Consider the following 55,797-nt stretch of genomic DNA (forward strand, 5'->3'; position numbering starts at 1 on the left):
GTCTGGTGGCGCGGGCGCTCGCCCCGGCCCACGCCCACGTGCGCGAGGTCCTGAGCAACTCGCAGGCCGCCATCGAGTGCGCCGAGGGCCGCGCCGACGCCTGCATCACCACGATCGTCGCCGCGCGCGAGCGCGGTCTGCGGGTGCTGCGGGACTTCGGCCCGGTGCCGATGGTCTTCACCGTGCACCAGGTGCTCGCGGTGGACACCGACGCCCTCGCCGCCGGTGCCGACGCCCTCGCGACGGACGCCCTCGCGGCCGGTGCCGCCCTCGCGGGGGCCGCCCGATGAGCGCCGACACCGCGACCGCGTTCCGCGCCGCGCCCGCCACCACGCCCGCGACCGCGCCGGTCGGCGAGCCGCTGCTCGCCGACTGCGCGTTCCTCGCCGAATCGCTGATCCCGCTGGTCGACCGCTTCCGGGCGCGCCAGCGGGACGACGGCACGGTGCCCGAGCCGGCCGACGAGGACCGGGAGCTGCTGGCCCGGATCCGGGACGAGGCCGTCGCCTTCCACCGGCGGCGCGGGCACCACGGGCAGGCCGACGCGCTCGCGGCGGACGTCGACGGCTGGCTGGCCGCCGGGCTCGACAGCCGCCCGCACTTCGGCCGGTCCCGGGACGCGCTCAGCGCCCCGGCCGACGGCGACACGGTGTTCTTCCTGGCGCCCGTCCAGACCACCAACAGCGCCCCGCCGGTGGGCAAGCGGCTCGACTGCTTCTTCGCCCTGCGCAAGGAGCCGGACGCGCTGCCGACGCTCGCCGAGAGCTTCCCGCACCCCAAGAACAACTGCCAGTCGCTGATCCTGCTGACCGGCAGCGAGGGCTTCGCGCACGGCTCCTGCCTGGTGTTCTTCCCGGAGAACGTGGCCGCGCACGACAAGGTCACCGAGCAGCCGTACGCGATGTTCTTCTTCAACAAGATGCGCAAGATCCACGAGACGTACGCGCTGCCCGCCGCGGCCGCGGTGCTCACCGCCGACTCGCTGCCCGGCGCGTCCGGCGGGCTCGCCGCCGAGGTGTGCTTCGAGGCCCGGGCGATCTGGGGCTACCTCCACGACTCCATGCACTACCAGGGCCTGTGGCCGTTCGACGAGCACATCTCGCTGAAGATGAACTGGTTCGTCGGCCTCCTGGAGGAGATCAAGGTCGACGCGAAGACCGTCCTCGCCTGCGCGGACAGCGGCCTGGTGCCGTACGCGCGGGAGCAGATCGCGATGATCCTCCTGGAGCGGGTGTTCCGCTACCCGCAGGCCGACGACGCCACCGGCAACTTCGACTCCGGCACCGGGGTGTTCCTCTACTCGTGGTTCCGCGAGCACGACGCCCTGGTCGGCTCCCCCGACGACGGCGGGCTGCTCCGGCTCGACCTGGACCGGGCCGTCGAGGCGCTGCGGGAGTACGTGGCCACCATGGAGCGCCTGGAGGCCGAGGTGACCTCGGACGACGCCTACCGGGCCGCGGCGCGTGAGTTCGTACGCCGCTATCTGCCCGCCCCGGAGACCGACCGGGACGCGAACGGGCGGCGGCTGCGCTACGCGTTCACCGCGGACCAGGAGGTGCTGCGGCGCGCCAAGGCCGGTCTCGACCGGCTGCCACCGCTGCGGTTCGCGCGGGCGGAGTGGTGACGGAGGACCACTCCGCCGCGCCCGCGGCGGCCGGCCGGGGCGGGCGGCTGCTCGTCCCCGGCCTGGCCTGTCTGATGGTGCTGCTGCTCGCCGCCGGATGGCTGCTGTCCGGGCACCTGGTGAGCGGCGCGCCCGCGCTCGCCGTGGCGGCGGGCCGGACCGCGGCCAGCTTCCTGGTGATCACGGCGGTCGCCGCGGTGCTGCCGCGGACCTGGGCGGGGGTGCGCACGGCGACGGCGCGCCCCGGCGCGATCGCCGTCCTGGCGTTCCTCGGCTTCTTCGCCTACTACTCGGGGACGCTGCTCGGCACCAGCCGGATCGGGGCGTCCCGGGTCGGTCTGATCGTGTCGCTGCTGCCGTGTCTGACCTTCCTGATCGGCATCGTGGCGTTCCGTGAGCCGTCGTCGCGGCGCAAGCTGTCCGGCACGCTGCTCGCGGTGGCCGCGGCCGTCGGCTACGCGATCGCCGACGGGCGGGCGAGCGGGGCCGCGGTCGGCGGCGGCGCGCTGCTCACCGGCGGTCTGATGGCGCTCGCGGGCACCTTCACGTACGCGCTGTACGGGTATGTGTACCGGCAGCGGATGGCGGACGTGCCGCCGCTCGCCGCGCTCCCGGCGATCACCGGCGCGGGCACCGTGATGCTCGGCGTCGCGGTGCTGCTCTTCGTGCCGCTCGGTTCGGTCCGGGCGGCGGACTGGGCGGGCATCGCGCTGCTCGGGGCGGTGCTCACCGCGCCGGTGTTCGTGATCTCGCACGAACTGATCCTGCGCAAGGGCCCGTTGTTCACGTCGGCGGTGGCGCTCGTGGTGCCGTTCCTGGTGCGGCTCGGCGAGTGGGCGCTCGGCTCGGCCGGTCCGCCCGGGCCGCTGGTCGTGGCGCTGATCGCGGTCTGCGCCGCCGGGGTGTGGCTGACCGTCGGCGGCCGGGCCGCGCCGCGTACCGTACCGGCCGACGGGTCCCCCGCCGACCCGGGCGCGTCCGATCCGGCCGCATCGGATCCGGACGTGTCCGGTCCGGCGGGACCCGCGTCCCCGTCCTCCGCACCGAGCCAAGGAAGCAGTTCATGACCGCAGCCCGCCCCACCCTCGTGCTCGTCTACCAGCGCAGCGCGCTCCCCTGGATCTTCGAAGGCGCCGCACGGGCCGGGATCGACCTGGTGCTCGTGCCCCGTCCCGACGAGGACGTGCCGGCGGACCGGCTGCCGCCGGCCGTCGTCGAGCTGCTGCCGCTCGACCCGGAGGGCGACCCCGAGGGGGCGCTCGCCGCGCTGCGCAAGCGCCACGAGGAGCGCCCCTTCCAGGGCATCGTGACCCTGTTCGACCCGCTGGTGCCGTTCGTCGCCGAGGCCGCCGAGCGGCTCGGCCTGCCGGGGATCGGCCGGGACACGGCGCTCGGCGCGCAGGACAAGCGGGTGATGCGGGAGCGGCTGACGGCGGCGGGGCTCAACGTGCCGCGGTTCGCGCGGATCGACGGTCCCGACCCGGAGCCGGGCCTCGCCGCCGCCGACGCGCTCACCTTCCCGGTGGTGGTCAAGCCCGCGCACGGTTTCTCCAGCCTGGGCGTCACCCGCGCCGACTCGCCCGCCGCGCTGCGCACCACGGTGACCGAGGTGCGCGCGGTGTGCGCGGCGAAGCTGGGGGTGCGGGACGCGGCGCTGGTCGTCGAGGAGTACCTGGACGGGCCCGAGTTCGCCGTGGAGTCGCTGGCGTACCAGGGCAGGGTGCGGGTCCTGTCGATCGGCTACAAGGGCGAGCCGGAGGGCCCCTACTTCGAGGAGAGCGTCTACCGGGCGCCCGCGGCGCTCCCGGCGGACGTGCGGGACGCGGTGGTGCGCGAGGTGACGGCGGCGCACGCGGCGCTGGGGATCACCGACGGGCCCACCCACACGGAGCTGCGGCTGCGCGGCGGCACCCGGCCCTATCTCCTGGAGATGGGCGCCAGGATCGGCGGCTCCGGCGTCTCGGCCTATGTCGCCTCGCATGTGAGCGGGGTGGACCTGGCGGCCGAGGCGCTGCGGCTCGCGGTGGGCGGCGCGCCGTCGGACCCGGCGGCCGAGGGGCTCGCGGAGCCGGTCGGCGCCGCCGCCAACTACATCGTGCCGTGCGGCGGCCACGGGCGGATCAGCGCCGTGCACGGGCTCGCCGAGGTGGCGGCCGATCCGCGGGTCGACCACCTGATCCAGATGCTGTTCCCGGGCGATGTGGTGCGCCCGTACCCGGACTTCACCGGCTACCCGGCCTTCGTGATCTCCCGCCACGACAGTACGCCGGAGGCCGAGGCGTTCCACGCCGAGCTTGAGCGGGCCGTCCGTATCGAGTACGCGACCGAGTACACGGCCGAGTCGGCGCACGCGGCCGGCCACGACGAGGCCGAGGAGGCCCGGGCATGACGTCCATACCGTTCGACGACCGGGACGGCACCATCTGGGTGGACGGCGCGTTCGTGCCGTGGCGGGAGGCCCGGCTGCACGTCCTCTCGCACGGACTGCACTACGGCGGCGCCGTGTTCGAGGGCGTCCGGGTGTACGGCGGGCAGCCGTTCAAGTCGGTGGAGCACGCGGAGCGGCTGCGCGCCTCGGCCCGCGAGATGAACTTCGAGCTGCCCTGGTCGGCGGCCGAACTCGACGCCGTCACACGGGAGATCGTGTCGCGAGGGCAGATCACCGACGGCTATGTACGGCCGGTGGCGTGGCGCGGCAGCGAGCAGATCAGCGTGTCGGGCGCGGGCAGTTCGGTGCATGTGGCGGTGGCGGCGTGGGAGTGGCCGCACGTGTTCTCCGACGACGCGCAGGAGTCGGGCATCCGGCTGCGCACCTCGCGCTGGCGCCGTCCGTCGCCGGAGTCGGCGCCGGTCCGGGCCAAGGCGGCGTCGCTGTACGCGATCGGGACGCTGGCCAGGGACGAGGCGGAGGCGGACGGCTTCGACGACGCGCTGCTGCTCGACCACCGGGGCAACCTGGCGGAGGCGACGGGGGCGAACCTGTTCCTGGTGATCGACGGGGAGCTGCACACCCCGGTGCCGGACGGCTTCCTGGACGGCATCACCCGGCAGACGGTGATCGCGCTGGCCGCCGGACTCGGTCTGACGGTCCGGGTGCGGGCGATCGACCCGGCCGAACTGGCCGTCGCCGACGAGGTGTTCCTCACCGGCACGGCGTACGAGGTGCAGCCGGTACGGGCGGTCGACGCGCGCGAGTTCACGGTGGGCGGCACCACCAAGCTGCTCGCGGAGGCGTACGGGCGTCTGGTGCGCGGCGAGGGCGACGGCGCCCCGTAGGGACCCCGGCTCCCGGCGCCGTGTGACGCCACCGGCCCGCCCCGATCGGCCGTCGGGGCGGGCCGGAACCGCGATCAGCCCGCGGTCTCGCGGGCGGAGAAGCCGTGGACGCGGAGAAGCCGTGGACGAGGACGATCGAGGGCTTGTCCGCCATGCGAAGGCAACCGTTCCGCGCGGGGTCCCCCGGGACACGGTCACGCTATACGGAGGGTGACCGGGTCGCCACCGGCCGTACGGGCGGTTCGACGGGGTGGCGCAACGCGGTACGGCGTCCGTGTGACCGGACGTGTGCGGCGTGGGCGGACATCCGGGGCAGGCCGGACACTGGAGTCGGGACGCACGCCGTCCGGGACGCCCGCCGTCGCCGCGCCGAGGAGGCCCGCCATGAACACCGCCGCACCCAAGGTCAGCACCCTGCCGCCGGAGCACCGGGAACGGCTGATGGCGTACGCCGAGGACGCGTACTTCGAGTCGGGCGACCGTCTGTTCGAGGAGCAGCAGCGGGCCGACCGGTTCTGGATCGTGAAGACCGGCGCGGTGGCCCTGGACGCCAAGGTCCCGGGCCGTGGCTCGCCGGTCATCGAGACGCTGCGGCACGGTGAGCTGGTGGGCCTGTCGTGGCTGTTCCCGCCGTATCTGTGCCAGTCGGGCGCGGAGGCGATGACCCCGGTCAGGGCGTACGAGTTCGACGGCGCGGCCGTGCGGTCGATGTGCCGCACGGACGCGGAGTTCGGCGCCTCGGTGACGTTCTGGGTGGGCCAGATCCTGGCCCACCGGCTCCAGGTGACGCGGGTGCGGCTGCTCGACCTGTACGCGCCGCACGGCAGCGGGATCATGGCCTGAGGGTCCCTGCGGGCCCCCAGGGGTCAGTCCCGGTCGAGGTCCCGTACCCACCAGTCGTGCGCGGTGCCGTCGGCGCGGCTGATCTGGCCGCGCCGGACGAATCCGGCCCGCCGGGCGACGGCCGCCGCGGCCGGGTCGTCGACGGGGGTCGCGGCGACGGCCCGGCGGGCGCCCGCCGCGCGGGCGTGCGCGCAGCCGAGGAGCACCGCGCGGGTGGCGAGGCCGCGGCCGCGCGCGTCAGGCGCGAGGGCGTAGCGGAGGTCGACGTCGCCGTCGGCGAGGCCGTCGGCGGTGCGGGCCGGGCGCAGTTCGAGGGTGCCGAGCAGCCGCCCGGCCCGGATCCCGAACACCACGGCGGGGCCGTGCGGGCGCCAGGACAGCGGGTCCGGTTCCGGGTGTCCGGGCTGCTCGGGGTGGTCGGGGCCGGGCGGTGACAGGGTGACGACCCCGTCCGAGAGCTTCGCATCATCACGCACCCGAACGATCTTGTCGCCAAACGGCCCGTGCCACAATCGGTATCCGGTCGGACCCCCGCCGCCATCGTGCCGACGGCGCGGGACGCTCACCCGAACGGGCGCGTCGGGCGGTGCCGGACCCCTCCGGCCAGCACGCTTGGCTTGTCGGAACGGGGGCAGGGTTCGCCGGACGGACCGTAGTGGCACGGGAGACAGGGGAGGCAGACGGTGAGCACGGAGGATCCGGACCGGACCAGGACCGTGGCGCGCTCCCGGTTGCTCGCGCGGTGCGCGGTGCTCGCCGCCGCGGCGGCCGTGGTCTCGCTGTTCGTCCCGTTCGGGAGCGGCGGGCTGCTCGTCGTCGGCAGCGGTCTGGTGGGCCTCGCGCTCGCCGCGGCCGGTGTCTGGTGGTTCCTGGCCCACCGGGGTCCGGTCCGGCTGCTCGGCGCGCTGCTCGCCGTCGGCACCCCGGTCGCGGTCCTCGTCCTGTACGTCGACAGCGGTCTGTGGCCCGCCGCGCTGACCGCCCTGGCGTTCTGGGTCGTCTCACTGTCCTGCGCCCGGCGCGCGCTTCACCGGCCGGGGCGCGGCCACCGGACCCGGCCCGCCAGGCCGCCCCGGCGGCCGGTGCTCCTGATGAACCCGAAGTCCGGCGGCGGCAAGGTCGAGAAGTTCGGCCTGGTCGGCAAGGCCGAGGCGCTCGGCGCCCGGGTGGAACTGCTCGGTCCCACCGGTCCCGACGGCGAGTTCGCCGATGTCACCGAGCTCGCCAGGGCCGCCGTCGCGGACGGCGCCGATCTGCTCGGGGTCGCGGGCGGCGACGGCACCCAGGCGCTGGTCGCGGCGGTCGCCGCCGAACACGGCCTGCCCTTCCTGGTGATCAGCGCGGGCACCCGCAACCACTTCGCGATGGACCTCGGGCTCGACCGCGAGGACCCGTCGCGCTGCCTCGACGCGCTCAGGGACGGCGAGGAACTCCGCGTCGACCTCGGCGACGTCGACGGGCGGCCGTTCGTGAACACCGTCTCCTTCGGGGTGTACGCGGATGTCGTGCAGCGCCCCGAGTACCGCGACGCGAAGGCGGAGACGGCGCTCACCGTGATGCCGGACCTGCTCGCGGGCGGTCAGGGCCGGCGCTTCGACGCGGTCGCGGACGACAACCGGCTGCCCGCCCAGCAGGCGCTCCTCGTCAGCAACAACCCGTACAGCTCGCCCGACCCGTTCGGCGGCGCGCGACGGCCCCGGCTCGACCGGGGCACCCTCGGTGTGGTCGGGGTCCGGGTGGAGGGCGCCGCGCAGGCGGCCGACCTCGCGGTGCGCGGTGCGCTGTCCACCGGGCTCAACGTGTTCTCCGCCCGCCGGGTCGAGGTGACCGCCGAGGCCGCCGAGCTTCCGGTGGCGGTCGACGGCGAGGCGCTCTCCCTGCCGACCCCCGTGGTCTGCACCGTACGGCCGCGGGCGCTGCGGGTCCTGGTCCCCCGGGACCGGCCCGGCGTGCCCGCCGCACCACCCCTGAACTGGCGCCGGATCATCGTGCTCGCCTTCGGCCGCCGCCTTGGAGGAACGTCCCATGGCTGAGACCACTCCCCCGTCCACCGCGCCGCGGGCCCCGCTCGGACACCGACGGACGGGCCGCCGCCCGTCGGCGCTGCGCGCGGTGCTCACCGACCTCAACGCGGTCGACGGCGCCCTGTACGCGGCGGTCGCCGCCACCCCGACCCCGGCGCTCGACCGGGGCCTGCGGCGGTTGTCGGCCGCCGCCGACCACTCGAAGATCTCGGTGGCGGTGGCGGCGGCCCTGGCCCTCGCGGGCGACCGGCCGCGCCGGGCGGCGGTGGCCGGGATCGGGGCGATCGCGGTGGCCTCGGCGTCGGCGAACCTGCTCGGCAAGCGCCTGGTACGGCGGCCACGGCCGGACCGCGAGTCGGCCCGGGTGACGGTGGACCGGCATGTGCCGATGCCCCGTTCGGCGTCGTTCCCGTCCGGGCACACCGCCTCGGCGGTCGCGTTCGCCACGGCGGTCGGCGTGGTGCTGCCGCCGATGGCCGTCCCGCTCGGGCTGCTCGCCGGTGCGGTGGGCTACTCGCGGGTGCACACCGGGGTCCACTATCCGGGTGATGTGGCGGCCGGTGCGGTGCTCGGCCTGGCGAGCGCGGTGACGGCGCTCGCGGTGACGAACGCGGTGCTGCCCGCGAGGGGATGAGCCCGCGGTGCGCTGACCCGGCGGGCCGGTCCGGGGTGTCCCGGCCCGGCCGCGCACGGCCCGACTGCTCGCGGCCCGGCTTGCTCGCGGTCCGGCCCGGTCAGCCCTTGCGGACCGGGCCGAGCCGCACACCGGGGCGCTCGACGGGCTCGTCCCGGGCCTCGGCCCAGAGCGAGCGCACATGGCCGAGGTGGCGCATCATGCACGCCTCGGCCCCGGACCGGTCGCCGGACAGCATCAGTTCGAGCAGTTCCACGTGCTCCTCGGCCGAGGAGACCAGCTTCCCGGCCTCGTCGAGCCCGGTGAGGCCGTACAGCCGGGACCGCTTGCGCAGCTCGCTGACGGTCTCCACCAGCCGGTCGTTCCCGGCCAGGCCGAGCAGGGTCAGGTGGAAGCGGCGGTCGGCCTCCAGATACCCGATGAGGTCGTGGCGGCGGGCGGCGGCGACGATCTCCTCGGCGAGCGGCCGCAGCGCCTCCAGCTGCTCCCGCTCGGCGAGTTCGGTGACCCGGCCGACGGTGGGGACCTCGATCAGCATCCGCAGTTCGGTGCACTGGTCGAGTTCGCGCTCGCTGACCTCGGTGATCCGGAAGCCCTTGTTGCGGACCGGTTCCACCAGGCCCTCGCGCGCGAGGTCGAGCATCGCCTCGCGCACGGGGGTGGCCGAGACGCCGAGTTCGGCGGCGAGACCGGGCGCCGAATAGACGCTGCCCGGCCGGAGTTCACCTGCTATCAGGGCGGCCCGCAGGGCGTGGCCGACCTGGTCGCGAAGCCGCTCCTGGGCCTTGATGAGACTGTGCTGCTTCAGGTCACCCACGCTGATCCTCCGATAACTCGCCGAGGCACAGCGTACAATGTCACGTTTCGCTGACACCCCCTGCTTCGCGCAGCGCGGCCCGGTGCAGCGCGACCGCCACGGCCAGGTCCTCCCAGGCCATGCCGACGCTCTTGAAGAAGCGCGGGACGCCGGGCGGCGGGGTGGCCCGGCCGTTGGCCAGGTCGGCCAGGGTGCCGGCGACGTGGTCGGGCCCGATGACGCCCTCCGCCAGCGGGACGAGCAGATCGCCGGCCTCGCGGTCGGCCGCGGCCCGCGACTCGACGTACACGGTGGACCTGGCGACGAAGGCGGAGTCGGTCTCGCGGGCGTCCGGTTCGTGCGAGCCGACGGCGACGACCGTCGCCCCGGGCGCGACGAGCCGGCCGTCGAAGAGCGGGGTGCGGGCGGTGGTGCAGCACAGCACCAGGTCCGCGTCCGCCACGTCGTCGGCGGTTCCGGTACGGGCCTTCGGCACACCGAGGGCCTCGGCGTGCGCGACGAGCGGCCGGGCCTTCGCCGGGTCGCGGCCCACCACCACGGCCTCGGCCACCTCCCGTTCGGCGCACACGGCGTCGAGGTGCGCGTACGCCTGCGGTCCGGTGCCGAACACGACAAGCCGAAGCGGTCCTTCGGCGGGCGTGAGGTGACGGATCGCCAGGGCGGAGACGGCGGGGGTACGGAGCGAGGTGAGCGCGGCGCCGTCCATCAGCGCCACCGGGAGCAGCGTTGCCCCGTCGAGCAGCAGGTAGGAGCCGGTGATCCGGGGCAGGTCGCGGGCCGGGTTGCCGGGGGCGATGCCGGTGATCTTCACCCCGGCCCAGGAGCCGGATGCCGCCGTGGCCTCGGCGGTGGCGGGCATCAGGAGCAGTTCGTTGCCGTCCGGCGCCGGGACCGAGATGCGGGGCGTGGCCCGCTCCGGGTCGAGTCCGGCGCGCAGCGCGTCGGCCAGCGCGTCCGCGGCGGCGGCCGGGGGCAGCAGCCGGAACACGTCGGCGGCGTCGAGGGTGCGGAGCCCGCCGTCGCTGGTGTGGGTGTCGTTGCTGGTGTCGGTCATGTCGTCCATGGTGCTCTCTGCGGTCACAGGGTGAATCCGGTGCCCAGCGTGTCGTGCGGGTCGAGCACGAAATGGTGCTCTCCGGTGCGGTGGGCGCTGCCGGTCACCTCGGTGACATAACCGGCGGGTCCGGCCGGGAGGACCCGGGCGGTGAACTCGGTGCCCACCAGGGAGGTGTGGAGCAGGGTCTCGCCGGTGCCGATGCGCCCGTCGTCGGCGAGCAGCGCGAGCCGTGCCGAGGTGCCGGAGCCGCAGGGCGAGCGGTCGATCTGTCCGTCGGCGAACACGGTCACGTTGCGCTGGTGCGGCCCGCGCGGGTGGCCGGGGAGTTCGTCGTGCAGGATCACCCCGTACACCCCGGAGAGCAGCGGGTCGCCGGGGTGCCGGGTCGCCGGGTGTCCGGCGAGGGCGGCCCTGATCTCCTGTCCTGCGCGGGTGAGCGCGGGCAGGTCGGCCCGGTCGACGGCGAGGCCGAGGGCCCCGGCGGGGACGGAGGCGTAGCAGGCGCCGGCGTGGGCGAGGTCGGCCTCGACGGTGCCGAACGAGGTGGTGACCGGCACCTTGCGGGCGGTGACCCGGGCGGGCACGTTGCGGAAGGTGACGGCGGTGGTGCGGCCGCCCGCGCGGTGGACGGTGGCGATGACCCGGCCGGACGGCACGTCGATCCGGACCTGGGCCGCGCCGTCCTCCGGCGCCCTGACCCGGCCGGTGTCCACCGCCCAGGCGCCGAGCGCGATGGTGCCGTGGCCGCAGGCCGTGGAGTAGCCGTCCTTGTGCCAGAAGAGCACGCCGAGATGGGCGCCGTCGTCGTCCGGCGGGACGACGAAGCCGCCGTACATCCCGGAGTGCCCGCGCGGCTCCCGGACGAGCAGTTGCCGCAGGGTGTCGTGGCGGCCGGGGCGCGGGGCGGTGCCCTCCCCGGCGGGGCCGAGGAGGGTGGCGCGGCGTTCGGCGACGGTGTCGCCGGGCGGTGGCGGCCAGCCGCCGCCGTCGGTCAGGTCGACGATCCGGAAGGGTTCCCCGGCCGTGTGGTAGTCGGTGGTGCGGACCCCGTGGGCGTACGCGGCCGGGTCCGTGACCGGGTCCGGGCGCGTGTCCGGGGGCGTCACAGCAGGAATCCGGCGGGGAACGGGTCGGTGGGGTCGAGGAAGTACTGGGCGGTGCCGGTGATCCAGGCGCGGCCGGTGACCGTGGGCACCACGGCGGGCCGGCCCGCGACGGTGGTCTCGCCGATCAGCCGCCCGGTGAACTCGGTGCCGATGAACGACTCGTTGACGAAGTCGGTGCCGAGCGCGAGCTGTCCGCGCGCGTGCAGCTGGGCCATCCGGGCGCTGGTGCCGGTGCCGCACGGGGAGCGGTCGAACCAGCCCGGGTGGATGGCCATCGCGTGCCGGGAGCGGCGCGCGTCGGATCCGGGGGCGGCCAGGTAGACGTGCTTGAGGCCGCCCTGGGCGGGGTCCTCCGGGTGCACCGGGCGGTCCTGGCCCGCGTTGACCACGTCCATCAGGGCGAGTCCGGCCGCGAGCAGTTCGTCCTTGTGGGCGCGGTCGAAGGGCAGGCCGAGCGCGTCGAGGTCGACGAAGGCGTAGAAGTTGCCGCCGTAGGCGAGGTCGTAGGTGATCGTGCCGTGGCCGGGGACCTCGGCCTTGAGGTCGAGGCCGACGCTGAAGGCGGGCACGTTGGTGAGGGTGACGGCGGTGGCCGCCCCGTCCGCCACGTGGACGTCGACGCTCACGAGCCCGGCGGGGGTGTCGAGCCGGACGGTGGTGACCGGTTCGGTCACCGGCACCATGCCGGTCTCGACCAGGACGGTGGCCACCCCGATGGTGCCGTGGCCGCACATCGGCAGCAGCCCGGACACCTCGATGAACAGCACGCCGTAGTCGGCGTCGGGGCGGGTGGGCGGCTGCAGGATGGCGCCGCTCATGGCGGCGTGGCCGCGCGGCTCGTACATCAGCAGGGTGCGGAGGTGGTCGAGGTGGTCGAGGAAGTGCAGCCGCTTCTCGGCCATGGTGGCGCCGGGGATCACCCCGACGCCGCCGGTGATCACCCGGGTGGGCATGCCCTCGGTGTGCGAGTCGACCGCGTGGTAGACGTGACGGGTACGCATACGGTTCTTCTCCCCCCGGATCTCAGTGGTGGCCTTCGGCCAGGGCCTTCTCGGTGGCGGCGCGCACGGCGGCCTCGGCGGCGCCGGTGAGCGGCAGCCGGGGCGGGCGGGTGGCGCCGCCGGGCCGTCCGGCCAGGTCCATGGAGAGCTTGATGGCCTGCACGAACTCGGTCTTCGAGTCCCAGCGAAGGAGCGGGTGCAGCGACTTGTAGAGCGGCAGGGCGGTGGCCAGGTCGCCTTCGACGGCGGCCCGGTAGAGCTCGGCGCAGGCGGTGGGCAGCGCGTTGGGGTAGCCCGCGATCCAGCCGACCGCGCCCGCCAGGGCGAGTTCGAGGAGCACGTCGTCCGCGCCGATCAACAGGTCGAGGTCCGGGGCGAGTTCGGCGATCTCGTAGGCGCGGCGGACGTCGCCGCTGAACTCCTTGACGGCCACGATGTCGCCCGCGGCGTGCAGCCGGGCGAGCAGTGCGGGCGTGAGGTCCACCTTGGTGTCGATCGGGTTGTTGTACGCGACGACCGGGAGCCCTGCCTTCGCCACGTCCGCGTAGTGGGCGAGGACGGCCGCCTCGTCGGCGCGGAAGGCGTTCGGCGGCAGCAGCAGCACCGAGCCTGCGCCCGCCTCCGCCGCCTGCTCGGCCCAGCGCCGGGACTCGGCGCTGCCGTAGGCGGCGACGCCGGGCATCACCCTGGCCCCGTCTCCGGCGGCCTCGACGGCGGTACGGACGACCTGGGCGCGCTCCTCGGCGGTGAGGGTCTGGTACTCGCCGAGCGAGCCGTTGGGCACGACGCCGTCGCAGCCGTTGTCGATCAGCCAGCGGACGTGCTCGGCGTAGGCGTCGTGGTCGACGGAGAGGTCCTCGCGGAGCGGGAGGGCGGTGGCGACCATGATGCCGCGCCAGGGGCGGCTGGGGCTCCAGTGGGTGGCGGTCTGGCTCATCTGCGACTCCTTAGTAGTGTGTGACATTTTATTGATGGGTGTGAGTCAGGACAAGGGGGTGACGAGGGGTTTTGCGGCCCATCCGGCGCGTTCACTCGGGGAGTTGGGCGCGGCGCGGGCCGGCCGGGGGCGCTACCCGGGGGCCCGGGTGCGGCTCGGGGGTTCGGCGGGATCCGGCAGCGCCGCGAGGAGGCGCAGCGGGACCGGGGCCGCGAGGGGGCGGCGGTCCGGGGTCGGCGCGGTGTCGGTGGCGGCGCCGCCCGCCCGGGCGCACAGGGCCGCGACCGCCGGGCCGCACATCCGGCCCTGGCACCAGCCCATGCCCGCGCGGGTGAGCAGCTTGACCGTCCGGGCGTCGCGCGCCCCGAGTTCCGTGAGCGCCTCCCGTACCTCCCCCGCCGTCACCTCCTCGCAGCGGCACACGTCGGTCGCGTCGGTCAGCCAGCCCGGCCAGCCCGTACCGGGGCGGTGGGCCGAGGCCATCGCGTCGGCGAACGCGCGCAGCCGGGTGCGGGTGCGGCGCAGCGCCTCGGGGGCGGTACGGCCCGCGATCGCGTGGGCGGCCAGCTCGCCCTCCGCCAGGGCCAGTTGGGCGCCGCCGATGCCGCCGGTCTCGCCCGCCGCCCAGATGCCCGGCACCGAGGTGCGCAGGTCCTCGTCGAGGTCGAGGGCGAGGGTGCCGTCCGGGGTGGCGCGGGTCGCGCAGCCCAGTGCGGTGGCCAGGGACAGTTCCGGCACCAGGCCGTGGCCCACGGCGAGCGCGTCGCACGGGATGCGGCGGCCGGTGCCCGGGACCGGGCGCCAGTCCTGGTCGAGGCGTGCGACGGTCACCGCCGTCACCCGGTCCGTGCCGTGCGCCGCCACCACGGCCTGCCGGGTGAGCAGCCGGGTGTGGTGGCGGGCGAGGGCCGTGCCGAAGCGGGCGGCCTCGGCGAGCTTCGCCGGGTTCTGCAGCAGGGTGGTGGTGTGGCGGGCGTAGCCGGTGTACGCGCTCGCCTCGACGACCGCGGGGACGCGGGCGCCGGCCCCCGCCAGGGCGGCGGCGACGGCGAGGAGCAGCGGGCCGCTGCCCGCCACGACGACCCGGCGGCCGGGCAGCACCAGGCCGCTCTTCAGCATCGCCTGGGCGCCGCCCGCGCCGATCACGCCCGGGAGCGTCCAGCCGGGGAAGGGGAGGTGGCGTTCGTGGGCGCCGGTGGCGAGGAGGAGGGCGCGGGCCGTGACCGTCGTGGGCGTGTCGCCGCCGGAAGCGTCGTCCGTGCCGGTGCCCGTGTCGCGGGCGTGGACGGTCCAGCCGGGGGCGGTGCGGGCGATCGTCCAGACCTGGTGGGACGGGTGGTACGTGATGCGGCCGCTTCGCCGGTGCGCCGTCAGGCGGTCCTGGCGGGTCGCGAAGGCGGCCCAGTCGTGCGGGTGCGGGGGTTCCTGCGGGCCGGTCAGGGTGGGTGCCGGGTGGCGGTAGTACTGGCCGCCCGGGCGGTCCGCCGCGTCGATCAGGGCGACGGTGAGGCCGAGGTCCGCGGCGGTGACGGCGGCGGCGAGACCGGCCGGGCCCGCGCCGACGACGGCGAGGTCAGCGGTCGTTGACGGCATGGCCGGTGCCCTCCTGGGTGGTGACGACGTCGCCGGGGCGGGCGGGGCGGAGGCAGGCGCGCTGGTTGGGGCGGCCGTTGACGGTGACGAGGCAGTCGAAGCACTGGCCGATGCCGCAGAAGACGCCGCGGGGGGCGCGGGCGACGCGGGTGGTGCGGGTGGTGAGGATGCCCGCGGCCCAGAGTGCGGCGGCGATGGACTGGCCCTCTCGGGCCGGGAGTGGGCGGCCGTCGAAGGTGATCATGCGGGCTCCTGGCGCGGGAAGGGGCGGGACGGGTCGAAGGGGGCGAGGTCGAGCGCGGGTCGCCGGTCGGTGAGCTGGGCGGCGATCAGGTGGGCCGTCGCCGGGGCCAGGCCGATGCCCGCCCCCTCGTGGCCGCACGCGTGGTACAGGCCCGGCACCCTCGGGTCGGCGCCGATCGCCGGGAGGTGGTCCGGGAGGTACGGGCGGAAGCCGTGGTAGGCGCGGATCACGTCGACGTCCGCCAGCACGGGGAAGAGCGCCGCCGCCTGGGCGGCGAGGCGGCGCAGCGCCGGGAGGGAGAGCGTACGGTCGAAGCCGACGCGTTCGCGGGTGGCGCCGATCAGGACGGGGCCCGCCGGGGTGCCCTCGACGACCGCCGAGGACTGCAGGGCCGCCGAGCCGCTGGCCACGTCCGCCACGTAGTCCGCCGCGTACACCTTGTGCCGCACGAGTGGCGGCAGGGGTTCGGTGACCAGGACGAAGCCCCGGCGGGGCAGCACCGGGAGGTGCGCCCCGGCCAGGGCGGCGATCTCGCCACCCCAGGTGCCCGCGGCGTTGATCACGGCCGGGGCGAGGAGTTCGCGGCGCGGGGTGCGCAGTCCGGTGATGGCGCCGGAGCGGTCGCGGAGGATCCCGGTGACCTCTTCGCCGAGGTACGCCCTCGCCCCGGAGGCGGCGAGCAGGTGGGCCGCCGCCCTGGCGGGCTGGACCTGGGCGTCCTGCGGGTAGTGGAAGGCGCCGGCCAGCCCCGGGCCGAGGTGGGGTTCGTGGTCGGCGAGGTCGTCGGCGGCGATCTCGTGGGCGGTGACGCCCGCCGCGGTCTGCCCTTCGGTGAACGCGCGGAGCGCCTTCAGGGCGGGCTCGTCGGCTGCGACGACGAGCCCGCCCTTCGGCTCGTACTCGATGCCGCGCGGGAGTTGTGCGGACAGCTCGCGCCAGAGTCTTGTGGACAGCAGCGCGAGGTCGAGCTCGGGGCCCGGCTCCTTGTCGGAGACGAGCACATTGCCTTCCCCGGCACCGGTGGTGCCGCCCGCGACGGGGCCGCGGTCGACGACGGCGACGGTGAGTCCGGAGCGGGCCGCGTAATAGGCGCAGGCTGCTCCGATCACGCCGGCGCCGATGATCACGGCGTCCAGGGAGTGTCTCTTGGGCACGGCAGTAATATGTCACATTCTTCTGAGGGTGCCCAGGGGTGGTGGCCCCTGGGCACCGTGTTGACGGAGGGTCAGCCGCGGAGCGGGCCCTCGCAGCGGAAGGAGGAGGTTCCGGCGACCTTGTTGGTCCAGATCTCCACCGGGCCGAAGGAGCAGTTCATGTCGGCCAGGTTGTTCGAGGCCGCGCCCGCGCGGTCCAGGATGAAGTAGTCGACGGTCTCCGACATGTCCTTGAAGACCTGGTCCTCGCTGGCCCAGTTGGCCAGGTTGGCGGTGATCCGGCCGGTGCAGACGAAGCGCTTCTTGCCGGGGTCGCCGTTCTCCACGCAGTCCGGGGTGTTGTAGGTGGCGGTGGCGAAGGCCGAGCGGACGGCGGCGGCGGTGCTGTCGCGCAGCTGCTCGTTGGGCGTGAAGCTGGTGTTCGGCACGTAGAGGTCGTTGACCTTGGCGATCTGGGTGTCCAGGAAGCGGTCGTACGCCGCCTGCAGGCCCGCGTCGGCGCTCTGCCGGTCGCGCCAGGCGTCGTACCCGGCCACGTCGTTGGCGCGCAGCCGCCCGTACATCTCGCGGAGCAGGCCGGGGCGCTCGGTCCAGAGGAACTCGAAGAAGGTGCCCGCGTAGTTGTAGAAGCGGAATCCGTCGCCGTCGTAGGTGGCGTGCAGCAGCTGGCGGACGGACATCCGGGGGCCGCCGCCCGCGGTGTCGCTGATGATGCCGCGGACCAGGGACTTGCGGACGGCGATGCCGTTGTCGCGGGTGGCGCCGTCGAAGAACTCGGCGGTGCCCTCGTCCATGGCGGTGGTGCGGTCGTCCTGGTACCAGGGGCCCTCGCCGAAGAACCCGGGTACGGCGAACCGGCCGTTGAGGTAGTGGGTGTACTCGTGCCGGAACAGCTCCTCCAGGGTGAGGCTGGAGTCCTGCGGCACCCGGCGCTGGTAGGTGTAGAAGGTGGCGCCGTTCTCGATGTAGATGCCGCCGTTGTTGGTGGAGTAGCCGGTCAGGATCGGGTGGAAGTTCTCGTAGTCGGCGCGGGAGGCGTAAAGGACGATGTTCAGGGTGGTGTTGGGGTCGCCGGCCAGCGGCTGGTCGGTGCCGAGCACCCGGTGGTACTGGGCCTTGACCTGCTTGCTCGCGTAGTAGAGCTGGTCGACGGTGGCCCGGTCGAGGGCGGTGCGGACCTTGATGCCGCCGTTGTCGTAGCTGTACGTGTTGGGGAAGAGGCGCCTCTCGATGTCGGCCTTGCAGACACCGTAGGGGGCGCAGGCGTTGTAGTAGTTCAGCCAGTTGACGACGGAGCCCCAGGGGGCGCTGCCGTAGCCGAAGGCCGACTCGACGCTGCCGACGAGGCCGCCGAGGTCGGCGACGATGCCGCTCTGGAGGCCGGATATCTGGCCGAAGCGGCCGTACTCGGAGAGCGCGTCGCGGACCACCCAGGCGTTGCCGCCGTTCTTGAGGTGGCCGTATCCGGCGAACGCCTTGAAGGCGGCGCGGTAGGCCGGGTCGGCCTTGGCGGCGGCCTGGAAGGCGGTGTCCTGATTGCCCGGGTAGACGCCGAGGTAGTTGACGGAGAGCGCGGAGAGCGCGGCGCCCGCCCAGGTGGGGTCCTGGTTGGTCGCGGGGTGCGCGGCGTCCATGGTGGCGAGCACCTTGACGATCAGGCCGAGCTGGTACTGGCGCAGCCCCGGGGCGCTGCCGATGTAGAGGGCCTCGCGCAGGGTGCGGGCGTTGGCGGCGGTGACGTCGAAGGTGCGGGCGGCGCTGCCGAAGTCGGCGATGGCGCGGCGGACCACGTCGACGGTGGGGGCGTCGGTGATGTCGATCTCGGTGCGGGAGAAGTCGTGGTAGGCCACCGCGTGGAGGTAGGTGAACATCTCCTCCAGGTGGGTGGTGTTCCGGCCGTCGTGGGCGGCGGCGAGGGTGGAGATGCGGCGGGCGACGGCCTGGACGTGCGCGTCGGACATGACGGGCGCGAGGCGGGCGTCCCAGGTCCAGATCAGTCCGCGCAGACAGCCGTCGGCGGTGACGGCGGGGTCGGCGAGGAAGTCGGCGAACTGCTCGGGCGAAAGCCCGCTGATGCCGTCGAGGGTGCACGGCACGCCGGCCGCTTCGAGCGCCCTGGCCTGCGCCTGTACCTGCTTCTGGGTGGTGCCGGTGGCCTTGGCGGGGCCGGGGACGCGCGGCTTGGCGGCGGTGCCGCCGGGCGCGGGGGCCGGTGCCGGGGTGGCGGTCTTGGCATCGGCGAGGTGGTCGACCTCGTCGAAGGGGTTGGCGGCGGGCGCGCCGAGAGCGCCGGGCGCGCCGAAGGTGGCGGGCACCTGGGGGGTGGCCGCCCGGGGGGCGGTGGTCGGCCGGTCGGCGGCCTGGGTGGCGGCCTGCCCGGCGGCGGCGAGGAGGGTCACCGCGACGGCGGTGGCGAGGAGGGAGGTACGCACGGCTCTGTGCTGGGACACCTGGGCTCCTGTGGGGAGGGGTGGGGGTGGGGATGCGCGGCGAACTCCCCTGGCTCACAAGGGAGTTGACGGTCTTCGAACTCACCGCGTGAGCTGTAACATAGTAATGTGAAATTGCACTGACAAGGTCTGTGCGCGAATGAGTTCTCCTGACGAACCCCGATCGCGGCACGAACCCGCGCGGCCGGTGGTGTGCGCGGGGGTGCGGCGGGGTGGGCGGTTACCCTGGCGGCCGACGCGAGGAGGCAGCATGGCACGGATGCCGTCGGCGGAACGACGCCGGCAGTTGGTGGAGGCGGCGGTCCGGGTCATGGCCAGGGACGGGGTGGCACGGGCCACCACCCGGGCGATCTGCGCCGAGGCCGATGTCTCGCTGAGCGTCTTCCACTACTGCTTCGACTCCAAGCAGGAGCTCCTGGAGGCGGCCATCGGCTCCATCACCGGCAACTACGTGGCCCGCGTGATGTCCGCCGTCGAGCCGCGCGCGACGCTGCGCGAGACCGTACGGGGCGCGCTCGGCACGTACTGGGACCATGTCACCAGCCATCCGGCCGAGCACATGCTGACCTACGAACTCACCCAGTACGCGCTGCGCGAGGACGGCTTCGAGCGGCTGGCCCGCGCCCAGTACGAGCAGTACGTGGCCTCCGCGGCCGTGCTCGTCGGGGAGGTGTGCGCGGTGCGCGAGGTGACCCCGAAGATGCCGGTGGACATGATCGCCCGGGTGCTCGCCGCGACCATCGACGGGCTGACGCTCCAGTACCTGGTGCTCGGTGACGAGCGCGCCGCCGAGGCACTGCTCGACACCCTCGCCGACCAGCTCGTGACCCTCATCGACGGCTGAGCGGTCCCTGAGCGATCGTCAACAGGTCATTTGACCCGGACTATTGACTCACTCCTCGATCACCGCGATCCTCGGCCCGAGCCGCCCTGTTACCGCCAGATACACCGAGGACGGTTCGAGCCCGGTATCCCCCATGACCGAAGGCATCGCTGACCATGAATCGAGCATCAACACGGAGAGCGGCGGGCGGCCGGTTCGCCCTCGTCACGCTGTTCATCGCGCTGGCCACCGTCGTCTTCGGCGCGGGCCCCGTGCCCGCGGCCGACGCCGGCGGCTCCTGGTGGGAACCCACCGCCAGGCCCGCGGCCGACTCGCAGATCAACGCCACGGGCGCGCCGTTCAAGGGGACGGACGCGGACGGCAAGGTGCGCGGCTTCGTCGACGCGCACGACCACCTGATGTCCAACGAGGGCTTCGGCGGCCGCATGATCTGCGGCCAGACCTTCTCCCAGGCGGGCATCGCCGACGCCCTCAAGGACTGTCCCGAGCACTACCCCGACGGCTCCGGTGCCCTCTTCGAGCACCTGACCGGCGGCGACAACGGCAAGCACGACCCGGTCGGCTACCCCACCTTCAAGGACTGGCCGTCCTACAAGTCGCTGAGCCACCAGCAGAACTACTACGCCTGGGTCGAGCGCGCCTGGCGCGGCGGCCAGCGCGTGCTGGTCAACGACCTGGTCACCAACGGCCTCATCTGCTCGCTGCTGCCCCGCGACCGCGGCTGCGACGAGATGGACGCGATCCGGCTCGAGGCCCGCAAGAGCTACGAGCTCCAGGACTACGTCGACCGGATGTACGGCGGCCCCGGCAAGGGCTGGTTCCGGATCGTCACCGACGCGGCGCAGGCCCGCTCGGTGGTCGAGCAGGGCAAGCTCGCGGTGGTGCTCGGCGTGGAGACCTCGGAGCCGTTCGGCTGCAAGATGATCCTCGACGTCGCCCAGTGCGACCAGGCCGACATCGACAAGGGCCTGGACGAGCTGTACGGCCTCGGCGTGCGCAGCATGTTCCTGTGCCACAAGTTCGACAACGCGCTGTGCGGTGTCCGCTTCGACAGCGGCACCACGGGTGTCGCGGTGAACATCGGGCAGTTCCTGTCGACCGGCACGTTCTGGGCGACCGAGAAGTGCGCGGGGCCGCAGCACGACAACCCGATCGGCCTGGCCGCCGCGCCGCCCGCGATGGCGGAGAAGCTGCCCGCCGGGGTGGCCGTCCCCTCGTACGCGTCCGACGCGAAATGCAACACCCGGGGTCTGACCCGGCTCGGCGAGTACGCCGTCAAGGGGATGATGCAGCGCGGGATGATGCTGGAGCTCGACCACATGAGCGTCAAGGCCGCGGGCCGCGCGCTCGACATGCTGGAGGCCGAGGAGTACCCGGGCGTCATCTCCAGCCACAGCTGGATGGACCTGGACTGGTCGGAGCGCGTCTACAAGCTGGGCGGCTTCATCGCCCAGTACATGAGCGGCGCCCAGGGCTACATCGGTGAGGCCGGCCAGAAGGCCGAGCTGCGCAAGAAGTACGGGGTCGGCCTCGGCTACGGCACCGACATGAACGGTGTCGGCGGCTGGCCCGCGCCGGTCGGCGCGGACGCGCCGAACGCGGTGAAGTACCCGTTCAAGAGCTTCGACGGCGGCACCACGCTCGACCGGCAGGTCACGGGTCAGCGCACCTGGGACTTCAACACCGACGGCGGGGCGCACGTGGGCCTGGTGCCGGACTGGGTGGAGCAGATCCGGCTGTCGCCCGGCGGGCCCTCGGTGGTGAACGAGATGGCGAAGGGCGCGGAGTCGTACCTGACCACCTGGAAGTCCACCGAGAACCACGAGATGGGCGTCAACCTGGCCTCGGGCAGGCCCACTTCGGCGTCCACCACCCAGTGGTGGAACCCCTTCGTCGACTACTCGCCGGGCCTGGCGACCGACGGCAACACCGGCACCCGCTGGGCCAGCGAGTGGTCCGACGACCAGTGGTGGCAGGTGGACCTGGGCAGCGCGCACCGGGTCGGCCGGGTCACCCTGGACTGGGAGTCGGCCTTCGCCAGGGGCTACCGGATCGAGCTGTCGGACGACGGCTCCACCTGGCGCACCGCCTGGTCGACGGAGGCCGGCGACGGCGGCCTCGACACGGCCGAGTTCCCCTCGCAGTCGGCCCGTTACGTCCGCGTGCACGGGGCGCAGCGGGGCACCGGCTGGGGCTATTCGCTGTACGAGGTGACGGTGGCCAGGTCCTGACACCTGACTGCTCAGCCCGTACGGGAGGGCCCGCCGGACAGGTTGTCCGGCGGGCCCTTCGCCGTGCGGGGACGAGGGTCCGGGATCAGAAGGCGGGCAGCCTCGGGGTGCAGGGGGCGGGCGGGGCCGTGGGGTCCAGGGCGCGGGTGACCAGGCCGATCGCGCGGGGGCTGTACGTCATGCTGAGGTGGGCGGAGAGGTCGACGGCGCAGCCGTCCTGGAGGGTGACGTTGTCCACCGTCGCGCCGGGGCCCGCCGTCATGAAGGTGCTCTGCCAGGGCGTGGTGATCTCGTCGTACTTCGTGGCGATCACGGTGTAGTCGATGCCGGGGACGGTGTCGCCCTCGGCGTTGAGTTCCTTGATGAACTCGGACTTCTCGTACTGCTGGACGCCCGCGATCCCGAGGACCTTCTCCCCCGCCTCCTGGAGACCGAGCCTGTCCGCGAGCGTCTCGATGCCGCTCATGGTGGTGCCGTGGTTGGTCGCGCCGAGCTGGACGATCTTCTTGACCTTGTTCTTCGCGGGGTCGGCCGGGTCCGCGCCGCCGTCGGCCTTCAGATACCAGCGGGACAGGGTGCCGCCCTGGGAGTGGCCGACCAGGTCCACCTGGCGGGCGCCGCTGGCGGTGAGCACCTTGTCGACGAAGGCGGCCAGTTCCTTGGAGGACTTCCGGATGTCTCCGTACCCCTTCACGGTGGGCGCGAGCGCCACCCCGGCGTCGTCGGTGTCACCGAAGTCGAGGGCGTAGACGCAGAAGCCCTGGGCCTTCAACGCGGGGGACATCCGGGACCAGTTGTTGTAGCGGTTCTCGTAGGTGCCGTGGACCAGGACGACCGGACGCGGATGGTCGGCGCCGGGCCGGCAGTTCCAGTCGTTGGCGCCCAGCGGGTCGATGTCCAGGTGGATGATCGAATGGACCATCGCGGGAAAGAAGTCGTCCTGCTCGGGCCCGGTCTCCGCCGCCGCGGACGTGGCGGTGGCCAGGACCGTCGCCGCCGCGGCGGCGCAGACGGCGGTGGCGTACCTGGGTGTGCGCGTGGATCGCTTCACGAGTCCCCCTGAAGAAGCGTCGGTGTCGAATCGGTCGAATCTGCGGGATCTGTCGGATCTATCGAGTCCGCCGAACGGACAGCGGCAGTATCGAACAGCCGTGATCGGTCCGACAGTGGTGCGGGTGAGATGGCTGGTTCAGGCGCATCGCACTGGGACCGGCCGCCGCGCCCCCGGTCGGAAACGTGACGGCCAGGCGGCTCAGAGCGTCCGGCAGAGCAGCGCGTCCGGGGTCTTCCCCTTCGCCCAGGCGGCGGTGAAGGCGACTCCGGCGAGGTACTCGGTGGGAGCGCACTGACCCTTGTACGCGCCTGCGGCGAAGTCGCCGCCGGGGTTGCCCGCGGGGCGGTTGTCGGCGCGGTCGAACCAGAGGGTACGGCCGGTCACCGGCAGGGCATGGCTCGCCGGGGCGCAGAGCAGGGCCGAGACGGCCTGGCCGCGCAGGCTGTAGCCGATGGCGAACTGGCCCTGGGGGCACTGGAGTTTGGTGTAGCCGGAGGCCCAGTCGCCGTCCTTGACGTACCGCTCGTCGGTGACGGTGGTGAACGCCCCGGTGGCCGCGGTCAGCCCGCGGGCCGTGGTGTCGGTGCACAGGCCGCGGCCGTCGCGGTGGGCGAGACCGGTGAGGCGCTGGCCGTCGGGGCAGACGCCCTTGCGGGCGCCCGGGTCCCAGTCACCGGCGGCGCGGGCCCGCAGGGACTCGACGGCGTCGGCGTGGTCGAGGGCGAGCTGGTCCCAGTGGTCGGCGACGGGCACGGTTCCGGTGGTGGCGGGCGCGGCGACGAGCCGCTGCCAGTCCGGGGTGCGCCAGTCGCCGCCGTCGAGGACGCCGGAGCGGCGGCCCTGGGTGTCGTAGTCGAGCAGCTTCCAGCGGCCGTGTCCGGTGAAGCCGACGAGCGGCCAGTACGCGAAGTCGGCGTCGTCGGCGGCGAGCCGGTCGACGAAGTTGCCGAACCAGGCGCGGCCCTGCGGGTTGGTCTCGTCGGCGCCGATGCCGAACTCGCTGATCCAGACGGGTGCGGTGTAGTGCTGTCCGGTGTCGGCGGCGACGAAGAACGCCTGGCGGCGCAGGGTGGCGAAGAGTTCGTCGCGGGAGAGTTCCTGGTAGCGCCAGTCGTGGGTCTCGCCGGTGCCGGTGGCGCCGGTGTGGCTGGGGCCCGTGTAGCCGTAGAAGTGGGCGGAGTAGACGAGTTTGTCGGCGTTGACGAGGGTGTGCGAGAGGGTGCGGGCGGGTTCCAGGGTGGGCCGCCAGTGGAAGAGGCCGTCGGCGGGGATGCCCTGCCAGTTGATGCCCTCGACGATGATCAGCAGGTCCGGGTTGGCCTCGGTGAGCAGCCGGTCGCCGAGCCGCCGGCTCGCCGCCCACCAGTCGTGGTCGTCGCCGGAGCCCCAGTTGGCGTCGTCCATGACGGTGCGGCGGACCTCGTTGTAGAGGTCGGCGCCGACGACGCGCTTGTTGTCCTTGTAGCGCTTGGCGAGGAAGAGCCAGTCGGTCTCCCACTGGGCGGTGGACTGGCTGGTGTTCCAGCGTTCGTTGCCGTCGAGCCCGCAGCACCAACGGGAGGTGTTGGTGTGGTTGTTGAGGACGACGGCGAAGCCGTCCGCCGTGGTGGCGGCGATCACCGCGTCGAAGATCTGGAGCGGGGTACGGCCGCGCAGCTGGGGGTTGGCGGCGACGGCGGCGTCCGGCACCGGCCGCTGGTCGTGCAGCATCTCGTTGGAGAACGGCAGCCGGAGGCTGTTGAGGCCGAGGGCGTGGAAGTCGGCGAGGAGGGTGGCGAGCGGCAGCTGGTCGGACTTCTCGCCGTCGTGGTGGTTCGCGGGGTCGGCGAGGTCGCCGGAGCCGTTCCAGGAGCCTTGCGCGCCCTGCCAGTTGCCGGACTTGAGCTTGAACCGTTTGCCGTCGGCGTCGACGACGTACCGGCCACGGGTGGAGAGCGGCGGATTCCAGCTGTCGGCGAGGGCGGTGGCCGGGGCGGCGGCGGGAGTGACGCCGGGCACGGAGGCGGGCGCGGAGGCGGGCGCGGGGCCGGCACCGGCACCGGCCGTGGGGGCGGCGAGGGCCAGGAGGGCCGCGGCGAGCGCGGCCCCCAGGAGTGTTCGCTTCACGTCGTCCTTCTTCGGGGCTCGTGGGGGTCGCGGGGGTCGTGAGGCGGGCCGGGGCTCAACCGGCGGCGGGTCCCGTCCAGTCGGCGGGGACATGGGCGATCCTGACCCGCTGGGGGTGGTCGCCGACCGACACGGAGGCCACCCGGCGTCCGGTGGCGAACTCGATGGCGCTGACCCGGTCGGCGCCGCTCTCGGAGACCACGCAGGACCGGCCGTCGCCGCTGACCGTCGCCCAGTAGGGCTTGGAGGTCTCGACGAGCGGCCCCTCCTGGAGGGTCGCCCGGTCGACGACGGTGGCGTAGTCGTCCATGGTGCCCGCCACGCACAGCTTGGTGCCGTCGGGGCTCATCGAGAGGCCGTGGTGGCGCGAGTCGTTGACCCAGGTGGTGCGGTCGGTGCTCGTCGCCGGGTTGGCGGGCAGGGTCTTCAGACGGGTGATCCGGTCGGTGGCGATGTCGTACTCGAGGAAGCCGTTGAAGAAGGAGACCTGGAAGTAGAGCTTCTTCTCGTCCGGGGTGAACACCAACGGCCGTACGGCGTCGGAGAGATCGCCCCGGCCGAAGGCGTCGAGCCGGTCGCGCATGTCGGTGACCCGGACGGTCCTGAGGGTGGCCGCGTCCACGACGGTGATCTTGCGGTCGCCCTTGGTCCAGTCGAGCCAGGGCGCGTCGAGGGCGGTGGTGACCTCGCCGATGGACATGTTCCAGAGCAGTCCGTCGGAGGTGAAGACGTTCTCGTGGGGCTTGTCGCCGGTGGTGAACGAGCCGAGCTGGCGGCCGGTGACGATGTCCAGGACGTGCACGGTGTTGGCGGTGGAGGCGGACACCGCGACCCGGGTGCCGTCGGGCGAGACGGCCATGTGGTCGGAGCGGTAACCGGACACCGGGAAGCGCCAGTTGACGCGCCCGGTGCGCAGGTCGATGGAGACGACGTCGGCGAAGCTGGGCCGGGAGACCACCATGGCCGAGCCGTCCGGGGTGGCGTACATGTCGTCGACGAACTGGTCGTGGCCCTCGCCCGGGCCGCTGCGCACGCCGAGGAAGTAGGCCAGCCGGATCGGGTCGAGGTGGATCTCGCGCATCCGTTCGTCGCGGTCGGGGATGACGTTCACCCGGCCGATGCGGCGGAACTCGCCCCGGGACTCGATGACATCGGCGGTGCCGTCCCAGTTGTTCCCGACGAACATCACCTCACGCAGGTCCGCGGCCGCGCGCGAGGCGGGGGCGGCGGGGGCGGTCCCGGCGTCCGCACCGGCGGCGGGCGCGGTGGCGGCCGCGCCGCCGAGTGCGGCCAGCAGGGCGAGCGCGGCGGCGAGGGTGCCGGGTGTACGGGGAAAGGGCATGGGGGTTCCTTCTTCCGGCTTCCGACGTGGACTTACCCGAGGTAAGCATGGACATGCCACCCCCAACAAGCCTTCGGAACCCGCCTGTTACCACCGGGTACGCACTCCGCGCCGGACTCCGGGCAGCCCGCCCGCCGAACCGCCCGCCGAACCCCCCACCGAGCCACCCGGCGAACCGCCCCCGCTCCGGCCCCCGGCCCGTCACAGCAGCCGCACACCGCCTTCAAACCGCCCGCAAAACGGCTGGTAGCGGCCCTGTCGACGGATCCCGCCTCGGGCAGAATGCGGGTGCGGCGGGGGCCCAAGTGGACAAGGCGATGCGAGAGGCATGATCGTGGCGGTGGCGTCCTTACCTGTGTGGCGGTTACGGGCCTTGCGGCGGTGGAGCGGGATGGGCGCGCTGCAACGCGCGCAGTCCTTCATGATCCTCACCACCCTGCTCTACCGTGCCAGCCATCTCACCGTCGGCGTGGTCGGCGTCGCCCAGCGGCGTGACGGCCACGCCGTGGTGTATCTGGGCCTCGCCACCGCACTGGCGCTGAGCGTCCTGGTGTACGGGACCGCGCTGCGGCGCGGCTGGTTCGACCCGCGCCAGGTGTGGGCGGACGTCCTGGTGACCGGCTGCCTCCTGCCGTACGCCCTCTACGCCTGGGGCGAGGTCCGCGAGACCCCGCAGATCGGCTGGGCGATGCTGCTCGGCGGCTCGGCCAGCGCCGCCGCCGCGATCGCGCTGCGCCGCTTCCAGGTGCCGCTCGCCGTCGTCCTGCTCGTCGCCACCCATCTGGTCGGTTACGGCCTGGTCGGCGCCAGCCGCGCGGTCCAGGGCGGGCACCTCAACTCCCTGCTGTCCTCCGCCGTGATGGCCTGGGTGATGTGGTGGTACCTGCGCCGCCAGGGGCGGCTGCTCGACGAGGCCAACGCCCGCGCGCTCACCGCCGAGACCCAGAAGGCCCGTTACGCGGAGCGGCTCGGCCACCACCGGGCGCTGCACGACACCGTGCTCGCCACCCTCACGACGCTCGCGGCGGGCGGGATCGACGCCAACGCCCCCGAGGTGCGGGAGCGTTGCGGCCGGGAGGCGGCCTATCTGCGGCGGCTGATCCAGCAGACCGCCGACGAGGTGCACCACCCGGAGATCGGCGCGGCCCTGGAGGAGGCCGTCTCCTCGGTGGAGAGCCTGAAGCTGCGGGTGACCGCGCAGTACCACGGGCTGCCGCAGGTGCCGCCCGCCGTCGCCGCCGCGTTCGCCGACGCCGCCCGCGAGGCCCTCAACAACGTCCGGCGGCACGCGGGCACCGGGCACGCCTATCTCACCGCGACCGGCGACGCCGATGGCGGCGGTGGCGCCGTCGTCACGGTCGTCGACCGGGGGCCCGGCTTCGACCCCGACCACCATGTGCCGGGCTTCGGCCTGCGCGGTTCGGTGCACGCCCGGATGGCCGAGGTCGGCGGCCGTGCCGTCGTCGACACCGCGCCCGGCGAAGGGGTCAGGGTCGAGCTGAGATGGCCGGCGTGATCACCGTCTCCGTCGTCGACGACGACCGGATGCTGCTCGACGGGATGCGCGCCTGGCTCGGCTCCGTACCGGAACTCCGGCTGCTCAGCACGGCCGCGACCGTCGACGAACACCTCGAACTCCTCGCCGAACGGCGGCAGTCGGCGCCGCGGTCGCTCCGTGCGTCACCACCGGACACACCACCGGCAACCCCTCCGGACTCACCACCCGACGCACCTCCGAACCACCCACCGGACTCGACGTCGGAATCGCCACCGGACTCGTCACCGGACTCGCCGCCCGACGTGGTGCTGCTCGACCTCCTGCTCCGGGACGGCTCGGCCCCCGTCGACAACATCCGGCGGCTGCTCGCCAGCGGCAGCCGGGTCCTGATGATCAGCACCGTGCCCGACCGGGACCGGGTCATCGAGTCGGTACGGGCGGGCGCCGACGGCTATCTGACCAAGGACAACGATCTGCCGACCCTGGTCGCCGCCGTCAAGGACGTGGCGGCGGGCCGCGGCGCCCACTCCCCCGAACTCGCCTTCGCCTGCGCGCACGACCCCAGCCCCACCCGCCCCAAACTGTCACCGCGAGAGCGGCAGATCCTGCTCGACTACGCCTCCGGCCTCACCCTGAAGTCCGCCGCCCGGCGCGCCGGGATCACCGTGCACACCGCGAAGGACTACCTGGACCGGGTCAAGGCCAAGTACCAGCAGGCCGGCCGTCCCGCGTACACGAAGATCGACCTGTCCCACCGGGTCCGTGAGGACAGTCTGGACGCCGGCTGACCCCACCGGGCAAGCCCCCCAAACGGACGGCTGCCGGGGGCGGCCGCCCACTTCCTATCGTCGTGCCCGGCACGCCGCCGCCGGGCGGAGCCGGAACGGAGTGGGCAGATGACGGATCCGTACGCCTGTACCGTTCCGGCCCCCGGCGGCCTCGTGGGCCGTGACGAGGAGTGGAGCCGCCTCGTCACGGCCCTCGGGGCCGCCCGCTCGGGGCGCGGCGGGGCGGTCGTCGTGAGCGGCGAGCCGGGGGTGGGGAAGACCCGGCTGGCCGACGAGGCGATCGCCTGGGCGAGAGCCGCGGGCATGGCCACGGCCCGGGGCGGACCGGGAGGGGTGCGCACCACCGTGCCCTACCGTCCGCTGGCCGAGGCGATGCTCGCCCTCGCCCGCACCGAGCCGCCGCCCGCTCCTGGGGAAGCGGGCGGCCACGGCCGGGTCCTGACCCGGCTGCTCGGGGGAAGGGGCGGCCCGGACCCGACGGGGGGTTCCGGCCCACCGCCCCTGCGGGCCGCCGCGGCGGTCCTCCGCACCGTCGCCGCGGTGGCCGCCCGACGGCGGGGGTTCCTGCTCGTGCTGGACGATCTGCACGAGGCCGACCCGGGAACCCTCGCCGTCGTGGATCTGCTGCTCGACCAGCTCGCCCCGCTGCCGGTGCTGCTCCTCGCCACCACGCTGCCCGGCCACACGCCGACGGCCGCCCTGGCCGCGCGGGCCGCGCACCGGATCGAACCGGCCCCGCTGGCCCCGCCGGACGTCCGCCGGTTCCTGGCGGCCGCGTGGCGGGTGCCGGTCGAGTCGGTGCCCCCGGAGCTGCTGGGGCGGGCGGTACGGGAGTGCGCGGGGCTGCCCTTCCCGCTGCGGGAGTGGGCGGCGGAGCGGCCGGTACGTGAAGGGGGCGGCGGGTACGCCGATCCGTCCTGGCCCCCGACGCCCGACGTGACGCCTGACGTGACGGCCGGCAGTGCGGCTCGCACGACAGCCGGACCGACGGCCGGACCCGGGGCGGGCGCCCCGAGCAGTGGACCTCCGGGCGGGCCGGGCGCGTACGCCGACCGGCCGCGGGTGACTCCGGTGGCTCCGGTGACTCCCGTGGCCCCGGTGCCCGCGGCCGTCGCGGCGGACGTGCTGCGGCGGGCCGGACGCGCCGGGCCCGGGGTCGCCGAACTCCTCGGTGTGGCAGCCCTGTTCGACGAGGACCGGGTGTTCGTCCCGGAGCTGGTCCACGCCTGCGGGCGCTCCGGGGACGCCGTCGCGCGCGATCTCGCCGCGGCGGCCGACGTGTTTCTGCTCGCCGCCGATCCGGCCGCCCCCGGGCGTCCCGCGTTCCGGCACCCGCTGGCCGCCCGCGCCCTGCGGGACGCCCTGGACCCCGCCCGGCGCACCGCCGCCGCGCACCGGGCGCTCGGCGCGCTCGCGGAGCTCCGTCCGGGACTTCCGGGCCCGTGGCGGGCCAGCGCCGCCCTGCTGCACACGGCCGCCGGGGAACCGGCCGAGGCCGTGCGCCACTACGGACTCGCCGCGGCCGCCGCCTGCGCGGCGGGCGACGCGGACGGGGCCCTGACGCTGCTCGGCCGCGCGCACGCGCTGCTCACCCCCGCGCTGCCTCCGGACGTCCACGCGGACGTACGGGAACGGCTCCTGGACACGGTGATCGTGTCCGGGCGGCTCGACGCGCTGCCCGAAGGACTCCTCGACGGGCTGCTCGACCTGACCGGTGACCGCACCGCGCTGCCCGCGCCGCGCCGGGCCGGACTGCACGCCCGGCTCGCGCAGGCGAACGCGCTGGCGGGGCGCCCGATGGCGGCGCTGCGCCAACTGGACCTGGCACGCTGGCTGTTGGCCGCGCCCGGCGGCGCCGACCCGCGCGCGGTGGCCGTGGTGGAGCTGGCGGCGGCGCGGGTGGAACCGTACCGGCTGGCCCCCGAACGGCTGCGGACCGCCGCCGACGCGGCCCGGCGGGCGGCGGAGGCGGCCCGCTGGGCCCGGCTCCCCGACGTCGAGGGGCAGTCGCTGCTCACGCTCGGCAGGCTCGGCCAGGACCGGGACCCGGCGGGCGCCCTGACCTGCTTCTCCCGGGCCAGGGAGCTGGGGCTCGCGGCGGGCCTCGGGCCGCTGCGGATCGCGGCCGACGCCGGGCTCGCCCGGCTGGCCATGCGGCACGACGGGCTGACCGCCGCCGTCGAGGAGACCCGCCGGGAGGCGGAGCGCGCCGGACTCGCGCCGGTCGCGCACGGCACCGGCTTCGCGCTCGCCCTCGACCAGGTGCGGCGGGGCGCGTTCGGCGCGGCGGGCGAACTGATCCGGGCGGGCGAGGCCGACGCGGCCCGCCGGGGCATGGCGCGCGCGGTGGCGCACTGGCGGCTGGTGGCGGCGGTACGCCGGGCGCATCAGGGCCTGGGGGACGAACTGCGGGAGGAGTTAGGGAGGTTGGCGCCGTACGCCGACACGGCACCGGGGCTGCGGGCGATGGAGTTCGGGCTCGCCAGGGGGTTCCACTCGCTGCTGCGGGAGGACCACGAGGCGGCGGAGCGGGAGTTCGCGCAGGCCGTCGGGTACGACGCGGAGAACCCGGCCGCTGGCGACTTCGGGCGGCACGGCGTCGCCCTGCTCTGCGGGGTGCTCGCGGGCCGCACCGGGCGGCGCCACCACGACCGGGCGCTCGCGGCGGGCGCGGCGCTGGCCCGCTGGAACCGCCCGTTCGCGGGCCTCGCGGACGCGGTGCTGCTCGGCCGTGAGGGCCGCCCGGCCGAGGCGACCGGCGCGGCGGCGGCCGCGCTCGCGGCGGCCGCCCCGTACCCGCTGGCCCGCAGGCTCGGACTGCGGCTCGTGGCGCGCGCCGCGTACGAGGACGGCTGGGGCGCGCCCGCGGACTGGGCGCGCGAGGCCGAGGAGTACTTCCACGGCGCCGGGCTCCCGGCACCGGCCGCCGCCTGCCGGGCGCTGCTTCGCGGGATGGGCGCGCCGGTCCGGCAGCGCCGCTCCGGCTCCGAGCGGGTGCCGCCGGGCCTGCGCCGTCACGGGATCACGGTGCGCGAGTTCGAGGTGGCCCGGCTGCTCGCCGAGCGTTTCGGCAACCGTGACATCGCGGGCCGGCTGCACATCTCGCCGCGCACGGTGGAGAAGCACGTGGCCAGCCTGCTGCAGAAGACGGGTCACCCCAACCGGGCGGCGTTCGCGTCCGCCGCGCACGAGCTGGTGCCGGGCTCGGCCCGCTGAACCGCTTCCCGCCGCGCGCGCTCCGCCGATGCGCGCCATGCTCCGGGATATTCGCTGGTGGGACGGGTGCGGACCGACGGATGATGCGGCCATGGACTCCTTGGACACGGATCAGCGTCAGGGCGACAGGGCGGGTGGCGGCACCGGTGGCGGGCGGGACGCCGAGGGGGCGGCGACGCACCGCTGGACCACGGCGACGACCCACCCGGACATGTGGCTGGACCCGGCGGACGACCCGCGCGAGTCCGCATCCGACCACGCCGGGGACGGACAGCCGGGCGTGGACGGCGTCGCGGGCGGCATCGCGGACGGCGAGCGGCGCGCCCTGCTCGACGGGCTGCGGCACTTCCGGCTCACCATCGAGATGAAGTGCGCGGGCCTGGACGCGGAGCAGCTGGCGCGGCGTTCGGTGCCGCCGTCCACGATGTCGCTGCTCGGCCTGCTGCGGCACATGGCGGAGGACGAGCGGCACGTCCGGCGGATGGCCGGGGTGGCGTCGCCGCGGATCTACCGGACCGCGACGGACCGGGACGCCGACTGGAACGGGGCGGTCGCCGACCCGGCGGTGGTGGACGAGGCGTGGCGGCGGTGGCGGGCCGAGTGGGAGCTGACCGACGCGTTCGTCGCCGCCCATCCGGATCTCGGCGCGGTGACCGGGGAGGCGCCGCTGCGCGACATCCTGGTGGCGCAGATCGGCGAGTACGCGCGGCACAGCGGTCACGCGGACCTGCTGCGCGAGCGGATCGACGGCCGGGTCGGCCAGTAGCCGCAGCCCCGCCCCCCTTGCCGTTGCCGTGCCCGGTGCGTGATGCGGACCGCTCGCGCAGGGGGTGCGGTGCGGTCACCCGGGTACGCGGTCGGGCGCGCCGACCCTGACCACCCGGTCGAAGTCGCGGTCGAGGTCCGCGTCGCCGTGGTGGACGACGAGCAGGGCGCGGCCGGCCGTCCGCTCGTGGAGCAGCCGCAGGACGCGGGCCCGACCGGAGGCGTCGAGGTTGGCGAAGGGTTCGTCGGCGAGATAGACGTCGGCGTCCTCGGAGAGCAGCGCGGCGACGCCGACGCGCTGGCGTTGCCCCGAGGAAAGGTCGGCCGGCAGTTGTCCGGCGACCTCGTCGAGGTCGAGGGCCGTCAACAGGGTGTGATCGGCGACGAGTTCGCGGACCGGCAGCGGCGGCAGTTCGACCGGGCTGGTGAGTCCGGCGACCCGGGGCGGCAGGGTGACGGTGCCGGTGTCGGGGGCGAGGGTGCCCGCGATGACGTGCAGCAGGGTGGTCTTGCCGCAGCCGTTGGGGCCGCGCAGCAGGACCCGTTCGCCGGGCCGCTGGACGAAGTCGGGCAGCGTCACCTCGGCCGGGCGCCCGGCGTCCGCCCCGTACCGGACGCGGGCGCCGCGCACCCCGATCAGCTCGCCCCGCTCGGGCGCGGGGATGCCGGGGGCCACGCGCAGGGCCTCGATGCGCTGGAGGACGGCGGTGCTGCGCCGGGTCTGCGGGATCATGTTGACCAGGTCGAAGATGCCGGTGACGGCCCGCCAGAGCGAGTTCACGAAGGCGAGGAAGCTGCCGAAGGTCATCCGGCCGGAGAACACGAAGAAGGCGCCGATGACCATGGACGCGGTGTCCGAGAGGTTCATCACCAGGTCGCTCAGGGTGCGCTGACGCTGGGTCAGCCGGTGGTTGGCGAAGGTGATGCCGAGGAAGCCGCCGAGCGCGTCCCGGTTGGCCGCCCGGGTGGCGGGGCGCAGGGCGGGCAGTCCGCGCAGGGCGTGGACGGCGGTGAGGGTGCGGGTGAGGACGTGGACGTAGCGGGCCTCGGCCTCGCGTTCGGCGTCGGTGTTCTTCGCGATGTGCTTGGCGAGCCGGTTGCTGGCGAGGACCAGGGGCGGCACGATCACCAGCAGGATGAGACTGGCCTGCCAGGAGAGGTAGAGCAGCACACCGAGGAAGACGAGCGAGGCGACGGCCTGGCGGGCGATCCGGATGGCGACGTCGACGGCCGGGAGCACCCCCTCGCGGACGTCGTTGTGGATCCGGCTGACGTACGAGGCGGTGCCGGGTTCGGCGAGCCGCCGCCCGTCCAACGCCAGGGCCCGGTCGAGGAGTTCGGACTCCACGGCGAGCACGAAGGCGTTCTCGTACCGCTTGCGCCAGAGCGTGACGGCGTACCCGGCGAGGTTGAGGGTGAGGCCGAGCAGCAGGTAGCAGCCGCCGAGGAGCAGGAACCTGCGGAAGTCGGCGGTGAGGATCGCCTGGTCGAACAGGGCCTTGAGCAGCAGCGGATGCAGCAGGGCCTCGATGCCGCCGGTGGCGGCCTCGGCGGCGAGGATCGCGGTGAAGGGGCCCCGGTGGCCGCGCAGGGTCCGCCACAGCTGGTTCACCGCTCCACCTCGTCGAGGAGGAAGTCGGCGCCGCCGCCGGTCCGTGCCCGGTGCAGGGCGCGCAGCACGCCCGCCGAGCCGGTCAGGTAGTCGGTGGCGCAGCGGAGCAGGCCCTCGCCGGGCACACCGAGCGGGGCGGCACCGGCGGGGTCGCGCGGCACCCGGAAGCGCGCCGCCGGTTCGAAGAGGAACACCCGTCTGACGTAGTCCAGTTGGCGCAGCGCGATGTCACGGTAGGAGCGGTCGCGGGTGAGTTCGGCGGCGTCCAGGAGGGTGTCGGCGATGCCGCTCATGCCGTACGAGTACCCGGGCAGCACGGAATGGCCGATGTCCAGGCCGCGGAGCACCTCACGGGCGTCGTCGAGCGCGCCGTACCGCAGCAGCACCCGCGCCGTTCCGGCGGAGCCGACCTCCACGTACGGCTCCATGGTGCCCTCGTGCTCGAACATCAGCGGTCCGCCGAGGTCGTCGAGCGGGCGGGCGTGCGCCATCTCCCAGCCGAGGGCCGCCCGGCCGAGCCGCAGGTGCCCGGCCTCGCCGGTGATCTGGTGCATCCGGAGCAGGAACAGCGCCACGCCGGCCTGACCGAAGCCGAGCCCGGTCAACGGGCCAGATCCGGAGAAGGAGTTGAGCCAGTAGGCGCCGTCGTCGTCTCGGCGGGCGGTGGCGTGCAGCCGGTCGGCGCAGGCGCGGGCGGCGGCGAGGTGGCGGGGGTCCTCGGTGTGGAGGTGGAAGCGGAGGTTGGTCATCCCGAGTCCGGCGAGACCGTAGTAGAAGGTGTGGTCGAGGCCGGTGGGGCTCGGGGTGCCGGAGCCGTCTCCGGAGTTGTCTCCGCTGCCGTTTCCGGTGCCGGTGCCGGGTGCGGCGGTGAGGGCGCGGCGGTTCGCCAGGGCGAGCAGTTCGGCCGCCTCGGTCCGCAGACCGAGGGTGTCGGCGGCCCAGGCGATGCCCGCGAGGCCGCTCATCAGCCCGTCGGGGTAGGCCCGGTGATCGATTCCGGCCAGCCGCTCGCGCAGCCATTCCCGCCACTCGGGCCGTACCGCGATGCCGGAGGCGTTCAGTGCCCACAGCACCCCGCTCGCGCCGAAGCCGAGGCTCAGCGGATTGGTCACGTGCGTGAACGGGTCGGCCGGGAACAGCGTGGCGCGCTCCGGGTCGGCGACGGCGGTGACGAACGCCGCCACCCCGGCTTCGGCCGCCGCGAGCGCCGCCGGGTCGCCCGGACGCGGCGCCGGCTGCCGCACCTCGGCGATCAGCCCCTCCTCGTCCGCGAGCGCGTCGACGACGTCGCCGAGGCTGATCCGGGCGCCCGCCAGGTCGAGGATCAGCCGGTGCAGCCGGGGCGGCCAGCCGAGGCCGTCGAAGTAGAGGCGGTAGCCGTCGAGCACGTTCTCGCGGAGGTACGACATGGCGGCGACCGGGAAGACGAAGTAGGCCATGGTGGTGGCGAGGGCGAACAGATCGCCCTCGAAGCCGAATGCCTCGTAGGTGTGCCGGGAGAGGCTGAAGCCGGGCGTGAACAGCTCCACCGGCCGGTCCAGACCGCCGAGACCGCCGAGTCCCTCGCCACCGCCCGGACCGTCGGTGCCCGTGTCCCGGTCCCGCCCGTCCTCGGCGTCGGCCGCGCCCTCGGCCTCGGCGTAGGCGTCGTCCGCGAGGCGGCATGCCTCCAGGTCGACGATGGTCACCTCGTACGTCGCCGGGTCGATCAGCAGATTGGCGGCGGTCAGGTCACCGAGCACGACATGGCGCTGGTGCGCGGCCTTCACGGCGCGGGCGAGGCTGCGGAAGACCGTGACGAAGATCCGCAGGAAGTCCTTGGCGGCGTGGAGGTCGTAGCCGGGGCGGGCCAGCGGATTGCGTTCCAGGAGCACCGCGCGGATGTCGGAGCCGTCGATGAACTCCTCGGCGATGAAGTGGTGTTCCCAGTGGGTGAAGTGGGCGATGGGCGCGGGGAAGGCGCCGGTCCCGGCGAGCCGGTTGAGGAAGGTCCACTCGCGGGCGAGGATGCCGACGGCGTCGTGGTCCTGCCGCGGATTGGGATTGGTGTGCGGGCGGGCCTCCTTGAGGACCACCTTGCGGTCGCCGTTCGCGGTGTCCTCGGCGGTGTAGACGCCACCGCTGTTGGAGAACTGGATCGCGCCGGTCACCCGGAACCGCCCGCCGAGCAGGTCCTCTTCCGGACCCTCGTCCGACGCGTCCGGCTTCCAGTCGGTGAACGGCCAGGCAACCCACCAGGGTCGGGCGGCACCGGGCCGCCGGTCGTCGGGCACGGGGGCACCGTCGGGTCCGGTGATGTACGGGACCCGGCGCCCGAGCACGTCGACGGTGTGGGTGTCGAGGAACTGCCCGTAGCGGAAGTAGAGCGATCTGTGGTGGCGATAGCGCTGGTCGGAGAGCACGTACGCGCCCTCGGTGCCCGCCAGGAGCCGGCCGAGCTCGGCGAGGCAGAGGCGGAAGCGTTCCTCGTCGCGCGGGTAGACGGTGACGAGTTTTCCGGCGCTGCCCCGGGACATGCCCTTGGAGTTGAGCATCTCGAAGATGTTGAGGTCCAGGGCGATCTTGAAGTCATGGCCGTGCTCGGTGAGATGACCGATGACGGCGGTGGCGACCTCGCGGACGGACCGGTGGTCGGCCGAGACATGGATCTTCCAGCCCTGCGCGGGCAGCTCCGGATCGTGCCGGTGGCTCCACCAGATGCCGCTGCGGACGAACCGGGCCCGGATCCGCTCGTCGAACCCGGCGAGGAAGTGGTCCGCGCGCGGGACGTAGTGGACGTCCAGCGGGTCGAAGAACAGCGTGTCGTTCCAGGCGAAGAGGAACCGGTTCACCCATCGTTCGTTGCGCATCTCAGCCTCAGCCAGCCTCTGCGTCGGTCCTGCGGCCGCCGCCCGCCGACGGCCGGGTGCACGGGGGTGGGCCGTGGGGGGGCGCGCCCGCGGCGCCCCCGCACGGCTCACCGTCGGATCACTCCGGCTTCGCCTGGCAGCAGGTGCTGCTGGAGCTGGTGATGCTGATGATCGCCGCGTGGTGGGTCGTCGCGGCCGCCTCCATGTTCTGGAGCTTGAGAACGCTGCTCATGCGGTTCATCTCCTCGGGTGGGTGCCGGTGCGCCGCGTGGCGCACGCGCTGGTGTCCGTACCGGCCGGCCGTTCGGCTCCAGACCAGTCAACGCCAGCGCCGCGCAGCGCACATGGGCGTTCCGCCCCCATAATCCGAGCGCGCGGACGGCCGGGAATCCGGGGGCCGGGGATCAGGGGGCGGGGCACCCGGGTGCGGGCCCGGGTGCGGATACGGGTACGGGCCCAGGTGCGGATACGGGCCCGTGCGATCAGGAGCCGCAGGTGTCCAGCATCCGGCCGAGCGTCGCCGCCTCGGCGGAGGTCGCCGTCAGGCCGTACGTCGACTTCACCGAGGTCCACGCGCGCGCGTACACGCACCAGTAGCCGCGCGACGGCGGCTGCCACTCGTCCGGGCCCTGGTCGCCCTTGGACCGGTTGGTGACGGCGGAGACGGCGAGGAGCTGGGGGTGGACCAGGTCGTTGGCGAACGCCTTGCGCTTCTCCTGGGTCCAGCGGTCGGCGCCGGAGCGCCAGGCGTTGGCCAGCGGCACCATGTGGTCGATGTCCAGACCGGATGCCTTGGTGAACGTCTTCCCGTCGTAGACGCTGAGCCAGTTGCCGGAGACGGCCCGGCACTGGGAGTCGCGCCGCACCCCGGTCCCGTCGCGCTCGAGGACGGTCTCGCGGGTGTTGCAGCTGTCGCCCTGTTCGGCCCAATGGGGGAACTTGTCGCGGCTGTAGCCGGTCATCGAGCGTTGCGGGGCGATGGTCAGCGCGGCCAGTCGGGTACGGGCGAGGGCGGCGCTCGGCAGCCCGGGGAGCTTCCCCTCGACGCCGGCCGGGGCGCCGCCACCACCGGTGCCGCCGCCGCTGTCACCGCCGGGGGCGGTGGTGCGCGGGGCCGCCGTACGACTGGGGGCCTTGGCGTCCGGGCGGGCCGAGCCGCCGCCGGAACCACCGGAGCCACCGGCTCCGCCCGGACCGTCCACTCCGCCCGAACAGCCGGTGAGTACGGCGGTGACGAGCACCGCGACCGCCGCCAATCCCGCTATGCCTGTGCCCTGCTGACGCCCCATGAGCTGGATCGTTCCCTCCGCCGCTGTCCGGTACGCGCGCAGCGTAGCGGTTCGGTGCGGAGCCGCCGAACCATGCTCTACAGTCACGTAGAAGTTCGTTGAAGTTCGTTGCGCGGGCATTCCCCGCAGACATTCCCTGCGGACATCCCCCGCGGACATCCCCCGCGGACGTTCGGCTCGCCCCGCTCGTGAAGGACATGAAGGAGTGGACGCCACGATGGTGTTCAAGAGGCTGCTCGGCTCGCTCGGCGTCGGCGGTCCCGCCGTCGACACGGTTCTCGACCCGGGGCCGGTGACCCCCGGCGGTCCGCTCGGCGGACAGGTGCTGCTGACCGGCGGGGGCGGCGACGTCACCATCGAGCACGTCACGCTCGAACTGGTCGCGCGCGTGGAGGCCGAGCACGGCGACGGCGAGTCGGAGGGCCTGGTCGTCTTCCACCAGCACGTCGCGGGCGGCAACTTCCGCCTCGCCGAGGGCGAGCGCACCGCCGTCCCCTTCACCTTCCCGCTGCCGTGGGAGACCCCGCCGACCGAGCTGTACGGGCAGGGCCTCGGCATCGTCCTGGGCGTGCGCACCGAGCTCGGCGTGGCCGGGGCCCGCGACAAGGGCGACCTGGATCCGCTGACGGTCCGGCCGCTGCCGGTCCAGGAGGCGGTGCTCGACGCGTTCGGGCGGCTCGGGTTCGGCTTCCGCTCGGCCGATCTGGAGCTGGGCCGGGTCGGCGGCACCGGTCAGCGGCTGCCGTTCTACCAGGAGATCGAGCTGACCCCGGCGCCCGGCTCCGCCCACCGGTTCCGCGAGGTCGAGCTGACCTTCGTGGCGGGGGCCGCCGCGATGGAGGTGGTCCTGGAGGCGGGGGCGCACGACACCCTGGCCCGCTTCACGGTCGGTCACGACGCGGTCGACCGTACCGACTGGGTGGCGGTCGTCGACGGCTGGCTCCAGGAACTCGCCGGACGCGCCGCGCCCCAGCCGTACGGCGGGCATCACGCCGACGCACACGACGGACACCACTCCGACGCGCACCACGGACACCACGACGGACATCACGGCGGCTTCGCCGCCGGGGCCGCGGGTCTGGCGGCCGGGTTCGTGGGGGGTATGGTCGCGGCGGAGGTCGTCGACGAGGTGGGCGACTTCTTCGAGGACGACGAGGACGACGAGGCCGACGAAGAATGAGGGTCGGCACCGCACCCGCCCACCCCCCTGCTGCCGGAAGGAACCGGAAGTCATGTTCGGCATGAGTGAGATAGCGATCCTGCTGCTCGTGGTCATCGTCCTCCTGGGCATCAAGAAGCTGCCGGGCCTCGTCCGCAGCGCGGGCACGTCGAGCCGCATCCTGAAGCGCGAGTCCCGGGAGATCCGGGACGAGGACGACCGGCCGATCGAGCCCGTCGCCACCTACCAGGTGAAGTCCGAGGAGCCGCTGCCCCCGCGCACCGCGGAGCGGACCGACCCCGGCGGCCCCACCGGCCCCACCGGCCCGACCCGCCCCACCGGCTGAACGCGGGAGCCCCGGCCCCTCCCTCCTCTCTCCCCCGCGATGCGCGCGTGCACGGCTCAGGCCGTGCCCGCGCGCATCGCGCGTTTCCGCGACCGGTTGTCATCTCTTGGCCAGGAATCGGCGCCGTTGGTCACTATTCGTGACCAATGATCTCCAATGAGGCACTTTGTTGCCTGGGTAAAGTAATTACCAAGACGCCGCCCTGCCGGATCGGACGTCTTCCTTCCGCATGCCTGCCCGCAGCCGCCCTGAGGAGATTTCGCATGCCCGCCGCGCGCATGAGCCGTACCCCACTGCCCGGGATCGGGGTCCGTTACGACCTGACCACCCGTGAGGACCGACGATTGTCGGTGGTCGCGGGCCGGGACGGCAGCCGGGTGCTCAGCGCGTACCACCGGGACGATCCCGATGAATGCTCCTTGTCGGTGCGGCTGACCGCCGGGGAGTCCGAGGCGCTGATCGACGCGCTGATGCCCGATCACCACGCGCCCACCCTGCTTTCGACCACCGACCTCGGCCTGGTGGCCGAGCGGATCGCGCTCGGCGCGGGCTCGCACTGGAACGGGCGGGTGCTCGGCGACACCCGGATGCGCACCGAGACCGGCGTCTCCATCGTGGCGGTGCTCCGCCGCGCGGACGCCATCCCCTCCCCCGGCCCCGACTTCCGGCTGGCCGGGGGCGACACCCTCATCGTCATCGGCACCCGTGAAGGCGTCGACGCCGCCGCCCTGATACTCGGAAGGGAGTGATCCGTGCACTCGTCCGCCGTCTTCCTCATCGAGTTCGGTGCGATCATCCTCGGTCTCGGCCTCCTCGGCCGGATCGCCGGACGGCTGAAGTTCTCCCCGATACCCCTCTATCTGCTGGCCGGGCTCGCCTTCGGTGAGGGCGGGCTGCTGCCGCTCGGCGCGAGCGAGGAGTTCGTGGCCATCGGCGCCGAGATCGGCGTCATCCTGCTCCTGCTGATGCTCGGCCTCGAGTACACGGCCACGGACCTCGTCACCAACCTCAAGACGCAGTACCCCGCCGGACTGGTCGACGCCGCCCTGAACGCCCTGCCCGGCGCCCTGATGGCGCTGCTGCTCGGCTGGGGCCCGGTCGCCGCCGTGGTGCTCGCGGGAGTCACCTGGATCTCCTCGTCCGGCGTCATCGCCAAGGTGCTGGGCGACCTCGGGCGGCTCGGCAACCGGGAGACCCCGGTGGTGCTCAGCATCCTGGTCCTCGAGGACCTGTCCATGGCGGTCTACCTGCCGATCGTCACCGCCCTGCTCGCGGGCGTCGGGCTCGCCGCCGGAAGTCTCACCCTGGCCATCGCGCTCGGCGTGGCCGGTCTCGTGCTGTTCCTCGCGGTCCGTTACGGACGGCTGATCTCGCGGTTCGTCTCCAGCGACGACCCGGAGAAGCTGCTCCTCGTGGTGCTCGGACTGACGCTGCTCGTGGCCGGGGTGGCCCAGCAATTGCAGGTGTCGGCGGCCGTGGGCGCGTTCCTGGTCGGCATCGCGCTGTCCGGTGAGGTCGCGGAGGGCGCCCATCACCTGCTGAGCCCGCTGCGCGATCTGTTCGCCGCCGTGTTCTTCGTCTTCTTCGGCCTGCACACCGACCCGGCGAGCATTCCGCCGGTCCTGGTGCCCGCCCTGGCACTTGCCGTGGTGACGGCCCTGACGAAGATCGCCACCGGTTACTGGGCCGCCCGCCGGGCGGGGATCTCGGTACGGGGCCGCTGGCGCGCGGGCGGCACCCTGGTGGCGCGCGGCGAGTTCTCGATCGTCATCGCGGGACTCGCGGTCGCCGCCGGGATCGAGCCCTCGCTCGGACCGCTCGCCACGGCGTACGTGCTGATCCTGGTGGTCCTGGGTCCGCTCACCGCCCGCTACACGGAGCCGCTCGCGACCGGCCTCACCGGCTGGTACGGACGCCGCCGGCCGTCCCGTACGCCGGAACTCGCCCACGCGTCCCCGGCGGACGCGGTGGAAGCGGTGGAAGCGGCAGAAGTCGTGGACTCGATCGCAACGGTGGAAACGGTGGAAACGGACGCGGACACCGCGACGGCAGCGGCGATGTCCGGATCTGCAACTCACATGACATTGCCGCCATCCAGGGATGGTTCGTAGCGTGGAGGGACAGTCACCGGGCCGTGCTCACGGCCCGGGACCGGACTGTCCACGACCCATGAACCGACCCTGAGAAGGGGCAGCGATGTCCACCACCACGCCCTCCACCACCCTGCGCGAGCTGAACGGCTTCGACCAGACCCCGGCCTCCCTCGCGGGTTCGACGCTGGTCCTGATCGACTACCAGAACACCTACACCAAGGGTGTGATGGAGCTGGACGGCTGGGAGGCCGCCCTGGACGCCGCCGCCGATCTGCTCGCCCAGGCGCGTGCCGCCGGTGCCAAGGTCGTCCACGTGATCAACGACGGCGGCGAGGGCACCCCGTACGACATCCGCACCGAGATCGGCCAGATCCACCCGCGGGTGGCGCCGGTCGACGGCGAGCCGGTCGTGGTCAAGACCGTGCCCGACGCGTTCGTCGGCACCGACCTCGCCGAGCACCTGGACGCGGCCGGTCACAAGGACGTCGTCATCGCCGGGTTCATGACGCACATGTGCGTCGCGTTCACCACGGCGGGCGCGTTCCTGCGCGGCGACCGGCCGACCGTCGTCGCCGACGCGTGCGCCACCCGCGCGCTCGCCCCGACCGGTGCGGCGGTCTCCGCCGAGCAGCTGCACCTCGGTGCGCTCGCGATCATGGACGACCTGTACGGCGTCGTCGTGCCGAACACCGCCGCGCTCACCCGCTGACGCACCGACGCACCGACGCACCGACGCACCGGGCGGGTGCCCGGCCTGGGGGCTCAGCCGAGGCTGAACTCGAAGTAGGCCGTCTCGCGGAAACTCGCGTCCGGCGGCTCCACCTCGACCGTGACCGGAGTGCCCGCCCGCTCGGGCCGGACCAGGACCGTCACCGTACGGGTCTCGTCCGGGCCGAGCGGCGGCATCAGGGCGGCCTCCGCCACCCGCATGTCCTGGCCCGACCAGTCGACGGACTCCCCGTTCGCCGCGTCCATGAAGGAGCGCCCCGCCCTGACCACCAGGGGCGCCTCATGGGCCACGGTCGCGACGGCGTCCCGCACGTCGTCGCCGCCGAGGCGGAAGGTCTGGTCGGTGCCGTTCTCGTACGTCACGGTGAACCGGTACGTACGGCCGTCCGGCTCACGTCCGGGGACGCTCACCGTGACGTCGAGCCCGTCCTCGTACTCGGCGGTGGCGCCCGCCGGAAGCGGGTCGGCGACGCTGCCGGAGCGGCCGGACTGCTCCAGCTGTCCGTAGCCGTCGAAGCCCTTCACGAAGTCCTGCACCCACCAGGCGCCGAGGGCGACCAGGCCGAGCACGACGATCGCGGCCGCGGCGCAGCCGAAGCCGTGCGACGTCCTGCCGTCCGTTTCCTTGTCCATGATCAGAAGGTAGGGGCGGGGTCGGTCCGCGTTCCTGAGCGTCCGTACTCAAAGGGTGGGTGAGTACGGAGGGGGAACACGCTCAGAGGCGGCGGAGGACCGAGACGACCTTGCCGAGGATGGCGGCCTCGTCGCCGGGTATCGGCTCGTAGCTGGGGTTGGCGGGCTTCAGCCAGACGTGCCCGCCCTGGTGGGCGAGCCGCTTCACGGTGGCCTCGCCGTCCAGCAGCGCGGCCACGATGTCGCCGTCGTCGGCGGTGTCCTGCGCCCGCACGACCACCACGTCGCCGTCCTCGATGTGCGCGTCGCGCATCGAGTCGCCGACGACGGTCACGGCGAAGAGCCGCCCCGCGCCGACCACCTGCAGGGGCAGCACCAGGGTGTCCTCGACCATCTCCTCGGCGGTGATGGGCACACCGGCCGCGATCCGGCCGACCAGCGGAACGGTCACCGCCTGACGCTCGCCCTCGCGCTCCAGACGGCTCTCGGCCGCATCGTCCGGCAGCTCGTCGGAACGGCCGTCGGCGATGACGTACGCCCGCGGCCGCTGCGGGTCCTGGCGCAGGAAGCCCTTCTTCTCCAGCGCCCGGATCTGGTGCGACACGCTGGAGGTGCTGAGCAGACCGGCCCCGGCCGCGATCTCCCGCATCGACGGCGGGAAGCCGTGCTGCCGGGTGTGGGAGCGGATGATGTCGAGGATCTGCTGCTGTCGCTGGGTCAGCCCGTCGTGGTTGATCCGGGTGCCCGGCGGCCGGCCTGCACGGGTCCTGCCCATGGTCGGCCTCCGTTCTTCCGTTTCGTCGCCGCTCGGTCGTTCTCGCCGCACTGCTTCGTCCGGCTTCGTCGACAGGCACACTAACCCGGCCCACTGACAACGCAGCAGGTCGGGTGCGCCGGGCGGGGCACGATGAGGGCTGCGGGCAGGGCTGGGCACCCGGCTGGGGGCGGGGTGCGGGCGGGGTGCTCGACGGGGCGTTGTCGGTGGTGGGTGGTACCCATGAATCATGATCACCACTGAGGAGACGGGAGCGCTGGCCCGCACGCTCCAGGACGAGGGGACCGGTCTGCGCTGGACCGAGGCGGGCGCGGCCGAGTTCGCCGAGCGCCTGGGGCGCCTGGCGGACGGCCGTCTCGCGGGACGGGTCCGGGTGTCCGTGGACCCGGCGGAGCTGGTCTTCCCGCTGAGCCTGCCCGCGCCGGACCCGGCGGCCCAGGCGGCGGAGTTCCGCCGGGTCGCGGACGCCATGCGGGCGGCGCTCGGCGAGGCCGCGTTCCTCGGGACGCACGGCTTCGCCGCGCCCTTCGGGCGCACCACCGACCCCCGCTGGGGGCGGCCGTTCCTGCGCTGGCGGATGGCCGAGACCACCCTCGAACTGCGCGCGGGCGCCGAGGGACCCGAGGCGGTGCTCCAGCCGAGCGCGCCGTGGGAGACCTGGTACCAGAGCGTGGGCCGCGGCTTCGTCGGCGTCCGGGAGAGCTCCGGGCTCTCCCTCGACCACCCCCGGCACGAGGTGCCGACCGACTGGGACGACCTGCGGCTGACGCTCGCCGCGTTCCTGCGCACGCTCCCCGCGGTCACGACAGCGCTCGGCATACCGCAGAACCTCCCGCTGTACGGCCGGATCCCCGGCACGGACACCCCGCTGCTCTTCGTCCTGGTCTCGGACGCCCGGCTGTTCGTGGAGTTCACGGCGTACGAGATCGCCGAGGCGGCGCGCGGTGCGGGAGCGGCAGCCCTCGGCTGGCCGCCGCGCCCGACGGCCGGGCTGCTGCCCGCCGAGCTGGACGGCGAGGCGCCGTGGCTGCTCGACGCGGGCGGCCCCGGCGAGGTCGACGCGGGCGCGGCGGCCGATCTGATCGTGCGCACCGCGCGGGCGGCGGGGGTGACCCGGGCGGCCGATCTGATCCTGGGCGGTGAGGCGGAGTTCCGGCATCCGTTCCGCTTCGCCTTCCCGGGGCTCGCGCTGCCGGTCGGCTGAGACAGGGATCCGGACCGGTGCGGGGCGGTTTCAGGCGCCGGGGGAAACGGGAGCGGACGGTTCCGTTGGCGGGCGGGTCCTCGGGGGTAGGGATGGCCCTCGTGTCCGTACGTCCGTCGCCCCGAGGAGCGCCGTGATGCCGTCCGAATCCCCTGACTTCGCCGTCGTCGGCGCCGCCTACGCCGCCCGTTCCCGGTCCGCCCGGGGACGGCTGCGGCACGATCTGGTCGCCCGGCGGCTGCTCGCCGAGCTGCCGCCCGGTGCACGAGTGCTCGACGTAGGCTGCGGCGACGGGGAGATGGTGCGGCGGCTCGCGGCCGCCGGACACCGGGTGACCGGGGTCGATCCGTCGGAGCGGATGCTCGGCGCGGCGGCCGAGCGGATCGCCGCGGACCCCGTGCTCACGGACGCAGCGCGGGACGCGGTGCGCCTGCTCAGGGCGGGTGTCGAGGACCTGCCGCTCGCCGGTGGCGGGTTCGACGCGGTGTGCTGTCACGGGGTGCTGATGTATCTGCCGGACGCGGGCGGTGCGATGGCCCGGCTGGCCCGCTCGCTCGCGCCGGGCGGCGTCCTCAGCGTGCTGACCAGGAACAGTTCGGCGATCGGAGTGCGCGAGGCGCTGCGTGGCTCGTACGAGGAGGCGCGCGGGCTGATCGAATCGGGCGCCGACCGCAGCACGGGGCGGCTCGGGCTCACCACCCGGGGCGACGCGCCGGAGGAGCTGGTCCGGCTCTGCCGGGCCGGGGGGCACGTGCCACTGCCCTGGCAGGGAGTCCGGGTCTTCCACGACCACCTCGGTGAGGACTGGCGGCCCGACGAGTCGGCGTACCAGGAGGCCCTGGACCTGGAATGGGCGGCTTCCTCGCGCAGCCCGTACCGGGAGGTGGCCCGGCTGGCGCACGTGCTTGCCAGGCGCCGCCCGGAGAGCGAGCGGCGGGACCGCTGGGACCGGTGGGACCTGGCCGCGGGCTGAGCCCGGCCGCCCGGGGATGGGTCGGGGACGTCAGGGACGGTCGGGGCAGGGCGCCGGTCAGGCCCGGGCCCCGCACCGTGTCGGTATCGGTATCGGGTGCCCGACCCGTTCCCGTACCGGACCCGTTCCCGACCCGTACGCGCACCCGACCCGTACGGGCACCGCCGTCACTCGAAGCGGTCGGGGTCGCCCGCCCCGCGCCGTACGATCTCGGCCGCGCCGCTGGAGAAGTCGACGACCGTCGTCGGCTCGGTGCCGCAGTCGCCGGAGTCCAGGATGGCGTCGAGGACGTGGTCGAGGCGCTCCTTGATCTCCCAGCCCTGGGTCAGCGGCTCGTCCTCGTCGGGCAGCAGCAGGGTGCTGGACACCATGGGCTCGCCGAGCTCGGCGAGCAGGGCGCGGGCCACGGGGTGGTCGGGGATGCGGACGCCGACGGTCTTCTTCTTGGGGTGCATCAGGCGGCGCGGCACCTCCTTCGTCGCGGGGAGGATGAAGGTGTAGCTGCCGGGGGTGGCCGCCTTGATCGCGCGGAAGACGTTGTTGTCGACCTGGACGAACTGTCCGAGCTGCGCGAAGTTCTCGCAGACCAGGGTGAAGTGGTGGCGGTCGTCGAGCCGCCGGATGGTGCGGATCCGGTCCAGTGCGTCGTGGTTGCCGATCTGGCAGCCGAGCGCGAAGCAGGAGTCCGTCGGGTAGGCGATCAGGGATCCGGACCGGAGGCTGTCGACCACGGTGGCGATGGTGCGCGGCTGGGGCGACTGCGGGTGGACGTCGAAGTACTTGGCCATCTTCCGACCCTACGGGATCGGCGGGGCGCGGCGTCGCGCGGACGCGCCCCGCCCGAGGCGCACCCCGAACGGCCCGCCGGGCCAGCCGGGCCGGGGTCCGCGGGGGTTGACAGTGCCGCTCCCGACTTCCGATACTGACTGACCAATCAGTCAGTAGGAGTGTCTGGAGTCACCGTGTCCGACCTCTCCCCCGACGTTTCCCCCGACGTTTCCGCCGGCCTTTCCCCCGGTCCTTCCGCCGACCCCGCCACCGGCCGGAAGTCCGCCCTCAGCGGCGGCGAGGCGGTGGTCCGCGCGCTCGCCGCGCACGGCGTCACCGACGCGTTCGGCATCCCCGGCACGCACAATCTGGAGATCTACCGGCACCTCGCGACGTACGGCGTCCGCCATGTGACGACCCGGCACGAGCAGGGCGCCGGGTACGCGGCCGACGGCTACGCCCGCGCCGCCGCCCGCCCCGGGGTCGCGATCACCACGACCGGCCCGGCGCTCCTGAACGTCGCGGCGGCGGTGGGCCAGGCGTACTCGGACAGCGTGCCGCTCCTGGTGGTCTCGCCCGGGATGCCGCTGCGCCATCCCCGCCAGTCCACCGGGCTGCTGCACGAGATGCGCTCGCAGACGGAGGCGCTGCGCGGGGTGGCCGCGTTCAGTCACCGGGTGGGCTCGGTGGACGAGATCGGCGCGGCGGTGGCGCGGGCGTTCACGCTGTTCCGGAGCGGACGGCCGCGACCCGCGCACCTGGAGATCCCGCTCGACCTGCTGGAGGCGGTCGAACCGGCCGGCCCCGTCCGGCTCGCCCCTCCCGCCGAGCCCATCGTCGCCGATCGCGCATCGGTACGGGCGGCCGCGGCCGCCCTCGCCACCGCCCGGCGGCCGGCCCTGGTGGTCGGCGGCGGGGCCCGGGCGGCGGCCGCGGAGTGCCGGGCGCTCGCCGCGCTGCTCGGCGCGCCGGTGGTCACCACCGCCAACGGCAAGGGTGTGGTCGACGAGCGGCACCCGCTGTCGCTGGGGGTGTCGCTGCACAGCCCGGCCGTGCAGAAGTGGCTGGCGGACCGGGACGTCGTCCTTGCGGTCGGCACCGAGCTGGCCGAGTCCGACGTGTGGGGTCCGCTGCCCGTGCTCGCGGGCACGCTGATCCGGGTCGACGTGGACCCGGCGCAGATGTACGCGGGCCTCCCCGCGGACCTGCCGCTGACCGGCGACGCGACGGCGGTGCTCGGCGCGCTGCTCGCGGCCTGCCGGGCGCTGTCCCGGGACGCCGCGACCCTGGGCGCGGCCGGACGTGACGACGAGGCCGACGTCGGCGCCCTGGTCACGGCGCTGCGCACCACCCGTGACGACGAGACCCAGAGCCGCGACGCGCGCTGGAAGCCGTATCTGAAGGCGATGCGGCGGGTGCTCGCCGAGGACGCGATCATCACCTCGGACAGCGCCCAGTGCTGCTACTACGGGGCGCTCCCCCATCTGCCGCTGGGCCCGGAGGGCCGCTATCTGCACCCGACCGGCTTCGGCACCCTCGGCTACGCGCTGCCCGCCGCGATCGGCGCCCTGACCGCGTTCCCCGGGCGGCAGGTGGTGGCGCTCAGCGGGGACGGCGGGCTGCAGTTCTCCGTACAGGAGCTGGCGACGGCCACGGCCTGCGGGCGGCCACTGCCGGTCGTCGTCTTCGACAACGGCGGGTACGGCGAGATCCGCGAGGAGATGACCGCGCGCGGCGACGCGCCGGTCGCCGTCGACCTCCCGGCGGTGGATCTGCCGGCGCTCGCCCGCGCGTACGGGGGCGGCGGCAGCGTCGTGCGGTCGCCCGAGGAGTTCGCGTCGGCGCTCGCCGCGGCGCTCACCACCCCCGGTCCCACGATCGTCACCGTCCCCGAGGAGCCCTCCCGATGACCACTCCCCACGCCCCCGGCGGCCCCGCCGCGCCCGGCACCCCGCTGCTGTCGGTCGGCTGGACCGACCATGTGACCGGGCGCCAGGGCCATCTGGTGATCGACCGCCTGGTGCGCGGGGTGTCCAGCGGCGGGCTGCGGATGCGGGCCGGGTGCACCCTCGACGAGGTCGCCGGGCTCGCCCGCGGCATGACGATGAAGGAGGCGCTGCACTACGACCCGAGCGCCCGGTACGTGCCGCTCGGCGGCGCCAAGGGCGGCATCGACTGCGACCCGCGCGACCCGGCCGCGTACGGCGTCCTGGTCCGCTACCTGCGGGCGATGCGGCCGTACGTGGAGCGGTTCTGGACCACCGGCGAGGACCTGGGCCTGACCCAGGACCTGGTGGACCGGGCGGCGGCCGAGGCCGGTCTGGTCTCGTCCGTGCAGGCGGTGTTCCCGCTGCTCGACGACGAGGCGGCGGCGCGGCGGCGACTGGCCGACGCCTTCGCCGTCGAGGTCGACGGCATCGGGCTCGACGAGCTCGCGGGCGGCTGCGGGGTCGCCGAGTCCGTCCTGACCGCGCTCGACCGGGCCGGGGTGCCGCACCGGGGCACCCGGGTGGCGCTCCAGGGCTTCGGCACCATGGGCGGCGCCACCGCGCGTTTCCTGGCCCGGGCCGGACTGCGGATCGTGGCGGTGGCCGACGTCAAGGGCACCGTCGCCTGCCCGGACGGCCTGGACGTCGAGGCGCTGCTCGCCGCCCGTGACGCGTTCGGCACGGTGGACCGCGCCGCCCTGCGTCCCGGCGACATCGAACTCCCCGGCGACGCCTGGCTGTCGGCCGATGCCGAGGTGCTGGTCCCGGCGGCCGTCTCGTACGCGATCGACCACGGCAACCAGGGTCTGATCACCGCGCGTTGGATCGTCGAGGCCGCCAACATGCCGGTCCTGGCGGAGGCCGAGGAACTGCTCGGCGCGCGCGGGATCACGGTGCTGCCGGACGTGGTGGTCAACTCGGCGACCAACGCCTGGTGGTGGTGGACCCTGTTCGGCGACATCGAGGCGGACGCCGACGCGGCCTTCGCCCACATCCGGCGCGCCATGCGCACCCTGGTCGGCCAGGTCCTCGACCGCGCCGCCACGGACGCCACCACCCCCCGGGCCGCCGCGCACGGCCTGGTCGCCGACCGGCTGCCGGTGATCGCCGAACGCTTCGGCTGGTACGCCTGAGCCGTGGCCCGGCCGAGCCGACCGGTCCGCCCGCCTGCCCCGGCTATCTGCCGGTGACCCGGATCCGCAGCTCGTAGGGCGCGCCACTGCTGATCGCCCGGGCCTGATCGACCAGATCGGCCGGGGTGAACCCGAGCAGGGCGCGCTCGGCGGCGTCCCTCAGCAACGGCACGATCGTCTCCACCGGCCGCCCCTGGTACGACACGGCGAGCGCGGCGAACGCCTCCTGATAGGGCACCGCGTACCGGCTCGCGCTGTCCGCGAGCAGATGATCGAGCTGCCGCCGGTCCACACTGATCTCTCCCATGACCGCTCCTCCGCATCCCGCTTTCCCACGGCCCGGGACACCTCCTGGACCTGTGGAACCGACCGTACGAGGGGGGTCTGACAACGGGGTGCGGAGCGGGTCGCGGGGCGGGGGGGGCTCACTCATAGACCGTCGTCGATCCATGCGGCGAGGGCCGCGACGTGTGACCGCCACGCGCGGTGCCAGGGCTCGGCCTGCGCCGCGTAGGGTGTCCGACGTGCGCGTTCTGCTCGTCGAGGACGACGAAAATCTCCGGTTCGGGGTGGCCGCGGCGCTGCGGGCCGCCGGGCTCGCCGTCGATGAGGCGGCCGATCTGCCCGCGGCCGACGAGGCGCTGTTCGTCACCGCGTACGACTGCGCCGTGTTCGACCGGATGCTGCCTTCAGGGGACGCCGTCGGCTATGTCGAGGGGCTGCGGCGGGCCGGGCGGGCGGTGCCGGTGCTGTTCCTGACGGCGCGGGACACCGTGGCGGACCGGGTGGAGGGGTTCGCGAGCGGCGGTGACGACTATCTGGTGAAGCCGTTCGCGGTGCCCGAGCTGGTCGCCCGGGTGCGCAGCCTGGGCCGGCGGGCCGCCGTCGTACGGCCGCCCGTGCACCGGGTCGGCGATCTGGAGATCGACACCGCGCGGCGCCAGGTCCGCAGGGCCGGGGTGCTGCTCACGCTGACCGGCCGGGAGTTCGCGGTCCTTGAGGTCCTCGCGGCCCGGGCCGACCAGGCCGTCACCCGCGCCGAGCTGATCGAGAGCTGCTGGGACGAGATGGCCGAGCCGCAGTCCAACGTCCTGGAGGTGCTCGTCTCGCAGCTGCGCCGCAAGCTCGGCGATCCGCCGCCGATCCTCACCGTGCGCGGGGTGGGCTACCGGCTCACGCCGCCCGCACCGCCTTCGTCCCGATGACGGCGCCCCCGACGCCCACCGCGCGCGTGCTGCGGCTGCGCCGCCGGATCAGTGTGCTGTTCGCGCTGACCAGCGCGATCGGTCTGGTCGCGATGGCCGTGCTCGCCGTGCGCAGCGACGACGCGCGGTGGCGCGAACAGCTGGACCACTCCATGGACGCGGATCTGAGCTGGGCGCTCGGACTCCTGGAGACCGACGCCGACGGGCGCCTCGACACCAGCGTCCTCGCGGACAACATCGACACCGCCTGCCCGCCGCTCCACGTGCTCCTCGTCGAGGACACCGGCCCCACCGATCTCAGCGTCCGGCACGCCGCCGCCCACCCGTGCGTCACCGTGGACCGCGCCGTGCTCCTCGACGCCGGGCGCGCCGCGGCGACGGCGGGCGAGTCCCGCGCGTTCGACCGTACGGCGACGGGCGGCGCGCCGGTACGGGTCTTCGCGATGCCCTTCTACCCGTCGGACGACGAGACCGCCGCCCCCGCCGACGTCCCTCAGGGCGTCCTGGTCACCATGGCGGACGCCACCGCGCCCCGGGCCGACCACCAGCGCCTGGTGTGGCTGGTCACCGGCGGCTGCGCGCTGCTCGTGGTCCTCTCGGCGGCGATCGGCCATCTGCTGTCCGGGCGGGCGGTACGGCCCGCTCTCGCCGCGCTCGCCCAGCAGGAGGCGTTCCTCGCGGACGCGGCGCACGACCTGCGCACCCCGGCGGCCGCCCTGCGGACCCTCGCCGAGACCGCGCTGCGCGGCGAGACCGACAGCGCGGACGTGCACCGGCGCACCCTGCGGCTGGCCCGGGGCATGGGCGAGCTGGTCGACGGGCTGCTCACCCGGGCCCGGCTGATGTCCGGGACGGCCGTACCGGACCGGCAGCCGCTGCGGCTCGACCAGCTGGTGGAGGCGGTCGTGGCCGAGGCGTCGGACCCCGATGCCGCCGGGGTGCGGACGGCGGGACACCGGGTACGGGTCGAGGCGGCCGACACGGTCGTCGACGCCGATCCCGATCTGGTCCGCCGGGCGGTGGCGAACCTGGTGGCCAACGCCCTCACGCACGGCCACGCGCCGGGCGAACCGGCCGATGTGCTCGTCACGGTCGGCCGGGACGGCACGGTCACGGTCGACGACGCGGGTCCTGGCCTGCCGCCGGGGCTCGCGGACGCGCTGTTCGAGCGGTTCCGGAGCGGCGCGGGCTCGACCGGTCTCGGCCTGTCGATCGCCTCCTGGGTCGCGCACGCCCACGGCGGCACCCTGACCGCGGGGCCGGGGCCGCGCGGTGGCGCCCGCTTCGTCCTGAAGATCACCTCGTGATCTCCCGCCCCTGAAGGCTTCAGGAAAACCTCAGCATCCGCGCGTGATGCTCGTCGGGACCGACCACCCCAGGGGAGCCCTTCGTGATCCGCGCCGCCGCCCGGCACCGCCGCCGTGCCCTCGTCCTCGCCCTCGCCCTGCTCGGCGCCGTCTCGACGGCCGCCTGCACGGCCGCACCTGCCCCGACCGGCACACCGACCGGGCCCGCCGAGCGGTCCGGCCCGTCCGACCCGGCCGACCGCGCCGATCTGCGGGCCTTCTATGGCCAGAAGCTCGCCTGGAAGGCGTGCGGGGAACTGCGCTGCGCGACCCTGAAGGTCCCCATGGACTACGCCCGTCCCGGCGACGGACGGACCTTCACCCTGCCGGTCGCGAAGGCGGCCACCGCCCACGACGACCGGCGGATCGGCTCGCTGCTCTACAACCCGGGCGGCCCCGGCGAGCGCGGGGTCCGCGCGCTCAAGGACGGACTGGCCGACGAGCTCGGCAAGGAGGTGCGGGACCGGTTCGACATCGTGGCGTTCGACCCGCGCGGTGTGGGCGAGAGCAGGCCCGCGCTGACCTGCGTACCCCCGGGTGGGACGGACGAGACCGACGGAGCGGACGAGGCCGACGGAGCGGGTGGGACCGGCGGTACGGGTGACGCGCCCCTCCCGCTCACCCCCCGTACGGGCGCCGAACGCGCCGCCGCACTCGCCGACGCACGGCGTACCGCAGACGGCTGCCGGAAGGCCAGCGGCCCGCTCCTGCGACACGTCGGGACCGTCGACGCGGCCCGTGACCTGGACGTGCTCCGCGCGGCGCTCGGCGATCGGCGGCTGACGTACGTCGGCTGGTCGTACGGCACCAGCCTGGGCACCTCGTACGCCGAGCAGTTCCCGCGCCGGGTGCGGGCGATGGTCCTGGACGGGGCGATCGACCCGTCGCTCGACTGGCGGCAGCGCATGCTGAGCCAGGCCCGTGGTTTCCGCGACGCGGTCGAGGAGTACGCGCGGACCTGCGCCGACCAGGTGGGCGACGACTGCCCCGGATCCTCGCCCGAGGCGATACGCGCGCTGATCGACCGGCTCCTCGCGCGCACCCAGCGAGCGCCGCTGCCGGTCGACGGCTCGGACACCGGTCTCGACGCGGCCGGTGTGCTGTCGGCGATCGGCCAGGCCATGTACACGCCGGAGGAGCAGTGGCGGCCGCTGTCCGAGGCGCTGACCGCCGCGGACGGCGGCGACGGGACGACGCTGGCCGCCCTCGGCGCGGAGGGCGAGGAGGAGGGCGAGGGATCCGACACCGAAGGGGGCGCGGACGACGGCGAGAGGGAGGGCGAGGACGTGGACGGCTCCGCCGGCCCGGGTGCGGCCGGGGACGCCGACGCCGGTGTCCCCGACGACAACGCGGAGGCCGCCCTCATCGCCGTGAACTGTCTCGACGTGCCCCATCCGCGCGACGCGCGCGCCTACTGGGACGCCCTGGCGCCCGCCGAACGGGCGGCGGGTGTGCACGGCACCACCGGGCTGACCGGCGAGCTGGTCTGCAAGGACTGGCCGGCCGGGCCGCAGCGCCCGCACCGGGTGGCCGCCCCCGGGGTGCCGCCGGTCCTGGTGGTGGGCACCTCGGGCGATCCGGCCACGCCGTACGCCGAGGCGGTCGGGCTCGCCGGGCAGTTCCCGGGCGGGATGCTGCTCACGCTCAGGGCGCCGGGCCACACCGGGTACGGGCGGGACGCCTGCGTGGACCGGAAGGTCGAGGACTACCTGGTCCGGCTGACCCCGGTGCGCCCCGGCACCACCTGCGCGCCCTGATCCGGCGGAGCCCCGCCGGGCCCGTTCCCCTCCCGGGCCCGTTCCCCTCCCGGGCCCGTTCCCCGGCCGTCGAGCGGCGACTGTCAGTGGCGGGTGCCAGGCTGAAGTCGTGCGGAGAAATCCGTACGGATCCACCCGAGCGAATGCGACGCGTCTGGGAAGGGCACCGTCATGATCACCACCGATTTCGTCCCCGGCACTCCCTGCTGGATCGACCTGGGCGCACCCGACGTGCCCGCCGCCGCGGCGTTCTACGAGGCCGTGCTCGGCTGGGCGTACGAGCCGATGGGCGGCGACGGGAGCGACATGGAGGGCGGGATGTTCAGCAAGGACGGCAAGACCGTCGCCGGGCTCGGCAAGCTGACCGAGGAGGGCGCGCGGTCGGCCTGGATGATCTACTACACGGTCGCCGACGCGGCGGCCACCACGCAGGCCGTCGAGGGCGCGGGCGGTACGGTCCGGGTCGCGCCGCGGGATCTGGGCGAGTGGGGGGTGATGGCGCAGTTCACCGATCCGCTGGGCGGGCAGTTCGCGGTGTGGCAGCCGGGCGATCACACCGGCATGGGGCTGGTCGACAAGCCGGGTTCGCTGAACTGGACGGAGCTGTACACGACGGACGCCGCCGCGGCCCGGGAGTTCTACGGGACGGTCTTCGGCTGGACCTTCAGCGACATGGAGATGCCGGGCGGCGAAGGCACGTACACGCTGATCACGCCCGCCGGACTGCCCGAGGACCGGATGCAGGGCGGTCTGCTGGAGCTGTCCGCGGAGGACCTGGCGCTCGCGGGCGGGCGGCCGTACTGGCACCCGGTGTTCGCGGTCGACGACTGCGACACCGCGGCGGCGGCGGTCGCGGCGCGCGGCGGTTCGGTGCAGATGGGTCCGGCGGACGCGGAGGGCGTGGGGCGGCTCGCGGTCTGTCTGGACACGGCCCAGGCCGATTTCGTGGTGCTCGACCCGTCGCCCGCGGGCTGACGGACCGTCCTCCCGGCACGGCCCGCCTTGACCGGCCCGTCGCGTGGCGGGCCGGTCACCGCGCGCGGGGTGCGCGGGACGCGGGATCGTGCGGGTTCACGGGGGAACGGGAAGGGGGGAGTTGGGCGTGGACGAAGTCGGTGAGGTCGCGGGCGACCTGCTGGGGCCGTTCCCAGTACGGGAGGTGGCCCGCGCCCTCGTACACGAGCAGCCGGGAGCGGGGCACCGCGTCGAGGATCGTCTGTTGTTCCGCCCTGGTCAGCAGGGGGTCCTGGTCGCCCCAGCAGACCAGGGTGGGCACCAGGATGCCGCGCAGTCCGGCGCTCAGGTCGGTTTCGAGGAGGCCGCGCAGGGTCTCC

The 55,797-nt window shown here is 74.2% G+C and carries 49 protein-coding genes (2 of these 49 running past the window's edge); 27 read left to right on the forward strand and 22 right to left on the reverse strand.

Going from position 1 to position 55,797, the window contains the following annotated elements:
- The 6 genes from ACIPXM_RS25155 to ACIPXM_RS25180 form a co-directional block, all read left to right on the forward strand.
- A protein-coding gene (locus ACIPXM_RS25155) for a prephenate dehydratase domain-containing protein (protein WP_401659347.1) crosses the window boundary here: on the forward strand, positions 1 to 290 show its 3' end. The gene continues 340 nt to the left of window position 1, outside the view; the window shows 290 of its 630 coding nt (coding positions 341–630); its start codon lies beyond the left edge, outside the window; the stop codon is at positions 288 to 290.
- The gene (locus tag ACIPXM_RS25160; protein ID WP_401659350.1) at positions 287 to 1,624 is read left to right on the forward strand and encodes a DUF6421 family protein; all 1,338 of its coding nucleotides are present in this window, start codon (positions 287 to 289) and stop codon (positions 1,622 to 1,624) included. The genes ACIPXM_RS25155 and ACIPXM_RS25160 overlap by 4 nt, the downstream gene beginning before the upstream one ends.
- Positions 1,621 to 2,691 (forward strand): EamA family transporter, encoded by a 1,071-nt coding sequence (locus tag ACIPXM_RS25165; protein WP_401659353.1) that lies wholly within the window; start codon positions 1,621 to 1,623, stop codon positions 2,689 to 2,691. The genes ACIPXM_RS25160 and ACIPXM_RS25165 overlap by 4 nt, the downstream gene beginning before the upstream one ends.
- Entirely contained in the window at positions 2,688 to 4,013 is a 1,326-nt protein-coding gene (locus ACIPXM_RS25170; protein WP_401659356.1) for an ATP-grasp domain-containing protein, read from the forward strand. The genes ACIPXM_RS25165 and ACIPXM_RS25170 overlap by 4 nt, the downstream gene beginning before the upstream one ends.
- Positions 4,010 to 4,900: a branched-chain amino acid aminotransferase gene (locus ACIPXM_RS25175; RefSeq protein ID WP_401659359.1), complete on the forward strand. Its 891-nt coding sequence runs from the start codon at positions 4,010 to 4,012 to the stop codon at positions 4,898 to 4,900. The genes ACIPXM_RS25170 and ACIPXM_RS25175 overlap by 4 nt, the downstream gene beginning before the upstream one ends.
- A 384-nt stretch (positions 4,901 to 5,284) precedes the next feature.
- Positions 5,285 to 5,743, forward strand: coding sequence for a Crp/Fnr family transcriptional regulator (locus ACIPXM_RS25180; protein ID WP_401659361.1), 459 nt, complete (start codon positions 5,285 to 5,287; stop codon positions 5,741 to 5,743).
- A 23-nt stretch (positions 5,744 to 5,766) separates the two neighbouring features.
- Here the strand turns inward: ACIPXM_RS25180 and ACIPXM_RS25185 are convergent, their stop codons facing one another.
- Positions 5,767 to 6,219 carry a GNAT family N-acetyltransferase gene (locus ACIPXM_RS25185; protein WP_401659365.1) on the reverse strand — a complete coding sequence of 151 codons (453 nt, stop codon included), beginning with the start codon at positions 6,217 to 6,219 and terminating at the stop codon, positions 5,767 to 5,769.
- Positions 6,220 to 6,426: 207 nt separating this feature from the next.
- Between ACIPXM_RS25185 and ACIPXM_RS25190 the strand changes: the two genes are divergently transcribed.
- On the forward strand, positions 6,427 to 7,776 hold the full coding sequence (locus ACIPXM_RS25190) for a diacylglycerol/lipid kinase family protein (RefSeq protein ID WP_401659368.1): 1,350 nt from the start codon (positions 6,427 to 6,429) through the stop codon (positions 7,774 to 7,776).
- The gene (locus ACIPXM_RS25195) at positions 7,769 to 8,401 is read left to right on the forward strand and encodes a phosphatase PAP2 family protein (protein ID WP_401659370.1); all 633 of its coding nucleotides are present in this window, start codon (positions 7,769 to 7,771) and stop codon (positions 8,399 to 8,401) included. Before ACIPXM_RS25190 ends, ACIPXM_RS25195 begins: the two co-directional genes overlap by 8 nt.
- A 100-nt stretch (positions 8,402 to 8,501) precedes the next feature.
- Here ACIPXM_RS25195 and ACIPXM_RS25200 read toward each other — a convergent pair whose 3' ends face one another.
- The 9 genes from ACIPXM_RS25200 to ACIPXM_RS25240 form a co-directional block, all read right to left on the reverse strand.
- Positions 8,502 to 9,218 (reverse strand): GntR family transcriptional regulator, encoded by a 717-nt coding sequence (locus tag ACIPXM_RS25200; RefSeq protein WP_401659373.1) that lies wholly within the window; start codon positions 9,216 to 9,218, stop codon positions 8,502 to 8,504.
- Between the two features lie 40 nt (positions 9,219 to 9,258).
- On the reverse strand, positions 9,259 to 10,272 hold the full coding sequence (locus ACIPXM_RS25205) for an ornithine cyclodeaminase family protein (protein ID WP_401659376.1): 1,014 nt from the start codon (positions 10,270 to 10,272) through the stop codon (positions 9,259 to 9,261).
- Between the two features lie 23 nt (positions 10,273 to 10,295).
- Positions 10,296 to 11,381 carry a proline racemase family protein gene (locus tag ACIPXM_RS25210; RefSeq protein WP_401659378.1) on the reverse strand — a complete coding sequence of 362 codons (1,086 nt, stop codon included), beginning with the start codon at positions 11,379 to 11,381 and terminating at the stop codon, positions 10,296 to 10,298.
- Positions 11,378 to 12,382, reverse strand: a complete 1,005-nt coding sequence (locus ACIPXM_RS25215) for a proline racemase family protein (RefSeq protein ID WP_401659381.1) — start codon at positions 12,380 to 12,382, stop codon at positions 11,378 to 11,380. The genes ACIPXM_RS25210 and ACIPXM_RS25215 overlap by 4 nt, the downstream gene beginning before the upstream one ends.
- A gap of 22 nt (positions 12,383 to 12,404) precedes the next feature.
- A complete protein-coding gene (locus ACIPXM_RS25220) occupies positions 12,405 to 13,319 on the reverse strand; it encodes a dihydrodipicolinate synthase family protein (RefSeq protein ID WP_401659383.1) in 915 nt (304 codons plus the stop codon).
- A 132-nt stretch (positions 13,320 to 13,451) separates the two neighbouring features.
- Positions 13,452 to 14,912, reverse strand: coding sequence for an NAD(P)/FAD-dependent oxidoreductase (locus ACIPXM_RS25225; protein ID WP_401659386.1), 1,461 nt, complete (start codon positions 14,910 to 14,912; stop codon positions 13,452 to 13,454).
- Complete coding sequence (locus ACIPXM_RS25230) at positions 14,893 to 15,156, reverse strand: (2Fe-2S)-binding protein (protein WP_401659389.1); 264 nt, start codon at positions 15,154 to 15,156, stop codon at positions 14,893 to 14,895. The genes ACIPXM_RS25225 and ACIPXM_RS25230 overlap by 20 nt, the downstream gene beginning before the upstream one ends.
- Entirely contained in the window at positions 15,153 to 16,310 is a 1,158-nt protein-coding gene (locus tag ACIPXM_RS25235; protein ID WP_401659391.1) for an NAD(P)/FAD-dependent oxidoreductase, read from the reverse strand. The genes ACIPXM_RS25230 and ACIPXM_RS25235 overlap by 4 nt, the downstream gene beginning before the upstream one ends.
- Positions 16,311 to 16,381: 71 nt before the next feature.
- Positions 16,382 to 18,760, reverse strand: a complete 2,379-nt coding sequence (locus ACIPXM_RS25240) for a collagenase (RefSeq protein WP_401659394.1) — start codon at positions 18,758 to 18,760, stop codon at positions 16,382 to 16,384.
- Positions 18,761 to 19,010: 250 nt separating this feature from the next.
- Between ACIPXM_RS25240 and ACIPXM_RS25245 the strand changes: the two genes are divergently transcribed.
- Both ACIPXM_RS25245 and ACIPXM_RS25250 read left to right on the forward strand, forming a co-directional pair.
- Positions 19,011 to 19,604, forward strand: coding sequence for a TetR/AcrR family transcriptional regulator (locus ACIPXM_RS25245; RefSeq protein WP_401659397.1), 594 nt, complete (start codon positions 19,011 to 19,013; stop codon positions 19,602 to 19,604).
- A gap of 155 nt (positions 19,605 to 19,759) precedes the next feature.
- On the forward strand, positions 19,760 to 21,835 hold the full coding sequence (locus ACIPXM_RS25250) for a discoidin domain-containing protein (protein ID WP_401659400.1): 2,076 nt from the start codon (positions 19,760 to 19,762) through the stop codon (positions 21,833 to 21,835).
- Between the two features lie 85 nt (positions 21,836 to 21,920).
- On the opposite strand, the gene ACIPXM_RS25255 is transcribed toward ACIPXM_RS25250, so the two are convergent.
- From ACIPXM_RS25255 to ACIPXM_RS25265, 3 genes are all read right to left on the reverse strand, one after another.
- The gene (locus ACIPXM_RS25255) at positions 21,921 to 22,886 is read right to left on the reverse strand and encodes an esterase/lipase family protein (RefSeq protein WP_401659403.1); all 966 of its coding nucleotides are present in this window, start codon (positions 22,884 to 22,886) and stop codon (positions 21,921 to 21,923) included.
- A 201-nt stretch (positions 22,887 to 23,087) separates the two neighbouring features.
- The gene (locus tag ACIPXM_RS25260) at positions 23,088 to 24,995 is read right to left on the reverse strand and encodes a glycoside hydrolase family 5 protein (RefSeq protein ID WP_401659406.1); all 1,908 of its coding nucleotides are present in this window, start codon (positions 24,993 to 24,995) and stop codon (positions 23,088 to 23,090) included.
- Between the two features lie 55 nt (positions 24,996 to 25,050).
- Positions 25,051 to 26,337: a YncE family protein gene (locus tag ACIPXM_RS25265; RefSeq protein ID WP_401659409.1), complete on the reverse strand. Its 1,287-nt coding sequence runs from the start codon at positions 26,335 to 26,337 to the stop codon at positions 25,051 to 25,053.
- A 391-nt stretch (positions 26,338 to 26,728) separates the two neighbouring features.
- Here ACIPXM_RS25265 and ACIPXM_RS25270 point away from each other — a divergent pair, with 391 nt between their 5' ends.
- The 4 genes from ACIPXM_RS25270 to ACIPXM_RS25285 all read left to right on the forward strand — a co-directional run bounded on the left by ACIPXM_RS25270 (position 26,729) and on the right by ACIPXM_RS25285 (position 32,605).
- Positions 26,729 to 27,853, forward strand: coding sequence for a sensor histidine kinase (locus ACIPXM_RS25270; RefSeq protein WP_401659412.1), 1,125 nt, complete (start codon positions 26,729 to 26,731; stop codon positions 27,851 to 27,853).
- Positions 27,841 to 28,623, forward strand: coding sequence for a DNA-binding response regulator (locus ACIPXM_RS25275; protein WP_401659416.1), 783 nt, complete (start codon positions 27,841 to 27,843; stop codon positions 28,621 to 28,623). Before ACIPXM_RS25270 ends, ACIPXM_RS25275 begins: the two co-directional genes overlap by 13 nt.
- A gap of 108 nt (positions 28,624 to 28,731) precedes the next feature.
- Positions 28,732 to 31,839 carry an AAA family ATPase gene (locus tag ACIPXM_RS25280; protein WP_401659419.1) on the forward strand — a complete coding sequence of 1,036 codons (3,108 nt, stop codon included), beginning with the start codon at positions 28,732 to 28,734 and terminating at the stop codon, positions 31,837 to 31,839.
- A gap of 211 nt (positions 31,840 to 32,050) precedes the next feature.
- A complete protein-coding gene (locus tag ACIPXM_RS25285; RefSeq protein WP_401659858.1) occupies positions 32,051 to 32,605 on the forward strand; it encodes a DUF664 domain-containing protein in 555 nt (184 codons plus the stop codon).
- Positions 32,606 to 32,680: 75 nt separating this feature from the next.
- On the opposite strand, the gene ACIPXM_RS25290 is transcribed toward ACIPXM_RS25285, so the two are convergent.
- The 4 genes from ACIPXM_RS25290 to ACIPXM_RS25305 all read right to left on the reverse strand — a co-directional run bounded on the left by ACIPXM_RS25290 (position 32,681) and on the right by ACIPXM_RS25305 (position 38,354).
- Positions 32,681 to 34,216 carry an ATP-binding cassette domain-containing protein gene (locus ACIPXM_RS25290; RefSeq protein WP_401659422.1) on the reverse strand — a complete coding sequence of 512 codons (1,536 nt, stop codon included), beginning with the start codon at positions 34,214 to 34,216 and terminating at the stop codon, positions 32,681 to 32,683.
- Positions 34,213 to 37,065: a lanthionine synthetase LanC family protein gene (locus tag ACIPXM_RS25295; protein WP_401659425.1), complete on the reverse strand. Its 2,853-nt coding sequence runs from the start codon at positions 37,063 to 37,065 to the stop codon at positions 34,213 to 34,215. Before ACIPXM_RS25295 ends, ACIPXM_RS25290 begins: the two co-directional genes overlap by 4 nt.
- Positions 37,066 to 37,183: 118 nt before the next feature.
- Positions 37,184 to 37,297 carry a class III lanthipeptide gene (locus ACIPXM_RS25300; RefSeq protein WP_401659428.1) on the reverse strand — a complete coding sequence of 38 codons (114 nt, stop codon included), beginning with the start codon at positions 37,295 to 37,297 and terminating at the stop codon, positions 37,184 to 37,186.
- A 250-nt stretch (positions 37,298 to 37,547) separates the two neighbouring features.
- Positions 37,548 to 38,354 (reverse strand): HNH endonuclease family protein, encoded by an 807-nt coding sequence (locus ACIPXM_RS25305; protein ID WP_401659431.1) that lies wholly within the window; start codon positions 38,352 to 38,354, stop codon positions 37,548 to 37,550.
- Between the two features lie 217 nt (positions 38,355 to 38,571).
- Between ACIPXM_RS25305 and ACIPXM_RS25310 the strand changes: the two genes are divergently transcribed.
- From ACIPXM_RS25310 to ACIPXM_RS25330, 5 genes are all read left to right on the forward strand, one after another.
- Entirely contained in the window at positions 38,572 to 39,534 is a 963-nt protein-coding gene (locus tag ACIPXM_RS25310) for a sporulation protein (protein WP_401659434.1), read from the forward strand.
- A 52-nt stretch (positions 39,535 to 39,586) separates the two neighbouring features.
- Positions 39,587 to 39,859 (forward strand): twin-arginine translocase TatA/TatE family subunit, encoded by a 273-nt coding sequence (locus tag ACIPXM_RS25315; protein ID WP_401659436.1) that lies wholly within the window; start codon positions 39,587 to 39,589, stop codon positions 39,857 to 39,859.
- Positions 39,860 to 40,122: 263 nt separating this feature from the next.
- The gene (locus ACIPXM_RS25320; protein WP_401659439.1) at positions 40,123 to 40,608 is read left to right on the forward strand and encodes a cation:proton antiporter regulatory subunit; all 486 of its coding nucleotides are present in this window, start codon (positions 40,123 to 40,125) and stop codon (positions 40,606 to 40,608) included.
- A gap of 3 nt (positions 40,609 to 40,611) precedes the next feature.
- Positions 40,612 to 41,970, forward strand: coding sequence for a cation:proton antiporter (locus ACIPXM_RS25325; protein ID WP_401659441.1), 1,359 nt, complete (start codon positions 40,612 to 40,614; stop codon positions 41,968 to 41,970).
- A gap of 85 nt (positions 41,971 to 42,055) precedes the next feature.
- The gene (locus tag ACIPXM_RS25330; RefSeq protein ID WP_401659444.1) at positions 42,056 to 42,661 is read left to right on the forward strand and encodes a cysteine hydrolase family protein; all 606 of its coding nucleotides are present in this window, start codon (positions 42,056 to 42,058) and stop codon (positions 42,659 to 42,661) included.
- 53 nt (positions 42,662 to 42,714) lie between these two features.
- On the opposite strand, the gene ACIPXM_RS25335 is transcribed toward ACIPXM_RS25330, so the two are convergent.
- Both ACIPXM_RS25335 and lexA read right to left on the reverse strand, forming a co-directional pair.
- The gene (locus tag ACIPXM_RS25335; RefSeq protein WP_401659447.1) at positions 42,715 to 43,314 is read right to left on the reverse strand and encodes a hypothetical protein; all 600 of its coding nucleotides are present in this window, start codon (positions 43,312 to 43,314) and stop codon (positions 42,715 to 42,717) included.
- Positions 43,315 to 43,396: 82 nt separating this feature from the next.
- Positions 43,397 to 44,089, reverse strand: coding sequence for a transcriptional repressor LexA (gene lexA / locus ACIPXM_RS25340; RefSeq protein ID WP_401659449.1), 693 nt, complete (start codon positions 44,087 to 44,089; stop codon positions 43,397 to 43,399).
- Between the two features lie 229 nt (positions 44,090 to 44,318).
- Here lexA and ACIPXM_RS25345 point away from each other — a divergent pair, with 229 nt between their 5' ends.
- Positions 44,319 to 45,293, forward strand: coding sequence for a spore coat protein U domain-containing protein (locus tag ACIPXM_RS25345; protein WP_401659452.1), 975 nt, complete (start codon positions 44,319 to 44,321; stop codon positions 45,291 to 45,293).
- Between the two features lie 136 nt (positions 45,294 to 45,429).
- Positions 45,430 to 46,266, forward strand: coding sequence for a class I SAM-dependent methyltransferase (locus ACIPXM_RS25350; RefSeq protein WP_401659454.1), 837 nt, complete (start codon positions 45,430 to 45,432; stop codon positions 46,264 to 46,266).
- A gap of 167 nt (positions 46,267 to 46,433) precedes the next feature.
- Here the strand turns inward: ACIPXM_RS25350 and ACIPXM_RS25355 are convergent, their stop codons facing one another.
- On the reverse strand, positions 46,434 to 47,054 hold the full coding sequence (locus tag ACIPXM_RS25355) for an L-threonylcarbamoyladenylate synthase (protein WP_401659457.1): 621 nt from the start codon (positions 47,052 to 47,054) through the stop codon (positions 46,434 to 46,436).
- A 174-nt stretch (positions 47,055 to 47,228) separates the two neighbouring features.
- Here ACIPXM_RS25355 and ACIPXM_RS25360 point away from each other — a divergent pair, with 174 nt between their 5' ends.
- Both ACIPXM_RS25360 and ACIPXM_RS25365 read left to right on the forward strand, forming a co-directional pair.
- Complete coding sequence (locus ACIPXM_RS25360) at positions 47,229 to 48,944, forward strand: thiamine pyrophosphate-dependent enzyme (RefSeq protein ID WP_401659459.1); 1,716 nt, start codon at positions 47,229 to 47,231, stop codon at positions 48,942 to 48,944.
- The gene (locus tag ACIPXM_RS25365) at positions 48,941 to 50,155 is read left to right on the forward strand and encodes a Glu/Leu/Phe/Val dehydrogenase dimerization domain-containing protein (RefSeq protein WP_401659461.1); all 1,215 of its coding nucleotides are present in this window, start codon (positions 48,941 to 48,943) and stop codon (positions 50,153 to 50,155) included. The genes ACIPXM_RS25360 and ACIPXM_RS25365 overlap by 4 nt, the downstream gene beginning before the upstream one ends.
- A gap of 43 nt (positions 50,156 to 50,198) precedes the next feature.
- On the opposite strand, the gene ACIPXM_RS25370 is transcribed toward ACIPXM_RS25365, so the two are convergent.
- Positions 50,199 to 50,462 (reverse strand): hypothetical protein, encoded by a 264-nt coding sequence (locus ACIPXM_RS25370; protein WP_401659463.1) that lies wholly within the window; start codon positions 50,460 to 50,462, stop codon positions 50,199 to 50,201.
- A gap of 217 nt (positions 50,463 to 50,679) precedes the next feature.
- Between ACIPXM_RS25370 and ACIPXM_RS25375 the strand changes: the two genes are divergently transcribed.
- The 4 genes from ACIPXM_RS25375 to ACIPXM_RS25390 all read left to right on the forward strand — a co-directional run bounded on the left by ACIPXM_RS25375 (position 50,680) and on the right by ACIPXM_RS25390 (position 55,438).
- The gene (locus ACIPXM_RS25375; RefSeq protein WP_401659466.1) at positions 50,680 to 51,360 is read left to right on the forward strand and encodes a response regulator transcription factor; all 681 of its coding nucleotides are present in this window, start codon (positions 50,680 to 50,682) and stop codon (positions 51,358 to 51,360) included.
- Positions 51,357 to 52,667, forward strand: a complete 1,311-nt coding sequence (locus ACIPXM_RS25380; RefSeq protein WP_401659469.1) for a sensor histidine kinase — start codon at positions 51,357 to 51,359, stop codon at positions 52,665 to 52,667. Before ACIPXM_RS25375 ends, ACIPXM_RS25380 begins: the two co-directional genes overlap by 4 nt.
- Before the next feature lie 83 nt (positions 52,668 to 52,750).
- The gene (locus ACIPXM_RS25385; protein WP_401659472.1) at positions 52,751 to 54,463 is read left to right on the forward strand and encodes an alpha/beta hydrolase; all 1,713 of its coding nucleotides are present in this window, start codon (positions 52,751 to 52,753) and stop codon (positions 54,461 to 54,463) included.
- A gap of 171 nt (positions 54,464 to 54,634) precedes the next feature.
- Positions 54,635 to 55,438, forward strand: coding sequence for a VOC family protein (locus tag ACIPXM_RS25390; protein ID WP_401659474.1), 804 nt, complete (start codon positions 54,635 to 54,637; stop codon positions 55,436 to 55,438).
- Between the two features lie 55 nt (positions 55,439 to 55,493).
- Here ACIPXM_RS25390 and ACIPXM_RS25395 read toward each other — a convergent pair whose 3' ends face one another.
- On the reverse strand, positions 55,494 to 55,797 hold the 3' end of the coding sequence (locus ACIPXM_RS25395; protein WP_401659476.1) for an alpha/beta fold hydrolase. Its footprint extends 569 nt past the window's final position; the window shows 304 of its 873 coding nt (coding positions 570–873); the start codon falls outside the window, past its right edge; it ends in the stop codon at positions 55,494 to 55,496.

The organism is Streptomyces sp. NPDC090025 (genome assembly GCF_044748125.1).
Classification (GTDB): domain Bacteria; phylum Actinomycetota; class Actinomycetes; order Streptomycetales; family Streptomycetaceae; genus Streptomyces.

What these genes read in the sequence shown, in the direction of transcription:
- ACIPXM_RS25280 (WP_401659419.1), top strand. Translation starts at nt 28,732, where the DNA reads ATGACGGATCCGTACGCCTGTACCGTTCCGGCCCCCGGCGGCCTCGTG.
- ACIPXM_RS25370 (WP_401659463.1), bottom strand. Translation starts at nt 50,462, where the DNA reads ATGGGAGAGATCAGTGTGGACCGGCGGCAGCTCGATCATCTGCTCGCG.
- ACIPXM_RS25285 (WP_401659858.1), top strand. Translation starts at nt 32,051, where the DNA reads ATGTGGCTGGACCCGGCGGACGACCCGCGCGAGTCCGCATCCGACCAC.
- ACIPXM_RS25335 (WP_401659447.1), bottom strand. Translation starts at nt 43,314, where the DNA reads ATGGACAAGGAAACGGACGGCAGGACGTCGCACGGCTTCGGCTGCGCC.
- ACIPXM_RS25300 (WP_401659428.1), bottom strand. Translation starts at nt 37,297, where the DNA reads ATGAGCAGCGTTCTCAAGCTCCAGAACATGGAGGCGGCCGCGACGACC.
- ACIPXM_RS25305 (WP_401659431.1), bottom strand. Translation starts at nt 38,354, where the DNA reads ATGGGGCGTCAGCAGGGCACAGGCATAGCGGGATTGGCGGCGGTCGCG.
- ACIPXM_RS25160 (WP_401659350.1), top strand. Translation starts at nt 287, where the DNA reads ATGAGCGCCGACACCGCGACCGCGTTCCGCGCCGCGCCCGCCACCACG.
- ACIPXM_RS25205 (WP_401659376.1), bottom strand. Translation starts at nt 10,272, where the DNA reads ATGACCGACACCAGCAACGACACCCACACCAGCGACGGCGGGCTCCGC.
- ACIPXM_RS25225 (WP_401659386.1), bottom strand. Translation starts at nt 14,912, where the DNA reads ATGCCGTCAACGACCGCTGACCTCGCCGTCGTCGGCGCGGGCCCGGCC.
- ACIPXM_RS25220 (WP_401659383.1), bottom strand. Translation starts at nt 13,319, where the DNA reads ATGAGCCAGACCGCCACCCACTGGAGCCCCAGCCGCCCCTGGCGCGGC.
- ACIPXM_RS25345 (WP_401659452.1), top strand. Translation starts at nt 44,319, where the DNA reads ATGATCACCACTGAGGAGACGGGAGCGCTGGCCCGCACGCTCCAGGAC.
- ACIPXM_RS25295 (WP_401659425.1), bottom strand. Translation starts at nt 37,065, where the DNA reads ATGCGCAACGAACGATGGGTGAACCGGTTCCTCTTCGCCTGGAACGAC.
- ACIPXM_RS25215 (WP_401659381.1), bottom strand. Translation starts at nt 12,382, where the DNA reads ATGCGTACCCGTCACGTCTACCACGCGGTCGACTCGCACACCGAGGGC.
- ACIPXM_RS25310 (WP_401659434.1), top strand. Translation starts at nt 38,572, where the DNA reads ATGGTGTTCAAGAGGCTGCTCGGCTCGCTCGGCGTCGGCGGTCCCGCC.
- ACIPXM_RS25380 (WP_401659469.1), top strand. Translation starts at nt 51,357, where the DNA reads ATGACGGCGCCCCCGACGCCCACCGCGCGCGTGCTGCGGCTGCGCCGC.
- ACIPXM_RS25180 (WP_401659361.1), top strand. Translation starts at nt 5,285, where the DNA reads ATGAACACCGCCGCACCCAAGGTCAGCACCCTGCCGCCGGAGCACCGG.
- ACIPXM_RS25320 (WP_401659439.1), top strand. Translation starts at nt 40,123, where the DNA reads ATGCCCGCCGCGCGCATGAGCCGTACCCCACTGCCCGGGATCGGGGTC.
- ACIPXM_RS25245 (WP_401659397.1), top strand. Translation starts at nt 19,011, where the DNA reads ATGGCACGGATGCCGTCGGCGGAACGACGCCGGCAGTTGGTGGAGGCG.
- ACIPXM_RS25195 (WP_401659370.1), top strand. Translation starts at nt 7,769, where the DNA reads ATGGCTGAGACCACTCCCCCGTCCACCGCGCCGCGGGCCCCGCTCGGA.
- ACIPXM_RS25250 (WP_401659400.1), top strand. Translation starts at nt 19,760, where the DNA reads ATGAATCGAGCATCAACACGGAGAGCGGCGGGCGGCCGGTTCGCCCTC.
- ACIPXM_RS25365 (WP_401659461.1), top strand. Translation starts at nt 48,941, where the DNA reads ATGACCACTCCCCACGCCCCCGGCGGCCCCGCCGCGCCCGGCACCCCG.
- ACIPXM_RS25350 (WP_401659454.1), top strand. Translation starts at nt 45,430, where the DNA reads ATGCCGTCCGAATCCCCTGACTTCGCCGTCGTCGGCGCCGCCTACGCC.
- ACIPXM_RS25175 (WP_401659359.1), top strand. Translation starts at nt 4,010, where the DNA reads ATGACGTCCATACCGTTCGACGACCGGGACGGCACCATCTGGGTGGAC.
- ACIPXM_RS25230 (WP_401659389.1), bottom strand. Translation starts at nt 15,156, where the DNA reads ATGATCACCTTCGACGGCCGCCCACTCCCGGCCCGAGAGGGCCAGTCC.
- lexA (WP_401659449.1), bottom strand. Translation starts at nt 44,089, where the DNA reads ATGGGCAGGACCCGTGCAGGCCGGCCGCCGGGCACCCGGATCAACCAC.
- ACIPXM_RS25315 (WP_401659436.1), top strand. Translation starts at nt 39,587, where the DNA reads ATGTTCGGCATGAGTGAGATAGCGATCCTGCTGCTCGTGGTCATCGTC.
- ACIPXM_RS25390 (WP_401659474.1), top strand. Translation starts at nt 54,635, where the DNA reads ATGATCACCACCGATTTCGTCCCCGGCACTCCCTGCTGGATCGACCTG.
- ACIPXM_RS25330 (WP_401659444.1), top strand. Translation starts at nt 42,056, where the DNA reads ATGTCCACCACCACGCCCTCCACCACCCTGCGCGAGCTGAACGGCTTC.
- ACIPXM_RS25170 (WP_401659356.1), top strand. Translation starts at nt 2,688, where the DNA reads ATGACCGCAGCCCGCCCCACCCTCGTGCTCGTCTACCAGCGCAGCGCG.
- ACIPXM_RS25355 (WP_401659457.1), bottom strand. Translation starts at nt 47,054, where the DNA reads ATGGCCAAGTACTTCGACGTCCACCCGCAGTCGCCCCAGCCGCGCACC.
- ACIPXM_RS25270 (WP_401659412.1), top strand. Translation starts at nt 26,729, where the DNA reads ATGGGCGCGCTGCAACGCGCGCAGTCCTTCATGATCCTCACCACCCTG.
- ACIPXM_RS25265 (WP_401659409.1), bottom strand. Translation starts at nt 26,337, where the DNA reads ATGCCCTTTCCCCGTACACCCGGCACCCTCGCCGCCGCGCTCGCCCTG.
- ACIPXM_RS25275 (WP_401659416.1), top strand. Translation starts at nt 27,841, where the DNA reads ATGGCCGGCGTGATCACCGTCTCCGTCGTCGACGACGACCGGATGCTG.